General features: G+C 74.3%; 52 protein-coding genes and 1 tRNA gene (1 of these 53 running past the window's edge). 26 read left to right on the top strand and 27 right to left on the bottom strand.

The genetic code is table 11. The features are described from left to right. Positions 1-56: 56 nt before the first annotated feature. On the bottom strand, positions 57-1,328 hold the full coding sequence (locus UXQ13_RS00005; protein WP_225234282.1) for an ABC transporter substrate-binding protein: 1,272 nt from the start codon (positions 1,326-1,328) through the stop codon (positions 57-59). Positions 1,329-1,559: 231 nt separating this feature from the next. Between UXQ13_RS00005 and UXQ13_RS00010 the strand changes: the two genes are divergently transcribed. The 6 genes from UXQ13_RS00010 (at position 1,560) to UXQ13_RS00035 (ending at position 9,896) form a co-directional block, all read left to right on the top strand. Then, a complete protein-coding gene (locus UXQ13_RS00010) occupies positions 1,560-2,600 on the top strand; it encodes a LacI family DNA-binding transcriptional regulator (RefSeq protein ID WP_225234283.1) in 1,041 nt (346 codons plus the stop codon). 152 nt (positions 2,601-2,752) lie between these two features. After that, the gene (locus UXQ13_RS00015) at positions 2,753-4,375 is read left to right on the top strand and encodes a VWA domain-containing protein (protein ID WP_225234284.1); all 1,623 of its coding nucleotides are present in this window, start codon (positions 2,753-2,755) and stop codon (positions 4,373-4,375) included. Positions 4,376-4,432: 57 nt separating this feature from the next. After that, a complete protein-coding gene (locus UXQ13_RS00020) occupies positions 4,433-6,028 on the top strand; it encodes a circularly permuted type 2 ATP-grasp protein (protein ID WP_225234285.1) in 1,596 nt (531 codons plus the stop codon). Continuing rightward, on the top strand, positions 6,022-6,972 hold the full coding sequence (locus UXQ13_RS00025) for an alpha-E domain-containing protein (RefSeq protein WP_225234286.1): 951 nt from the start codon (positions 6,022-6,024) through the stop codon (positions 6,970-6,972). The genes UXQ13_RS00020 and UXQ13_RS00025 overlap by 7 nt, the downstream gene beginning before the upstream one ends. A 5-nt stretch (positions 6,973-6,977) precedes the next feature. Next, entirely contained in the window at positions 6,978-7,931 is a 954-nt protein-coding gene (locus UXQ13_RS00030) for a transglutaminase family protein (protein ID WP_225234287.1), read from the top strand. A 159-nt stretch (positions 7,932-8,090) separates the two neighbouring features. After that, positions 8,091-9,896 carry an ABC-F family ATP-binding cassette domain-containing protein gene (locus UXQ13_RS00035; protein ID WP_225234288.1) on the top strand — a complete coding sequence of 602 codons (1,806 nt, stop codon included), beginning with the start codon at positions 8,091-8,093 and terminating at the stop codon, positions 9,894-9,896. Positions 9,897-9,899: 3 nt separating this feature from the next. On the opposite strand, the gene UXQ13_RS00040 is transcribed toward UXQ13_RS00035, so the two are convergent. Beyond that, positions 9,900-10,274: a helix-turn-helix domain-containing protein gene (locus UXQ13_RS00040; RefSeq protein ID WP_225234289.1), complete on the bottom strand. Its 375-nt coding sequence runs from the start codon at positions 10,272-10,274 to the stop codon at positions 9,900-9,902. A gap of 68 nt (positions 10,275-10,342) precedes the next feature. Here UXQ13_RS00040 and UXQ13_RS00045 point away from each other — a divergent pair, with 68 nt between their 5' ends. The 6 genes from UXQ13_RS00045 to mnhG are packed head-to-tail and all read left to right on the top strand — an operon-like array spanning position 10,343 to position 16,811. Beyond that, positions 10,343-13,318: a Na+/H+ antiporter subunit A gene (locus tag UXQ13_RS00045; RefSeq protein WP_336391591.1), complete on the top strand. Its 2,976-nt coding sequence runs from the start codon at positions 10,343-10,345 to the stop codon at positions 13,316-13,318. Continuing rightward, positions 13,315-13,902, top strand: a complete 588-nt coding sequence (locus tag UXQ13_RS00050) for a Na(+)/H(+) antiporter subunit C (protein WP_336391592.1) — start codon at positions 13,315-13,317, stop codon at positions 13,900-13,902. Before UXQ13_RS00045 ends, UXQ13_RS00050 begins: the two co-directional genes overlap by 4 nt. Continuing rightward, positions 13,902-15,482: a Na+/H+ antiporter subunit D gene (locus UXQ13_RS00055; protein WP_225234292.1), complete on the top strand. Its 1,581-nt coding sequence runs from the start codon at positions 13,902-13,904 to the stop codon at positions 15,480-15,482. The genes UXQ13_RS00050 and UXQ13_RS00055 overlap by 1 nt, the downstream gene beginning before the upstream one ends. Further along, a complete protein-coding gene (locus UXQ13_RS00060) occupies positions 15,479-16,060 on the top strand; it encodes a Na+/H+ antiporter subunit E (protein ID WP_225234293.1) in 582 nt (193 codons plus the stop codon). The genes UXQ13_RS00055 and UXQ13_RS00060 overlap by 4 nt, the downstream gene beginning before the upstream one ends. Continuing rightward, a complete protein-coding gene (locus UXQ13_RS00065) occupies positions 16,057-16,386 on the top strand; it encodes an MrpF/PhaF family protein (RefSeq protein WP_225234294.1) in 330 nt (109 codons plus the stop codon). Before UXQ13_RS00060 ends, UXQ13_RS00065 begins: the two co-directional genes overlap by 4 nt. Continuing rightward, positions 16,383-16,811 (top strand): monovalent cation/H(+) antiporter subunit G, encoded by a 429-nt coding sequence (gene mnhG, locus UXQ13_RS00070; protein WP_336391593.1) that lies wholly within the window; start codon positions 16,383-16,385, stop codon positions 16,809-16,811. Before UXQ13_RS00065 ends, mnhG begins: the two co-directional genes overlap by 4 nt. Before the next feature lie 77 nt (positions 16,812-16,888). Here mnhG and UXQ13_RS00075 read toward each other — a convergent pair whose 3' ends face one another. From UXQ13_RS00075 to UXQ13_RS00085, 3 genes are all read right to left on the bottom strand, one after another. Continuing rightward, entirely contained in the window at positions 16,889-17,899 is a 1,011-nt protein-coding gene (locus UXQ13_RS00075; protein WP_225234296.1) for a hypothetical protein, read from the bottom strand. 163 nt (positions 17,900-18,062) lie between these two features. Then, entirely contained in the window at positions 18,063-19,793 is a 1,731-nt protein-coding gene (gene leuA / locus UXQ13_RS00080; protein WP_225234297.1) for a 2-isopropylmalate synthase, read from the bottom strand. Between the two features lie 155 nt (positions 19,794-19,948). Next, positions 19,949-21,553: a phospholipase D family protein gene (locus UXQ13_RS00085; protein ID WP_225234298.1), complete on the bottom strand. Its 1,605-nt coding sequence runs from the start codon at positions 21,551-21,553 to the stop codon at positions 19,949-19,951. Positions 21,554-21,612: 59 nt separating this feature from the next. On the opposite strand from UXQ13_RS00085, the gene UXQ13_RS00090 reads away from it, so the two are divergent. Beyond that, complete coding sequence (locus UXQ13_RS00090; RefSeq protein WP_225234299.1) at positions 21,613-22,878, top strand: aspartate kinase; 1,266 nt, start codon at positions 21,613-21,615, stop codon at positions 22,876-22,878. Continuing rightward, on the top strand, positions 22,875-23,906 hold the full coding sequence (locus tag UXQ13_RS00095) for an aspartate-semialdehyde dehydrogenase (RefSeq protein WP_225234300.1): 1,032 nt from the start codon (positions 22,875-22,877) through the stop codon (positions 23,904-23,906). The genes UXQ13_RS00090 and UXQ13_RS00095 overlap by 4 nt, the downstream gene beginning before the upstream one ends. A gap of 42 nt (positions 23,907-23,948) precedes the next feature. Here UXQ13_RS00095 and UXQ13_RS00100 read toward each other — a convergent pair whose 3' ends face one another. The 9 genes from UXQ13_RS00100 to UXQ13_RS00140 all read right to left on the bottom strand — a co-directional run bounded on the left by UXQ13_RS00100 (position 23,949) and on the right by UXQ13_RS00140 (position 33,306). Continuing rightward, positions 23,949-25,754, bottom strand: coding sequence for a S9 family peptidase (locus UXQ13_RS00100; RefSeq protein WP_336391594.1), 1,806 nt, complete (start codon positions 25,752-25,754; stop codon positions 23,949-23,951). Between the two features lie 11 nt (positions 25,755-25,765). Then, the gene (locus UXQ13_RS00105) at positions 25,766-26,833 is read right to left on the bottom strand and encodes a hemolysin family protein (RefSeq protein WP_225234302.1); all 1,068 of its coding nucleotides are present in this window, start codon (positions 26,831-26,833) and stop codon (positions 25,766-25,768) included. After that, positions 26,830-28,176, bottom strand: a complete 1,347-nt coding sequence (locus tag UXQ13_RS00110) for a hemolysin family protein (RefSeq protein WP_225234303.1) — start codon at positions 28,174-28,176, stop codon at positions 26,830-26,832. Before UXQ13_RS00110 ends, UXQ13_RS00105 begins: the two co-directional genes overlap by 4 nt. A gap of 55 nt (positions 28,177-28,231) precedes the next feature. After that, complete coding sequence (locus UXQ13_RS00115; RefSeq protein WP_225234304.1) at positions 28,232-29,581, bottom strand: amidase family protein; 1,350 nt, start codon at positions 29,579-29,581, stop codon at positions 28,232-28,234. A gap of 37 nt (positions 29,582-29,618) precedes the next feature. Beyond that, the gene (locus tag UXQ13_RS00120) at positions 29,619-30,497 is read right to left on the bottom strand and encodes a DUF350 domain-containing protein (protein ID WP_225234305.1); all 879 of its coding nucleotides are present in this window, start codon (positions 30,495-30,497) and stop codon (positions 29,619-29,621) included. Then, complete coding sequence (locus UXQ13_RS00125) at positions 30,497-31,813, bottom strand: glutathionylspermidine synthase family protein (RefSeq protein WP_225234306.1); 1,317 nt, start codon at positions 31,811-31,813, stop codon at positions 30,497-30,499. Before UXQ13_RS00125 ends, UXQ13_RS00120 begins: the two co-directional genes overlap by 1 nt. A 1-nt stretch (position 31,814) precedes the next feature. Beyond that, positions 31,815-32,219 carry a hypothetical protein gene (locus tag UXQ13_RS00130; protein WP_225234307.1) on the bottom strand — a complete coding sequence of 135 codons (405 nt, stop codon included), beginning with the start codon at positions 32,217-32,219 and terminating at the stop codon, positions 31,815-31,817. 58 nt (positions 32,220-32,277) lie between these two features. After that, a tRNA-Pro gene (locus tag UXQ13_RS00135) sits at positions 32,278-32,354 on the bottom strand. Between the two features lie 16 nt (positions 32,355-32,370). Continuing rightward, complete coding sequence (locus tag UXQ13_RS00140; protein WP_225234308.1) at positions 32,371-33,306, bottom strand: metallophosphoesterase; 936 nt, start codon at positions 33,304-33,306, stop codon at positions 32,371-32,373. Between the two features lie 52 nt (positions 33,307-33,358). On the opposite strand from UXQ13_RS00140, the gene UXQ13_RS00145 reads away from it, so the two are divergent. Next, positions 33,359-33,811 carry a GatB/YqeY domain-containing protein gene (locus UXQ13_RS00145; protein ID WP_336391595.1) on the top strand — a complete coding sequence of 151 codons (453 nt, stop codon included), beginning with the start codon at positions 33,359-33,361 and terminating at the stop codon, positions 33,809-33,811. Positions 33,812-33,896: 85 nt separating this feature from the next. Here the strand turns inward: UXQ13_RS00145 and UXQ13_RS00150 are convergent, their stop codons facing one another. From UXQ13_RS00150 to bagA, 3 genes are all read right to left on the bottom strand, one after another. Beyond that, positions 33,897-36,221 (bottom strand): penicillin-binding protein, encoded by a 2,325-nt coding sequence (locus UXQ13_RS00150; protein WP_336391596.1) that lies wholly within the window; start codon positions 36,219-36,221, stop codon positions 33,897-33,899. A gap of 99 nt (positions 36,222-36,320) precedes the next feature. After that, entirely contained in the window at positions 36,321-37,502 is a 1,182-nt protein-coding gene (gene bagB, locus UXQ13_RS00155; RefSeq protein WP_225234310.1) for an ATPase BagB, read from the bottom strand. After that, positions 37,499-38,473, bottom strand: coding sequence for an ATPase BagA (gene bagA / locus UXQ13_RS00160; protein WP_225234311.1), 975 nt, complete (start codon positions 38,471-38,473; stop codon positions 37,499-37,501). The genes bagB and bagA overlap by 4 nt, the downstream gene beginning before the upstream one ends. Positions 38,474-38,593: 120 nt before the next feature. On the opposite strand from bagA, the gene UXQ13_RS00165 reads away from it, so the two are divergent. The 3 genes from UXQ13_RS00165 to UXQ13_RS00175 are packed head-to-tail and all read left to right on the top strand — an operon-like array spanning position 38,594 to position 40,034. After that, positions 38,594-38,761: a Sp36 family protein gene (locus UXQ13_RS00165; protein WP_225234312.1), complete on the top strand. Its 168-nt coding sequence runs from the start codon at positions 38,594-38,596 to the stop codon at positions 38,759-38,761. Beyond that, complete coding sequence (locus UXQ13_RS00170) at positions 38,758-39,252, top strand: RidA family protein (RefSeq protein ID WP_225234313.1); 495 nt, start codon at positions 38,758-38,760, stop codon at positions 39,250-39,252. The genes UXQ13_RS00165 and UXQ13_RS00170 overlap by 4 nt, the downstream gene beginning before the upstream one ends. Beyond that, complete coding sequence (locus UXQ13_RS00175) at positions 39,249-40,034, top strand: NUDIX hydrolase (protein ID WP_336391597.1); 786 nt, start codon at positions 39,249-39,251, stop codon at positions 40,032-40,034. The genes UXQ13_RS00170 and UXQ13_RS00175 overlap by 4 nt, the downstream gene beginning before the upstream one ends. Positions 40,035-40,095: 61 nt before the next feature. On the opposite strand, the gene UXQ13_RS00180 is transcribed toward UXQ13_RS00175, so the two are convergent. Beyond that, positions 40,096-40,770, bottom strand: coding sequence for a Crp/Fnr family transcriptional regulator (locus UXQ13_RS00180; RefSeq protein ID WP_225234315.1), 675 nt, complete (start codon positions 40,768-40,770; stop codon positions 40,096-40,098). 126 nt (positions 40,771-40,896) lie between these two features. Then, entirely contained in the window at positions 40,897-41,154 is a 258-nt protein-coding gene (locus UXQ13_RS00185) for a hypothetical protein (protein ID WP_225234316.1), read from the bottom strand. 139 nt (positions 41,155-41,293) lie between these two features. Here UXQ13_RS00185 and nth point away from each other — a divergent pair, with 139 nt between their 5' ends. The 5 genes from nth to UXQ13_RS00210 are packed head-to-tail and all read left to right on the top strand — an operon-like array spanning position 41,294 to position 44,887. Next, on the top strand, positions 41,294-42,073 hold the full coding sequence (gene nth, locus UXQ13_RS00190) for an endonuclease III (RefSeq protein WP_225234317.1): 780 nt from the start codon (positions 41,294-41,296) through the stop codon (positions 42,071-42,073). Continuing rightward, positions 42,070-42,663, top strand: coding sequence for a TlpA family protein disulfide reductase (locus UXQ13_RS00195; protein ID WP_225234318.1), 594 nt, complete (start codon positions 42,070-42,072; stop codon positions 42,661-42,663). The genes nth and UXQ13_RS00195 overlap by 4 nt, the downstream gene beginning before the upstream one ends. After that, the gene (locus tag UXQ13_RS00200; protein WP_225234319.1) at positions 42,660-43,409 is read left to right on the top strand and encodes an NUDIX hydrolase; all 750 of its coding nucleotides are present in this window, start codon (positions 42,660-42,662) and stop codon (positions 43,407-43,409) included. Before UXQ13_RS00195 ends, UXQ13_RS00200 begins: the two co-directional genes overlap by 4 nt. Beyond that, positions 43,406-43,666 carry a hypothetical protein gene (locus tag UXQ13_RS00205; protein ID WP_225234320.1) on the top strand — a complete coding sequence of 87 codons (261 nt, stop codon included), beginning with the start codon at positions 43,406-43,408 and terminating at the stop codon, positions 43,664-43,666. Before UXQ13_RS00200 ends, UXQ13_RS00205 begins: the two co-directional genes overlap by 4 nt. A 39-nt stretch (positions 43,667-43,705) precedes the next feature. Beyond that, complete coding sequence (locus UXQ13_RS00210; RefSeq protein ID WP_225234321.1) at positions 43,706-44,887, top strand: MarP family serine protease; 1,182 nt, start codon at positions 43,706-43,708, stop codon at positions 44,885-44,887. 47 nt (positions 44,888-44,934) lie between these two features. On the opposite strand, the gene UXQ13_RS00215 is transcribed toward UXQ13_RS00210, so the two are convergent. From UXQ13_RS00215 to acs, 4 genes are all read right to left on the bottom strand, one after another. Next, the gene (locus UXQ13_RS00215) at positions 44,935-46,026 is read right to left on the bottom strand and encodes a hypothetical protein (RefSeq protein ID WP_336391598.1); all 1,092 of its coding nucleotides are present in this window, start codon (positions 46,024-46,026) and stop codon (positions 44,935-44,937) included. Positions 46,027-46,234: 208 nt separating this feature from the next. Further along, entirely contained in the window at positions 46,235-47,146 is a 912-nt protein-coding gene (locus tag UXQ13_RS00220) for an alpha/beta fold hydrolase (protein WP_225234323.1), read from the bottom strand. Continuing rightward, a complete protein-coding gene (locus UXQ13_RS00225; protein WP_225234324.1) occupies positions 47,143-47,646 on the bottom strand; it encodes a phage holin family protein in 504 nt (167 codons plus the stop codon). The genes UXQ13_RS00220 and UXQ13_RS00225 overlap by 4 nt, the downstream gene beginning before the upstream one ends. Positions 47,647-48,494: 848 nt before the next feature. After that, positions 48,495-50,462, bottom strand: a complete 1,968-nt coding sequence (acs, locus tag UXQ13_RS00230; RefSeq protein ID WP_225234325.1) for an acetate--CoA ligase — start codon at positions 50,460-50,462, stop codon at positions 48,495-48,497. Between the two features lie 119 nt (positions 50,463-50,581). Here acs and UXQ13_RS00235 point away from each other — a divergent pair, with 119 nt between their 5' ends. Beyond that, a complete protein-coding gene (locus UXQ13_RS00235) occupies positions 50,582-51,286 on the top strand; it encodes a (2Fe-2S)-binding protein (RefSeq protein ID WP_225234326.1) in 705 nt (234 codons plus the stop codon). 16 nt (positions 51,287-51,302) lie between these two features. Here UXQ13_RS00235 and UXQ13_RS00240 read toward each other — a convergent pair whose 3' ends face one another. Continuing rightward, positions 51,303-51,869 (bottom strand): hypothetical protein, encoded by a 567-nt coding sequence (locus tag UXQ13_RS00240; protein WP_225234327.1) that lies wholly within the window; start codon positions 51,867-51,869, stop codon positions 51,303-51,305. A gap of 185 nt (positions 51,870-52,054) precedes the next feature. On the opposite strand from UXQ13_RS00240, the gene UXQ13_RS00245 reads away from it, so the two are divergent. Both UXQ13_RS00245 and UXQ13_RS00250 read left to right on the top strand, forming a co-directional pair. Continuing rightward, positions 52,055-52,885, top strand: coding sequence for a hypothetical protein (locus tag UXQ13_RS00245; protein ID WP_336391599.1), 831 nt, complete (start codon positions 52,055-52,057; stop codon positions 52,883-52,885). After that, positions 52,869-53,492: a class F sortase gene (locus UXQ13_RS00250; RefSeq protein ID WP_336391600.1), complete on the top strand. Its 624-nt coding sequence runs from the start codon at positions 52,869-52,871 to the stop codon at positions 53,490-53,492. Before UXQ13_RS00245 ends, UXQ13_RS00250 begins: the two co-directional genes overlap by 17 nt. A gap of 83 nt (positions 53,493-53,575) precedes the next feature. Here UXQ13_RS00250 and cobA read toward each other — a convergent pair whose 3' ends face one another. The 3 genes in view from cobA to cobC are tightly spaced (each overlapping or abutting the next) and all read right to left on the bottom strand, a layout consistent with a single transcriptional unit that may run on beyond the window. After that, a complete protein-coding gene (cobA, locus tag UXQ13_RS00255) occupies positions 53,576-54,811 on the bottom strand; it encodes a uroporphyrinogen-III C-methyltransferase (RefSeq protein WP_225234329.1) in 1,236 nt (411 codons plus the stop codon). Continuing rightward, entirely contained in the window at positions 54,811-55,863 is a 1,053-nt protein-coding gene (gene cobT / locus UXQ13_RS00260; protein WP_225234330.1) for a nicotinate-nucleotide--dimethylbenzimidazole phosphoribosyltransferase, read from the bottom strand. The genes cobA and cobT overlap by 1 nt, the downstream gene beginning before the upstream one ends. After that, positions 55,860-56,786: the 3' portion of an Rv2231c family histidinol phosphate aminotransferase CobC gene (cobC, locus tag UXQ13_RS00265; RefSeq protein ID WP_225234331.1), read on the bottom strand. 87 nt of this gene lie beyond the right edge of the window; only the last 927 of its 1,014 coding nucleotides appear in the window; its start codon lies beyond the right edge, outside the window; the stop codon is at positions 55,860-55,862. Before cobC ends, cobT begins: the two co-directional genes overlap by 4 nt.

Here is a 56,786-nt window from a genome sequence, read left to right on the forward strand (position 1 = left end):
GGGGGGGGTGGGGGCGCGGGGGGGGGGGGGGGTGCCCCCCCGGGCCACCGCGGGGATCAGCCGGTGACCTGCTCGATGGCCGCCAGTGCGTCGGCGTAGGCCTGGTCGGGGTCGCGGCTGCCGTCGGCCACCGAGGTCAGGGCCGCCGAGAAGGCGTCCTGGATCTGGGTGTCGTACTGGCTGATCGGGGTGCGCTGGACCGCGGCTGCGGCGTCGCCGAACACCTGCCCGATGGCCGCGTCGCTGAAGTACGCGCTCGTGGCACCGGCTACCTCCGGGCTGTCGGCCGCGACCGAGCTGGACGGGAAGAAGCCCTGCTCGGTGAACATGCGGATCTGCTGCTCGGGGGCGGTCAGCCACTCGACCAGCGCGGTGGCCTCCTCGACGTGCTCACCGCTGCTCGGGACCCCGAGCCACGAGCCGCCCCAGGTGCTGCCGGCCTCCGACTGCCCGGGCAGCGTGGCGATGTTCCACAGCCCGGAGCCCTCGTCGCCCATCTGCGAGGTGATGTAGCTGAGCATCCAGGACGGGCAGGCGATCGTGGCGAACGCGCCGTTGGTGAAGGCGGCGTTCCACTCGTCGCTGAACTGGGCGAGCCGGGCGGTCAGCCCGTCGCCGGCGGCCTGGCTGGCCAGGCCCCAGGCGGTCTGCACCCCGTCGCTGTCCTCGACGACGGGGTTCCCGTCCTCGTCGGCGTAGGTGGTGTCGCCCTGCCGGACGGCGGGGGCGAAGACGCTGTTGGGGCTGTCGACGAAGGCGCTGTCCTGCTGCCGGGTCGGCGAGGCGAGGTACTGCTGCCCGGTCGCGAGGTACTCGTCCCAGGTCGGCCACAGCGCGCTGACCGCGGCCGGGTCGGTGGGCAGGCCGGCCTGCTCGAAGAGGTCCTGGCGGTAGCACATGGCCTGCGGGCCGGCGTCGGTGCCGAGGCCGATCACCCGACCGTCGTCGGTGCTGGCCTGGTCCCACTTCCAGTCGTAGTAGTTGCCCTCCAGCTCGTCGGCGTTGTTCGCCGCCGCGAAGTCGACGAAGGCGTCGGCGTTGTTGGCGGTCACGTCGGCGATGAAGCCGATCTCCAGGCCCTGCACGTCGGCCATGCCCGAGCCGGCGGCCAACCGGGTCTGCAGCGCCTGGTAGTACGGCCCGGACTGGGCGACCACGCTCTGCTCGATCCGGATGTCCGGGTTCAGCTCCATGTACTCGTCGTAGAGACCCGCCTCCTCGTAGCCGAAGGTGCCGTAGAGGCCCAGGGTCAGGGTGGTCTGGCCGTCCTCGCCGCCGTCGCCGCTGTCGCTGCCGCCGCAGGCCGAGGTGAGCAGGGCGAGGGACACAGCTGCCGCAGCAGCCGCCCGAGCCCGCCGGGATACCAACATGGAACCTCCAGTGTGAGCCGCCGGGTCGGTGCGCCGATGCCCTCCGACGGGGGCCGTGAGAACGCTCTCACGGCTTGCGAGATGGAGAGTGGCTGGCGTCACAGCAGCCTGTCAAGCAGCTGGGAGAAATTCGTGGGAGCGCTTCCACGAGCCCTTCCCAGACGGCTCCCCGTGCCGCACGATGGCCCCGTGACCACGGACCTGACGACGAGCGCCCCGGCGACCGGGCCGCCGACGCTGGACGAGGTCGCGCTCCTGGCCGGGGTCTCCCGGGCGACGGTGTCGCGGGTGGTGAACGAGTCGCCCAAGGTCAGCCCGGAGGCCCGGGTCGCCGTCCAGGCGGCGATCGCGCAGCTGCGCTACGTGCCCAACCGGATGGCCCGCAGCCTGGTCACCCGGCGCACCGACACCATCGCGCTGGTGCTCAGCGAGCCCAACAGCCAGGTCTTCTCCGACCCGTTCTTCGCCAGCATCGTGCACGGGGTCTCCGCCGCCCTCGCCGAGACCGAGCTGACCCTGGTCCTGCTGACCGCCCGCGACGCCCGCGAGCAGCAGAAGATCGCCCGCTACGCCCGGCAGGGGCACGTCGACGGCGTCGTCCTGATGTCACTGCACAGCGAGGACCTGCTGCCCGACATCCTCACCGAGGCCGGCGTCCCGCTGGTGTTGTGCGGACGGCCCTACGACGGCCGGTCGGTGGCCTACGTCGACGCCGACAACCAGGGCGGCGCCCGGGTGGCCACCGAGCACCTGATCGGCCTGGGCCGGTCCCGGGTGGCCGTCCTGACCGGGCCGATGGACATGATCGCCGGCGTCGACCGGCACGCGGGATGGGTGGCCGCGACCACCGACGCGGGCCGTCGTCCCGACCCGGCCCTCGTCGCGCACGGCGACTTCACCGAGGCCGGCGGCGAGGCGGCGATGGCCCGGCTGCTGGACCAGGCGCCCGACCTCGACGCGGTCTTCGTCGCCTCCGACCCGATGGCCGTGGGCGCGCTGCGGGCGCTGCGGGCGGCCGGGCGCCGGGTGCCCGAGGACGTCGCGGTGGTCGGCTTCGACGACGCGGACGTGGCGCTGACCAGCGACCCGCCGCTGACCACCGTGGCGCAGCCGCTGGACGTGATGACCACCGAGCTGGTGGAGCTCCTGGGTCGCCAGATCGACGGCCGGGCCGAGCCGGCGGAGTCCCGCACCTGCCCCACCCGGCTCGTCCGGCGGGCCTCCGCCTGAGCCGGACGGTGCCCGGGGCGTGACACGACGTCGCGACACCCCAGGCGGGGGCGTCCTCCGTCCGGGTGACCGGGGGGGCGATCGGGCCGATCCCGCCTAGCGTCCGCGACAACCGGGCTGTCCGCGAGCCCCGCAGCCAGGAGACCTCCCCGATGGGCCGCCACACCCCGACCCGGCACGCGCAGTCGACCCCTCCCCGCCGGCGGGGTCTGCCGGTGGCGGTCGCCGTGGTCACCGTCCTGGCGCTGGCCGCCGTGGTGTGGGTGGTGACCCGGCCGTCGGGGGCGACCACGCCGGCCGCCGACGCCGAGGCCTGCCGGGTCGACGCCGCCGTCCGGGTGACCGTGGTCCCCGAGATCGGGGCGCTGGTCCGCGACCAGCTCGCCGGGCCGATCCCGATCGGCGGCTACCGGTGCGCGGTCGCCGAGGTGCGCACCGAGCCGCCGCTGCAGACCTCGGGAGTCCTGGCCGGCAGCGACCTCGGCACCCAGCCCCAGATCTGGGTGCCCGACGACGTGTCCTGGGCGACCCGGGCCGGGGCGACCGTCGACGCCGACGGGACCGAGCTGGGCCAGACCTCCCTGGTCGTGGCCACCAGCCGGGCCGTGGCCGACGGGCTCGGCTGGTCGACGACGCCGCCGACCTGGGCCGAGGCCGCGGGCCGGGCCGTGCTGCCCGGCCCGTCCGAGGCCGCCGGGCTGATCGCGCTTGCCGCGCTGCAGTCCAGCGCCGGGCCCGGTGAGCTGGGGGACACGGCCGTGGTGCAGGCCGTGGTGTCGGCCGGCCGCGCCGGGACCGGCACCGAGCAGGCGCTCGCCGCGGCCGTCGCCGGTGCCGACGACGCGCCCGTGGTGGTGGCCACCGAGCAGCAGGTCGCCGCGGCCTCGGCGGACGGCGCCGGCGACCTGGCCGTGGTGGTGCCGTCCGAGGGTGCCCCGGTGCTGTCGCTGCCGGTGCTGCGCACGGCCGCCGGACGCGGTGACCCCGCAGTCGACGCGGTGCTCGAGCGGCTGGCCGCGACGGCTGCCGACGGCACCGCGGTCCGCGACGCCGGCTGGCGGGACACCACCGGCCGCGCCGCGGGCGACGCCGCGCAGCCGCCGGTCTGGGAGCTCGCCGCCGACGCGGTGGCCGCGCTGCCCGGCCGGCTCGCCGACCTGGCCACGCCCAGCCGGTTGCTCACCGTCGTTGACACCAGCGCCTCCATGGACGCCGCCCTCGGCGAGGGCACCCGGGCCACGCTGGCCCGCGACGCGCTGACCTCGGCCCTGGCCGTCCTGCCCGACCGCACCGTCGGCGGGCTCTGGGTCTTCGCCGCCCGGCTGGACGGCGCCCAGGACTGGCGCGAGCTGGTCCCGCTGCGGCCCTTCGGCACCCCGGTGGACGGCCAGACCCAGCGCGAGCTGCTGGCCGACCGGTTCGGCGAGCTGCCCGACCTGCTCACCGCCGGCGGGACGGGGCTCTACGACACCGCGCTGGCGGCCGTGCGGTCGGCGCGGGAGTCCTACGACCCGGGCGCGGTGAACACCGTCGTCCTGCTCACCGACGGCACCGACGACGACCCGTCGGGCATCGGCGAGGACGAGCTGCTGGCCACCCTGGCCGCCGAGGTGGACCCGGCCCGGCCGGTGCAGGTGGTCGCCGTCGGCATCGGCCCGGACGCCGACCAGGGCGTGCTGCAGCGCATCGCCGAGGCCACCGGCGGCGCGGCCTACCCCGCGGTGGAGGCCGACGACCTGCAGACGGTGCTCTTCGAGGCCCTGCAGAACCGCTGACCGGTCCTCCGCGCGCGCCGAAACGCGCCGTTCACGGCCGGGAACTAGGTTCGCCGCATGGCGGACCTCTTCGACGGCTACCCCCTCGGGGAGCAGTGGGACGAGATGTTCGGCGCGCCGGCCCAGCCCAGGCCGCCGTACGCCGGGCTCTTCAGCTCCCTGCAACCCATGTCGGGCGAGGAGCTCGCCGCCCGCGCGGACGTGCTGAGCCAGACCTACCGCGACGCGGGTGTCACCTTCGCGCACGCCGGCGAGGAGCAGCCCTTCCCGCTGGACATCGTGCCGCGGGTGATCGGCGCCGACGAGTGGGCGCACATCGAGCGCGGCGTCGCCCAGCGGGTGCACGCCCTGGAGGCGTTCCTCGCCGACGTCTACGGCGCCGGGCAGGTGTTCGCCGACCGCATCGTGCCGCGCAGCGTGATCACCACCAGCGCGCACTTCCACCGCGCCGCGCATTGGCTGGTGCCGCCCAACGGCGTCCGCGTGCACGTGAGCGGCATCGACCTGGTCCGCGACGAGGCCGGGGACTTCCGGGTGCTGGAGGACAACCTCCGCAGCCCGTCGGGCGTCAGCTACGTGATCACCAACCGCGCGGCGATGAGCCAGGTGCTGCCCGAGCTGTTCGGCGACCACCGCATCCAGCCGGTCGCGGACTACCCGACCAAGCTGCTCGCCGCGCTCAAGGCCTCGGCGCCCTCCACGGTCGGGGACCCGACGGTCGTCGTCCTCACCCCGGGCGTCTACAACTCCGCGTACTTCGAGCACGCCCTGCTGGCCCGCCAGATGGGCGTCGAGCTGGTCGAGGGCCGCGACCTGGTGTGCTCCGGCGGCCAGGTCAGCATGCGGACGACGGACGGCCAGCAGCGGGTCGACGTCATCTACCGGCGGATCGACGACGAGTTCCTCGACCCGGTGCACTTCCGGTCGGACTCCGTGATCGGCTGCGCCGGCGTGCTCAACGCCGCCCGCGCCGGCCGGGTGACCATCGCCAACGCCGTCGGCAACGGCGTCGCCGACGACAAGCTGATCTACACCTGGGTGCCCGACCTCATCCGCTACTACCTGGACGAGGAGCCGGTGCTGGCCAACGCCGACACCTACCGCCTGGACGACGTCGACGCCACCGAGTGGGTGCTTTCGAACCTGGACTCCCTCGTGCTCAAGCCGGTCGACGGCTCCGGCGGCAAGGGCATCGTGATCGGCCCGCGCGCCGACGAGAAGACCCTCACCGAGCTGGCCGTCAAGGTGCGCGCCGCCCCGCGGGACTGGATCGCGCAGAAGCCGATCGGGCTCTCGACGTCCCCGACGCTGATCAACGGCAAGATCGCCCCGCGGCACGTGGACCTGCGGCCGTTCGCGGTCAACGACGGCACCGACGTGTGGGTGCTGCCCGGTGGCCTGACCCGGGTGGCGCTGCCGGAGGGGGAGCTGGTGGTCAACAGCAGCCAGGGCGGCGGCTCCAAGGACACCTGGGTGATCTCCGGGCCGCGCCCGGTGGAGGAGCCGGTGCCCGACCGGACCCAGATCGAGTTCACCACCGCCGACCTGCCCGCCGAGCCCCCCGCGCAGGACCCGGGCCCGGCCAACGACAACGCGGTCGCCCAGGGCCAGCAGCAACAGCAGCAGCAGCAGCAGGAGGTGACGTCGTGCTGAGCCGGATCGCGGAGTCGCTGTTCTGGATCGGTCGGTACGTGGAGCGGGCCGACGACACCGCCCGCATCCTCGACGTGCACACCCAGCGGCTGGTCGAGGACCCGTGGATCGACGAGCAGCGGGCCTGCCACAACCTGCTCGCGCTGATGGGCGTGCCCTGCCCGCTGGAGGAGGCCGACACCGAGCGGGTGCTGGCCACCCTGGCCTTCGACCGGGTCGCCCCGAGCTCGATCGTCGGCGCGCTGTCCGCGGCCCGGGAGAACGCCCGCGGTGCCCGCGAGGTGCTCTCGGCCGAGATCTGGGAGTCCCTCAACGTCACGCACAACGCGCTGCCGCAGCAGCGCACGATGGCCCGCCGCTACGGCCCGCACTCGCTCTACCGGTTCGTCCGGGAGCGCTCGGCGATGGTGTTCGGCCTGGCCGACGCCACGATGAGCCGCGACGAGAGCTGGCTGTTCCTCATCCTCGGCCGCTCGCTGGAGCGGGTCGACATGACCAGCCGGATGCTGTCCACCCGCGTCCTGGCCGGGGACGCCGCGCCGTCCTGGACGCTGGTGCTGCGCTCGACCGGGGCCTACGAGCCCTACCTGCGCACCTACCGGGGAGCGGTGAACTCCAGTCGGGCGGCGGAGTTCCTGCTGCTGGACCGGCTGTTCCCGCGGTCGGTGTTCGCCGCGCTCGAGCAGGCCGAGGGCTGCCTGGCCGAGCTGGAGCGCTCCAACGTCCGCGACGGCCACCGGATCGGGGTCTCGGGGGAGGCGCACCGGATCGTCGGCCGCGCCCGCACCATGCTCGAGTTCATGGGCACCGACGAGATCCTGGCCAAGCTGCCCACCCGGCTCGACGAGCTGCAGCGCACCTGCTCGGCCGCCAGCGAGGCGGTCACCAGCAGGTTCTTCACCGAGCAGGCCCCGCAGGTGTGGGTCCCGGAAGGCGTGGGGTGACCTCGATGTCCCAGTCCCAGAGCCAGCGGCTCCCCGAACCGGTGACCGGTCCGCTGCCCCGCGCCGCCGTGCCGCAGACCGGTCAGCTGCAGAGCCAGGCGCCCGCCCAGGGGGTCGAGCGGTGGCGGCTGCAGATCGTGCACCGGACGAAGTTCTCCTACGCCGGGCCGGTCCGCAGCTCCTACAACGAGGCCCGGATGACGCCGGAGAACACCACCCGGCAGACCACCCTGCGCTCGCGCGTCGAGGTCGAGCCGGCCGCGACCATGCACGCCTACCGCGACTACTGGGGCTCCACGGTCACCGCGTTCGACCTGCACGGACCGCACCGCGAGCTCGCCGTGGTGGCGACGTCGGTGGTCGAGGCCGGTCCCGAGCCGGAGCAGGCCGCGGTGGTGAGCTGGGAGGCCCTGGCCGACCGGGACGTCGTCGACCGGTTCGGCGAGATGCTGGCCCCGACCCGGCTGACCGCCATGGACCCGCCGGTGGTGCGGGCGGCCCGCGAGGTCATCGGGGACGCCGACCCGCGCGAGGCCGGCCACCGGATCTCGCGGTTCGTGCACGACCACATGCAGTACCTGTCCGGGTCCACCAACGTGAAGACCAACGCCATGCAGGCCTGGACGTCGGGCAAGGGCGTCTGCCAGGACATGGCGCACGTGTCGGTGGGCCTGCTGCGCTCCCTCGGCATCCCGGCCCGCTACGTGTCGGGCTACCTGCACCCCAAGCCGGGCGCGCCGATCGGCGAGGCGGTCAAGGGCGAGAGCCACGCCTGGGTGGAGTGGTGGGACGGCTCCTGGACCGGCTACGACCCGACCAACGTCGTGGAGATCGGCACCCGGCACGTGACCCTGGGGCGTGGGCGGGACTACAAGGACGTGCCGCCGCTGAAGGGCATCTTCTCCGGCCCGCGCAGCGAGGGGCACTCCGTCGTCGTCGAGGTCACCCGCCTGGCCTGAGGCCCGGGACCACGGCCGCCGTCCCCGGCGTCGATCAGCTGCGACGAGCAGCATGCATCCTGGGCCACCGACGTCGGCGGCTGAGGATGCACGCCCGTCGTCGGACCTGATCCACGCCGTGCGGAGTGGGTGGCGGGGACCTGGGAGGATGGAGTCCTCATGACGACTCCGCTCAACCTGGTCTCGCTCGAACGCGTCTCCAAGGCCCACGGCACCACCTCCCTGCTCGACGACGTCTCCCTCGGCATCTCCGCCGGCGAGCGGATCGGCGTCGTCGGCCGCAACGGCGGGGGCAAGTCCACCCTGCTGTCGGTGCTGACCGGGGCCGAGCCGCCCGACTCCGGCCGGGTCACCATGCGCAACGACATCGCCATGGGTGTCCTCGACCAGGCCGGCACGCTGCCCGAGGGCACGACCGTGCACGACGTCGTCCTCTCCGGCTACGCCGCCGAGCACGAGTGGGCCGCCGACCCCGCCGTCCGCTCGGTGCTGACCGGCCTGGAGCTGGACCGGCTCGGCCTGGACGCCCCCGTGGCGCCGATGTCCGGTGGCGAGCGCCGCCGCGTCGCGCTGGCCGCGCAGCTGGTCCGGCCGCTGGACCTGCTGGTCCTCGACGAGCCCACCAACCACCTGGACGTCGAGGGCGTCGCGTGGCTGGCCGAGTACGTCAAGCAGCGCGCCGGCGGCATGGTGGTCGTCACCCACGACCGCTGGTTCCTCGACGAGGTCTGCACGACCACGTGGGAGGTCGCCGACGGCTCGGTCTACGCCTACGACGGCGGCTACTCCGCCTACACGCTGGCCCGCGCCGAGCGCGCCCGGATCTCCAGCGTCACCGAGGAGCGCCGGCTCAACCTGGTCCGCAAGGAGCTCGCCTGGCTGCGCCGTGGCCCGCCGGCCCGGACCAGCAAGCCCAAGTTCCGCATCGACGCAGCCCAGGCGCTGATCGCCGACGAGCCGCCGGCCCGGGACAAGCTGGCGCTGGCCAACTTCGCCGCCCGCCGGCTGGGCAAGACGGTCTTCGAGCTCGAGCACGTCGACTACGCCGTCCCCACCGAGGACGGGCCGCGCACGCTGTTCCGCGACCTGGACTGGAACGTCGGCCCGGGCGACCGGATCGGCATCGTCGGGGTCAACGGCGCGGGCAAGACGTCGCTGCTGAAGCTGCTGGTGGGGGAGAACCAGCCGGACGCCGGCGAGGTGAAGACCGGCCAGACCGTGTCGGCGGCCTACCTGTCCCAGCACGTCACCGAGCTGCCGCCCAAGGCGCGCGTGCTCGAGGCCGTGCAGGACGTCGCCCGGGTGGCCCGGCTGGGCAACCAGGAGATCTCCGCCTCCACGCTGGCCGAGCGGTTCGGCTTCGCGGCCAGCCGGCAGTGGACCCCGGTCGGGGACCTCTCCGGCGGCGAGCGGCGACGGCTGCAGCTGCTGCGGCTGCTGATGGCCGAGCCCAACGTGCTGATCCTCGACGAGCCCACCAACGACCTGGACATCGACACCCTGACCGCGCTGGAGGACCTCCTCGACGGGTTCCCCGGCACGGTGCTGGTGGTCAGCCACGACCGGTACTTCGTCGACCGGGTCTGCGACACCGTCGTCGCGCTGCTCGGTGACGGCTCGCTGGCCCAGCTGCCCGGCGGCGTCGAGGAGTACCTGCGGCGGCGGGCCGCCGGCGGCGCGCCGCTCACCACGGCCGCGGGTGCCTCCAACGGCCTCGGGACGACGGCGCAGGCGCCCGTGGTCAGCGCGGCCGAGGCCCGCGCCGCCCGCAAGGAGGTGCAGAAGCTCGAGCGCCGGATGCTCAAGCTCGACGCCGACGAGAAGAAGCTGCACGGCCAGCTGCTGGACGCGGCGACCGACCACGCGAAGGTCGCCGAGCTCAACGCGCAGCTGATCGCCGTCCAGACCGAGAAGGAGCAGGTCGAGACCGCCTGGCTGGAGGCCGCCGAGCTCGCCGACGCCTAGGGCTCACGCGGGTGGGGGAGCCGGCTCCTCGTGGTGGCAGCGGCGCTGGTGGTCCAGGACGTCGCTGAGCCGCAGCCGGCGGTGGCTGCCGGGCTGGTCGTAGGGGATCAGCCCGTGGTCGAGCATCCGGACCAGGGTCGGACGGCTGACCCCCAGCAGGTCGGCCGCCTCCTGGGTGGTCACCATCCGCTCGTGCCGGGTCAGGGTGACCGCGGCCCCGTCGACGAAGGCGTCGGCGACGAACTCCAGGGCCTCGGCGAGCGCCGCGGGCAGCGTGATCTCCGTCCCGTCCACCCCGCGCAGGCACCACGGGCCGCGCGGCAGCGCGGGCGGAGCGGACGGCGGGTGCACCGTCGACTCGCGCAGGTGGTGGTCCACGGGGCACACTGTAAATCGAACGAAACGAACGCGCGCGCCGATCGGCGTCCGATCTCCCCGGGAGACCTGTGGGCCTGCTCCTCCTCGCACACCTCGTGGCCGCCGTCCTGGCGCCGCTGCTGGTGCGCTGGTGGGGGCGCTCGGCGTACTACGCCCTGGCCCTCGTGCCGGCTGCCGGGTTCGCGTGGCTGGCCGCCCAGCTGTCCACCGTGCTGGACGGCGGCACCGTCGACGAGCGGACCACCTGGATCCCGGCGCTGGACCTCGACGTCACGCTGCGACTGGACTCCCTCGCGCTGGCGGTGGCCGCGCTGGTCACGGGGGTCGGCGCGCTGGTCTTCGTCTACTGCGCGCGGTACTTCGAGCCCGGCGACGAGGGGCTGGGCCGGTTCGCGGGCGTCCTCATGGCCTTCGCCGGCTCCATGCTCGGTCTCGTCGTCGCCGACGACATGCTCCTGCTGTACGTGTTCTGGGAGCTGACCACCGTCTTCTCCTTCCTGCTGATCGGCGGCAGCGGCGCCAAGGTCGCCGGGCGCCGCGCCGCGCAGCAGGCGCTGATCGTGACCACCGCCGGCGGGCTGGCCATGCTGGTCGGGCTGATCATGATCGGCCAGGCCAGCGGCAGCTACCTGCTCAGCGAGGTCGTGGCGAACCCGGGCACCGGCCCGGTGGTGACCGTCGGCGTCCTGCTGGTGCTGGCCGGCGCGGTCACCAAGTCGGCCATGGTGCCCTTCCACTTCTGGCTGCCGGCCGCCATGGAGGCGCCCACGCCGACCAGCGCCTACCTGCACGCCGCGGCGATGGTGAAGGCCGGCATCTACCTGGTCGCCCGGCTCGCGCCCGGCTTCGCCGACACCCCGGGCTGGAAGCCGGTGGTGATCGGGCTCGGCCTGGCCACCATGCTGCTGGGCGGCTACCGGGCGCTGCGGCAGTACGACCTGAAGCTCCTGCTGGCCTTCGGCACGGTCAGCCAGCTGGGCTTCCTGATGGTGCTGGTCGGCACCGGCAGCCGGGAGGCCGCCGCGGCCGGCATCGCGATGCTGCTGGCCCACGGCCTGTTCAAGTCCACGCTCTTCCTCGTCGTCGGCGTGGTCGACCACACCTGCGGCACCCGGGACCTCCGCGAGATCAACGGCCTCGGGAAGCGGCTGCCCGTGCTGGCGGTGATCGCGTCGCTGGCCGGGGCGTCGATGGCCGGGCTGCCCCCGCTGCTGGGCTTCGTCGGCAAGGAGGCGGCGTTCACCGCCTTCCTCGACGGCGGCCTGGAGAGCCGGGTCTGGGCCTCGCTCACCCTGCTCGGGCTGCTGCTCGGGTCGGTGCTCACCGTCGCCTACACCGCGCGCTTCCTGTGGGGCGCCTTCGGCACCGGCGGGTCGCTGCGGCGCTGCGCCGCCGACCGGCCGAGCCCTGAGCACCTGCACCGCCCGGGACCGGCCTTCCTCGCCGCGCCCGCCGTTCTCGCCGTCCTCGGGTTGCTCGCCGGGCCGTTCTCCGGGCTGCTCGAGCCGCTGGTCGCGCCCTACGCCGACACCCTGCCGCTGGTCGCGGAGGAGGCCGAGGAGTTGGCGCTCTGGCACGGCTGGCAGCCGGCGCTGCTGCTGTCCCTGGTCACCCTCGGCGGCGGCCTGGCGCTGTTCGCCGCCCGCGACCTCGTCGCCCGGCTGCAGCGCCGGGTGGCCGTCGACGCCTCGGCCGACGAGGGCTACTGGCACACCATGCGCGGCCTGGACGTCCTGGCCCAGAACACCACCCGGACCACCCAGCGCGGGTCGCTGCCCACCTACCTCGGCGTGATCCTGGTCGTGCTGGTCGCGCTGCCGGGCTCGATGCTGGTCTTCCGCGCGCCCTGGCCCGACGACCTGCGCGCCTGGGACACCCCGGCCCAGGCGCTGATCGGCCTGGTCGTCCTCGGTGCCGCGGCGCTGGCCGTCCGGATCCGGCAGCGGCTGTCGGCGGTGCTGGTGGTCGGGGTCACCGGCTACGGGGTCGGCCTGCTGTTCGCCCTGCAGGGGGCGCCGGACCTGGCGCTGACCCAGTTCCTGGTCGAGACGCTGACCCTGGTCACCTTCGTGCTGGTCCTGCGCAAGCTGCCCAAGGACATCTCCGACCGGCACCGGGCCAAGGAGCGCACCGCCCGCGGGCTGATCGCCGTCGCCGTCGGCCTGCTCATGGGCGGGGTGGGCATCGTGGCGCTCGGCGCCCGGACGGCGACCCCGGTGTCGGTGGACTACCCGCAGCAGGCCTACGACTTCGGCGGCGGCGAGAACATCGTCAACGTGATCCTGGTCGACATCCGGGCCTGGGACACGATGCTCGAGGTGTCGCTGCTCGTCGTGGTGGCCACCGGCGTGGCCAGCCTGGTCTTCCTCCGGGAGCGCACCGGCTCGGTCGCCCGGGCCACCGGCGAGGTCAGCACCTCCGAGGCCGCCCGCCGCGCACCGCGCGACCGCTGGCTGGCCGCCAGCGCGACCCTGGCCCCGCAGCGCCGGTCGGTCATCCTCGAGGTGGTCACCCGCGTGCTGTTCCACACGATCGTCGTCCTCAGCGTCTACCTGCTGTTCAGCGGGCACAACGTGCCCGGCGGCGGGTTCGCCGGCGGCCTGGTCGCCGGCCTCGCGCTGGTGCTGCGCTACCTCGCCGGCGGCCGGTACGAGCTCGGCGAGGCCGCGCCGGTCGACCCGGGCAAGCTGCTGGGCGGCGGTCTGCTGCTGGCCGGCGGCACCGGGATCGCCGGGCTGGTGCTGGGCGCCGACGCACTGCAGACCACGATCCTGCAGGGCACCTTCCCGGTGCTCGGCGACGTCAAGCTCGTCACCGCGCTGTTCTTCGACACCGGGGTCTACCTGATCGTCATCGGCCTGGTGCTCGACGTCCTCCGCAGCCTCGGCGCGCAGATCGACGCCGACGACGAGGCCGACGACGACGAGGACGACCGGCCCTCCGAGGACGGCGACGGCAGCGGCACCGGTGCGGTCGGCGCCGGGGTGGGCGCGTCCCGACCTGGTGACCCCCGACCCCCGACCCCCGAGGGAGGCGACCGATGACCCCCACGATCGTGCTGCCGGTCATCGTGGCCGGGCTCTACGCCGCCGGCGTGTACCTGCTGCTGGACCGCAGCCTGACCCGCGTGCTGCTGGGCTTCCTCCTGCTGGGCAACGCCACGAACGTGCTGCTGCTGTCCGCCGGCGGGGTGGCCGGGCTCGCCCCGATCCTCCCGGTCGACGACGAGTCGGCGATCAACGACCCGCTGCCGCAGGCGCTGGTGCTCACCGCCATCGTCATCACGTTCGGCATCTCCGCGTTCGTGCTGGCGATGATCTACCGGTCGTGGCGGCTGGTCCGCGACGAGGTCGTGCAGGACGACGCCGAGGACCTCCGGGTCGCCACCCGCGAGGAGATCGACGCCGACGAGCGCGACCCCGAGCTCATGGACCCCGCCGACCGCGGGCCCGGGGACGGGTTCACCGTCGAGGCCGGCCCGCGCCGCGACGATCCGGAGACCCCCTCCGACGACGTCGCACTGGGCCTCGCGGGGGCCGTCGAGGCCGAGAACGAGTCGGCCGAGGCCAAGGCCGTGGGCGAGGTCCGTCGGACCCCCGCCGGCGGCCACGGGCGGGACAAGTACTGATGGACGACGTCATCCGGGTGCTCACCCCGCTGCCGGTGCTGCTGCCGCTGCTCGGGGCCGCCGGCGCGCTGCTGGTCGGCCGGCACCCCCAGCTGCAGCGGACGCTGAGCATCGTCGTGCTGAGCGCGGTGCTCGCCGTGTCGGTGTCGCTGCTGGTGATGGCCGACTCGCAGGGCGCCACGTCGGTGTCGGTGGGCGGGTGGCCGGTGCCGCTGGGCATCGTGCTGGTGGTCGACCGGCTGAGCGCGCTGATGCTGGTCGTGGCCAACACCGTGACCCTCGGCGTCCTGGTGTTCGCCGTCGGCCAGGGTGTCGCCGACGGGGACGAGACCGACACCCCGCTGTCGATCTTCCACCCGACCTACCTGGTGCTGGTCGCCGGCGTGAGCAACGCGTTCCTGGCCGGGGACCTGTTCAACCTCTACGTCGGCTTCGAGGTGCTGCTGGCGGCCAGCTACGTGCTGCTCACCCTGGGCGGCACCGCGGGCCGCATCCGGGCCGGCATCACCTACGTGGTGGTCAGCCTGATGAGCTCGCTGGTCTTCCTGGCCGCGATCGGGCTGGTCTACGCCGCCACCGGCACGGTCAACATGGCCCAGCTCGCCGTCCGGCTGGGCGAGCTGCCGGCGGGCACCCAGGTGCTGCTGCAGTCGATGCTGCTCGTCGCGTTCGGGATCAAGGCCGCGGTGTTCCCGCTGTCGGCCTGGCTGCCCGACAGCTACCCGACCGCCCCGGCGCCGGTCACCGCGGTGTTCGCCGGGCTGCTGACCAAGGTCGGCGTCTACGCGATCATCCGGACCAACACGCTGCTGTTCCCCGACGGCGCGCTCGACGACCTGCTGCTGTGGGCGGCGCTGGCCACGATGGTGGTCGGCATCCTCGGCGCGGTCGCGCAGACCGACGTCAAGCGCATGCTCTCGTTCACCCTGGTCAGCCACATCGGCTACATGGTGTTCGGCATCGCCCTCGGGACGACGGCCGGCTTCGCCGGCGCGATCTTCTACGTCGTCCACCACATCGCCATCCAGACCACGCTCTTCCTGGCCACCGGCCTGGTCGAGCGCCGCGGCGGGACGACGAACACCGAGAAGCTGGGCGGGCTGGCGAAGGCGTCCCCGCTGTTGGCGATCCTGTTCTTCGTGCCGGCGATGAACCTGGCGGGCATCCCGCCGCTGTCGGGCTTCATCGGCAAGCTCGGGCTGCTGGAGGCCGGCGTCGCGGTCGGCGGGGTGGGGCCCTACGTGCTGGTCGGCGGCGCCGTCGTCACCAGCCTGCTCACCCTGGTGGCCATCGCCCGCGTCTGGGGCCGGGCGTTCTGGCGGCCCCGCTCGGTGGACACCGCCGACGAGGACGTCGCCGAGGTCCGCCCGGCGGCCGGCACCGCCACCACCACCGCCGAGATCGCGGAGAACCGGCTGCCGCGCACCATGGTCGCCGCCACCGCCGCGTTCGTGGCGGTCACGCTGGCGATCACCGTGTTCGGCGGCGTCCTGTACGGGGTGGCCGACCGGGCCGCGACCGACCTGCTGGACCGCACGCCCTACCTCGAGTCGGTCTTCGGCGACCAGGAGATCCGGTGACCGCGCGGGTGTCCCGGCTGCGCCACCAGCTGCCGCTGCTGGTCTGGTTGGTCGTGGTCTGGAACCTGCTGTGGGGCACGTTCTCCTGGGCGAACCTGCTCGGCGGCGCCGCCGTCGCGCTGGTGGTCACCACGCTGCTGCCGCTGCCGGCGGTGGAGGCCTCGGGCCGGTTCCGCCCGCTGGCCGCGATGCGCTTCGTCGGCCGGTTCCTGGTCGACCTGCTGATCTCCAGCGTCGAGGTGTCCTGGCTGGCGTTCCGGCCCGGCCGGCACCGCTCGGCGATCATCACTGTGCAGCTGCGCACCGACTCCGACCTGCTGCTCACCGTCATCGCCGAGGCCCTGTCGCTGGTGCCCGGGTCGCTGGTGCTGGACCTGGACCGGGAGCACTCGGTGATGGCGATCCACCTGGTGCAGGTGCGCGACCTCGAGCACGTCGAGCGGCAGCGGGCCAACGTGCTGGGCATGGAGGACCGCGTGGTGCGGGCCTTCGGCTCGGCCGAGGACATCGCCCGGCTCGACGAGCCCGGCACGCAGACCCCGGAGACCGAGGGGACCGAGAGGATGAGCCAGCAGTGACCGTCGTGGCGATCGTGTGCTTCGCGCTGCTGGGCGCCGGGGCCGTGCTGATCCTGGCCCGGCTGGCGATGGGGCCCTCCCTGCTGGACCGGGTGGTGTCCACCGACGCGCTGCTGGTGACCATCGCCTGCGGTATCGCCGTCTACTGCGCGGTCTACCGGGACATCTCGCTGGAGCCGGTGCTGCTGGTGGTGGCCCTGCTGGCGTTCGTCGGCTCGGTGTCGGTGGCCCGCTACATCGGCGGCATGCTGGTCGCCGCCGAGACCCCCGCCGACGCCACCCCGTCCGACGCCGACCTCGCCGGCCGCCCGGAGGGCACCCCGTGAACGCCGCCGACCTCGTCGCCTCGATCTGCCTGGTCGCCGGCTGCTTCCTCTGCCTGACCGCAGGCCTGGGCCTGGTCCGGTTCCCCGACGTGCTCAACCGGATGCACGCGGCCACCAAGCCGCAGGTGCTCGGCGTGCTGCTGGTGATGACCGGGGCGGTCATCCGGCTCACCGGTCAGCCGATCGTGTGGATGCTGGTGCTGGTCGCGGTGTCCCAGCTGATCACCGCGCCGGTCAGCGCGCACATGGTCAGCCGGATCGCCTACCGCCGCCGGCACGTGCGCCGGGACCTGCTGCTGGTCGACGAGCTGGGCACCCCGCCGGCGCCGCTGCCCGACCGCCCGCACCCGGTGCACCCCGAGGGCGACCCGGACGCCGACGAACCCGCCGACGGCCCCGAAGCCGACTCCCGCACCACCTCCTAGCGCCCTTCCGGCGAGGGTGGGCCGCGGTGGTAGGGGTGAGCCGCTGTCGACGGCGGCTCACCCCACCACGGCGCGGCTCACCCCCGGGACGTCGGCGGCCGCAGCCGCCCGATGTCGCGCTGCACCGCGGTGAACGGCTGCAGCGCCGGCACGGGCGCCGCCACCTCCCGCGCCACCCTCGCCTCGAACGCCGCCCAGCCGGACCCGATGTCCACCATCGTCGGCCGCACGACCCGGATGCCGAGTGCCCGGACAGCATCCTCGGCCCGCTTCTCGGCCCACAGCACCTCTGCCGGGTCCCGACCGCCGTACGGGTCGGTGAACTTGATCTTCCCGTCGGTCTCGAAGCCGATCGCCTGGGCGCGGAGGTACCCGTCGAGCACCTTGACCAGCCGTCCGCCGGCCCAGATCTCCACCTGCAGCTCCGGCTCGGGCAGCCCGGCAGCCAGGTGCCGCACCCGCCACGCGCTCTCCAGCCACGACTCCGACCGACCGTTCGAGCGCTCCACCGCCCGACGGGCCAGCGGTGTCCCGCGGACGAACCGTGCCCGCTGCACCGCGAGGTCGAGGGCCTCGCGGGTGACCTGCCCGCGCAGCAGGGCGCGGTCCAGGGTGGCGACCGCGTCGAGCTCGTCGAGCTCGCGGCAGAGGTCCACGAGGGTGCGGGCAGCACTGGTCACCGTGAAGGGGCCGCGGCGGGCGAGGTCGCCCACCGGAAGCTCGGCACGGGTCATCCGGTAGTCGGCGCCGGACCGCCACCGCGTGGGGTCGACGAGTCGGTGCTCGCCGTCCCCGGCCCCGAACGTGGTGATGCCGGTCAGCTGCGCCGCCGTGCGGTGGCTGAAGGCGGCGGTCGGCCGGTCCAGGTGCCGCTGCAGGGCGAGCAGCTCCAGGTGCAGGCGACGGCCCGCGGTGGCCCCGTCCAGGTCGGCCGTCGCGCAGTAGAGACCGCGGCGCAGGGCCGTCCAGCTGCCGGAGGCGAGCCTGCTGCGCACCTCGGCGTCGGTCCATCCCGCAGCCCGCGCCTGCTCCCGGCTGAAGACCTGCTCGGTCCACGACGTCGACGGGCGAGGTTGCAGCGCGGTCATGCGGCGAGGCTGCCTGCCCCGACGGAGGTCAGGGGTGCTGCGACGACATCTGTGGATGCCGCCTCCGCCTGTGGACGGCGAGGGTGAGCCGCGGTGGTGCGGGGTGAGCCGCGGTCGACGGCGGCTCACCCCACCACAGCGCGGCTCACCCGCGCCGGCTACCTCAGCGGAGGGCGCGGTTGACGGCGCTGACGACCGCGCGCAGGGACGCCGACACGATGTTGGGGTCGATGCCGACGCCCCACAGCACGCGCTCGCCGACGGCGCACTCCACGTAGGCCGCGGCCCGGGCGTCGCCGCCGGAGGAGAGGGCGTGCTCGGCGTAGTCCAGCACCCGGACGTCGACGTCGATGCCGTGCAGCGCGTCGACGAAGGCGGCGATCGGGCCGTTGCCCCGACCGGTCAGGCTCACCGGGACGCCGTCGTCGGTCAGCTCGACGGTCATCTCGTCGGGCCCGCCACCGCCGGCGACGTGCCGGTGCCCGGTCAGCGCCAGCCGGCCCCAGGGCGCGTGCGGGTCGGGCAGGTACTCCGAGGAGAACGCCGACCACATCTGCTCCGCGGTCACCTCGCCGCCCTCGTCCTCGGTGTGCCGCTGCACGACGGCGGAGAACTCGATCTGGAGCCGCCGGGGCAGGTCCAGCTGGTTCTCGGTCTTCATGATGTAGGCGACGCCGCCCTTGCCGGACTGGCTGTTCACCCGGATCACGGCCTCGTAGCTGCGGCCGACGTCCTTGGGGTCGATCGGCAGGTACGGCACGGCCCACGGGATGTCGTCGACGCCGACCCCGGCGGCCGCGGCGTCGGCCTTCATCACCGCGAAGCCCTTGTTGATCGCGTCCTGGTGGGAGCCGGAGAACGCGGTGTAGACCAGGTCGCCGCCGTAGGGGTGCCGCTCGTGCACGCCGATCTGGTTGCAGTACTCGACGGTGCGGCGGATCTCGTCGATGTCGGAGAAGTCGATCTGCGGGTCGATGCCCTGGCTGAACAGGTTCAGCCCCAGGGTCACCAGGTCGACGTTGCCGGTCCGCTCGCCGTTGCCGAACAGGCAGCCCTCGATGCGGTCCGCGCCGGCCCGGTAGCCCAGCTCGGCGGCCGCGACCGCCGTCCCGCGGTCGTTGTGCGGGTGCAGGGAGAGCACGACGGAGTCCCGGCGGCCCAGGTTGCGGTGCATCCACTCGATCTGGTCGGCGTAGACGGTCGGCTCGGCCATCTCCACGGTCGCCGGCAGGTTGAGGATCGTCGGGTTGTCCGGGGTGGGCTCCCAGACGTCGGTGACCGCGTCGCAGATCTCGACGGCGAACTCCAGCTCGGTCCCGGTGAAGGACTCGGGGGAGTACTCGTAGCGGATCTCGGTCTCCGGCATGCCCTCCGCCAGCTTGCGCACCAGCCGGGCGCCGTGGACGGCGATGTCGACGATGCCGGCCTTGTCGGAGTTGAAGACGACCCGGCGCTGCAGCGTGGACGTCGAGTTGTACAGGTGCACGATCGCCTGCTTCGCCCCGACCAAGGACTCGAAGGTCCGCTCGATCAGCTCGTCGCGGGCCTGGGTCAGCACCTGGATGGTGACGTCGTCCGGGATCAGCCCGTCCTCGATCAGCTGCCGGACGAAGTCGTAGTCGGTCTGGCTGGCCGCGGGGAAGCCGACCTCGATCTCCTTGTAGCCCATGCCGACCAGCAGCTCGAACATCCGGCGCTTGCGGTCGGGGGTCATCGGGTCGATCAGCGCCTGGTTGCCGTCGCGCAGGTCGACCGCGCACCAGCGCGGGGCCACCGTGGTGGTGCGCTCGGGCCAGGTGCGGTCGGGCAGCGGGACGGCGGCGAACGGCGCGTACTTGCCGATCGGCATCGCCGAGGGCTGCTGGGTGTTGCGGGCGTGCGGGTGGGTGCTCATGGCGGTGGCTCTCCTGGTGTGCCGAGGTGTGCGGTCCGGCAGCGCGGGGTGGGCACGCGCGATCACCGCGGCGAGGGAGCCGACCTAGGAGAGGGCCTCGCCGCGGCGGATAAGGAGGAGGCTGCCGCGCACGCCGCCACCGTAGCAGCGCCCGGTCAGAAGGTGTGCCTACGGCGCAGCCGCAGCGGTCGGCCGTCGGGGTCGTGGACCAGGCGGTACAGCGGGGTGGCCCACAGCTGCTCGACCCGGGTCAGCTCGGGACGGCGGTGCGGGCGGATGCGGCCCGGCGGGCGCGGCCCCACCCGGCCACCGGCGTACCAGGCCTCCAGCGCGTCGGCCGTGGCCACGCACGCGGCGACGAACTCGTCGGGGTCCAGCAGGCCCTCGTCGTCCGTGCGGTCCAGGTGCTCGCGGCCCAGCTCCAGGCGCAGGTCCCGGGCGAAGGTGCGGGCGCCGTCGCCGAGCCCGGCGGGGTCGCGGGGCTCGCGGGGGTCCTGGGTGGGGTCCAGGACGGCGTTGGACAGCTCGCTGTCGTGGGTCCAGGAACGGCGGTTCATGTTGTCGCTGCCGACCTCGGCCCAGACGTCGTCGACGACGCAGACCTTGGCGTGCACGTAGACCGGCGTCCCCTCGTGGTTCTCCAGGTCGAACACGTGCACCCGGCCCGGGGCGGCCTCCTGCAGCAGCTCCATGGCCTGGCCCTGGCCGTGCTGCTGCGGGCGCTCGGAGAACGCGCCCTGCTGGTCGGGCACCCGCGGGACGACGACGACCAGCTGCAGCGTCTCGTGCTCGCGCAGCGAGGAGGCCAGGTGGTCGGCGATGTCGGTGGACCACAGGTACTGGTCCTCCAGGTACACCAGCCGGCGCGCCCGGGTCAGTGCCTTGGTGTAGCCGCGGGCGATCGACCGCTCGCCCTCCGGCGCGAACGGGAAGGCCGGCCAGACCTTGGGGTAGGTGCGCAGCGTCTGCACCAGGTGCGGCCCGCACTCCGGCGGCGCCGGCGGCTGCTCGGGCAGCGGGGTGGCGTCCATCTGGTTGCGGCCCAGCCACTGCAGAGTCTTGTCGTGCAGCCAGGCCACCGGGTTCTCCGAGGCCGGGCTGGTCGGGTCGTCCCAGCGCTCCCGGAAGCAGTCGTCCAGGACGCCGACGACGGGCCCGCGCAGCTGCAGCTGGACGTCGTGCCAGGGCGGGGTGTCCCCGTAGGCGTCGGACATGTCCTGCGGCTGCGGGTCGCCGCGGTGCTCGGCGTCGTCCCGGCGGGTGTGCCCGAGGTCGATGCCGCCGGCGAAGGCGATGTCGCGGGAGGGGTCCTGCGGGTGCCGGCAGATCACCAGCTTCTGGTGGTGGCTGCCCAGCCGGCGGACCCGCTGGTCCCGGACGACGACCGCGCCGTCCTCCTCCAGCTCGCGGTCCAGGCTGGCGTTCTGCTCCTTGGAGAAGCTCAGCCCGTCCCAGTGCGAGCGCCAGACCAGGCCGCGGACGCAGACGCCGCGGCGGGCCGCCCGGGAGAACAGCTCGTCGACGGTCGGGCCGTCGGGGCGCAGCTTCTCGTCCGGGTCGCCGCGCCAGTCGGTGAAGAAGAGGTGGTCGCCGGGGCCGAGGTCCTCCACGGCGTCGACCAGCCGGTCGAAGTAGGCGGCTCCGTGAACCAGCGGGACGGCGTCGTTCCCCGCCGTCCAGGCCGGGATCGCGGTGGCCGGGTTGTCGCGCTCGGCGGTGGTGAGCAGCCAGGCGCGGGCGTCGTCCTCGGGTTCGGGCACGCAGGTGATCACACCACCGCGGCGGGGATCCGGCTGGTCGGGCGGTAGTCTCGGGCCCCGTGGCCCTGGTCGTGCAGAAGTACGGCGGTTCGTCCGTCGCCAACGCCGAGCGCGTCAAGCGCGTCGCCGAGCGCGTCGTGGCGGCCAAGCGGGCCGGGCACGACGTCGTCGTCGTCGTGTCCGCGATGGGCGACACCACCGACGACCTGCTGGACCAGGCCTCGCAGATCACCGCGGACCCGCCCGGTCGCGAGCTGGACATGCTGCTGACCGCCGGCGAGCGCATCTCCATGGCGCTGCTGGCGATCGCCATCTCGGTGCACGGCTACCAGGCGCGGTCGTTCACCGGCTCGCAGGCCGGGGTGATCACCACGTCCAGCCACGGCAAGGCGCGGATCATCGACGTCACCCCGGGCCGGCTCCGGTCGGCGCTGGACGAGGGCTCGATCGTCATCGTCGCCGGGTTCCAGGGCGTCAGCCAGGACACCAAGGACATCACCACGCTGGGCCGCGGCGGCTCCGACACCACCGCGGTCGCGGTGGCGGCGGCGCTGCACGCCGACGTGTGCGAGATCTACACCGACGTGGACGGCGTCTTCACCGCCGACCCGCGGATCGTCCCGAACGCCCGGCGGCTGGACACCGTCACCTACGAGGAGATGCTGGAGCTCGCTGCCTGCGGGGCGAAGGTCCTCATGCTCCGGTGCGTCGAGTACGCCCGCCGGTACGACATCCCGGTGCACGTCCGCAGCTCCTACTCCCAGCTCCCCGGCACCACGGTGTCCGGCTCGATGGAGGACCTCACGGTGGAACAGGCGATCATCTCCGGCGTCGCGCACGACCGGAGCGAAGGCAAGATCACGGTCTACGGGGTCCCGGACCGGCCGGGCGAGGCGGCCCAGCTGTTCCGCGTGCTGGCCGACGCCGAGATCAACATCGACATGATCGTGCAGAACGTGTCGACGGCGGCCACCAAGCTCGCCGACATCTCCTTCACCCTGCCCAAGAGCGACGGGCCCACCGCGCTGGCCGCGCTGGAGAAGGTCAAGCACACCGTCGGGTTCACCGACGTCGTGTTCGACCAGCACATCGGCAAGGTGTCCCTGGTCGGTGCCGGGATGCGCTCGCACCCGGGCGTCTCGGCCAAGTTCTTCGGCGCGCTGGCCGACGCCGGGGTCAACCTGGAGCTGATCAGCACCTCGGAGATCCGGATCTCCGTGGTCTGCCGGGACGCCGACGTGGACCTCGCCGTCCGCGCGGTGCACGACGCCTTCGAGCTGGGCTCGGACGTCGAGGCCGTCGTCTACGGGGGGACCGGGCGATGAGCCGCCCGCTGCACCTGGGCGTCGTGGGCGCGACCGGGCAGGTCGGCGTGGCGATGCGGCAGATCCTCGCCGAGCGGGATTTCCCGCTCGCGAGCATCCGGTTCTTCGCCTCCGCGCGCTCGGCGGGCACCACCCTGCCCTGGGGTGACGGCGAGGTCACCGTCGAGGACGCCTCGACCGCCGACCCGACCGGGCTGGACGTCGCGCTGTTCTCCGCCGGCGCCACCACCTCCCGCGCCCAGGCGCCGCGGTTCGCCGCCGCCGGCGTGACGGTGATCGACAACAGCTCGGCGTTCCGCAAGGACCCGGCGATCCCGCTGGTCTGCAGCGAGGTCAACCCCGGCGACATCGCGCTCGCGGGCGAGGGCCGGATCATCGCCAACCCGAACTGCACCACGATGGCCGCGATGCCGGTGCTCAAGCCGCTGCACGACGAGGCCGGGCTGGTCCGGATCATCGCGTCGACCTACCAGGCGGTCTCCGGGTCCGGCGTCGCCGGCGTCCGGGAGCTGCACGGCCAGGCGCTCGCGGTGGTGGAGAAGGCCGACCAGCTGGCCTACGACGGGTCGGCGCTGGCCTTCCCCGACCCGGCCGTCTACGTCGCGCCGATCGCGTTCAACGTGCTGCCGATGGCCGGCTCCGTCGTCGACGACGGCTCGTGGGAGACCGACGAGGAGCAGAAGCTCCGCAACGAGTCCCGCAAGATCCTCGGCCTCCCCGACCTGCGGGTGTCGGGCACCTGCGTCCGGGTGCCGGTCTTCACCGGGCACTCGCTGTCGCTCAACGTGGAGTTCGACCGGGCGATCACCGTCGAGCGCGCCCGCGAGCTGCTGGCGTCCGCGCCCGGCGTCGAGCTCGTCGACGTCCCCACGCCCCTGCAGGCCGCGGGCCAGGACCCGTCCTACGTCGGCCGCATCCGGCAGGACGGACCGAACGGGCTGGCCCTGTTCGTCAGCAACGACAACCTCCGCAAGGGCGCGGCGCTGAACACCGTCCAGATCGCGGAGCTCATCGCCGCTCAGGCGTAGTGGAGTCGCTGCGCACCGGGGAACGGTGCGCAGCGACCCCGCTCAGGGCGCGACGTGGCGGAGGGCGAAGTCCAGGGCGGTCTCGACCTGGCGGATCGTCTCCTCGATGACCAGCGAGCCGTGGCCGGCGTCGAAGCGGTAGACCTCGTGCGCCTTGCCCCGCTCGACGAGCGCGGCCAGGTAGTTGTCGATCTGCCGGATCGGGCACCGCGGGTCGTTGGCGCCGGCGACCACGAGGACCGGGGCGGCGACGTCGTCGACGTAGGTCAGCGGTGAGGACCGGCGGTAGACCTCGGGGACGTCGGCCGGCGAGCCGCCGAACAGCGCCCGGTCGTAGGCTCGCAGGCCCTCCATCTCGTCCTCGTAGGCGGCCAGGTAGTCCGCGACCGGGACCTCGGCGATGCCGGCGGCCCAGCGGTCGGGCTGGGTGCCCAGGCCGAGCAGGGTGAGGAACCCGCCCCACGAGCCGCCGGACAGCAGGCAGCGGGCCGGGTCGACGACGCCCTCGGCGACCAGGGCGTCCTGCACCGCGGCGACGTCCTCGAGCTCGGTGAGCCCGGGCCGGCCGGTGAGCGCGTCGCGCCAGGCCGAGCCGTAGCCGGAGGAGCCCCGGTAGTTCACGTGGACGACGGCGTACCCGGCGTCGACGTAGGCGGCCCGGCGGGCCCGGTAGCCGTCGTCGTCGGCCGCCTCGGGTCCGCCGTGCACCAGGAACGCGGTGGGGAACGGCCCCTCGCCGGCCGGGCGGACCAGCAGGGCGTGGATGTCCCCGCCGGGGCCGGGCACCCAGCGGTCCTCGACCGGGTAGCCGGCCGGGGGCTCGTCGCCGGGGGCGGCCAGCACGACCGGGCCGTCGGCCCGGCGGATCACCGGCGGTCGCTCGGAGGAGGACCAGGCCAGCTCCACCGAACCGTCCGGGCGGGCGGTGGCGCCGCGGACGACGCCGGGCGGGGTCTCCAGACGGGTCAGCTCGGCCGTGGCCAGGTCGTAGCGGTACAGCTCGCTGCGGGCGGCGTGGTCGTGGCCGACCAGCAGCGCCGAGCCGTCGGGGTACCAGCCGGCCGTCACGTCGCCGGGCAGGTCCAGGACCAGCTCGGTCTCGGTGTCGGCGGCGACGTCCCAGACCAGCAGCTCCTCGCGGCCGCGGCGCTCGTGGCCGACCAGCAGCCGGAGGTCACCGGGCACGGGGGAGAAGCCCAGCGCGTGCAGGCCCAGCTCCTCGCCGTCCCACTTCTCGGCCACCACCCACGGGCTGTCGGGCTCGGACTGCGCGTGCCCGTCGGGCAGCGCGGCCACGTCGAGCACCCGCAGCGCGGGGTAGCGGGGGTCGCCGTGCTCGGAGTGCGAGAGCACCAGCCGGTCCTCGTCGCGGGACAGCGCGTCGACCGAGGCGGTGTCGGGCGTGCGGTAGAACACCCGGGGTGCCTGGCCGTGCGGGGCCAGCCACAGCTCGCTGCCGTCGTCGGTGGACCGGCCGATCGCCACCAGGGTGCGGCCGATCTCCAGGCCGGCCGGGTACGCGGGCTCCACCTCGGGGACGGCGACGGCGTCGGGGCCGCCGGCGAAGGGCTGGGTGCGCCAGACGCCGAACTCGTCGCCGTCGGTGTCGGCGAACCACCACACGGTCTCGCCGTCCGGGCTCAGCGTGGCCGCCAGCGTGCCGTTGGGCCGGTCGGTGACCTGGCGCTGCGCACCGGTGTCCCGGTCCCAGGTGTACTGCTCGACGACGCCGGTGACGTCGGAGGCGAACAGGCAGCGCTGCGGGGCGTCCTCGGCCCAGTCGGGCAGCGAGACGCGGGGGGCGCGGAAACGGGCCTGCCAGCGGGCGGTGACGTCGGGGGGGAGCACACCCCCATCCTTCACCTCCCGCCGGCGCCGCCGCCCACCGACGGTGCCGGGCTGTCCACCGCGGCGTCCCGGACGTCGCCGATGAGCTGCTCGAGCACGTCCTCCAGCGCGACGACCCCGATCACCTCGCCGTCGGAGACCACCCGGCCCAGGTGCACCCCGGCCCGGCGCATCTCCTGCAGCACCTCGGGCAGCGGCTCGTCGGCGGCCACCTCGACGAAGTGCTCGACGGCGTCCTCGGGCAACGGGCTGTCCCGGTCGGCGGCGCCCAGCACGTCCTTGACGTGCACGTAGCCCGCCCACGACCCGTCGGGCGCGCACAGCGGGTACCGGCTGAACCCGTGCTCGGCGACGACCGCCTCCAGCTCGCGCGGGGTGATCCCTCGGTCGACGGTGACCAGGTCGGCCGAGGGCAGCAGCACCGAGCGGGCGTCGTGGGTCTCGAAGGTCAGCGCCCCGGCGGCCAGCTCGCCGACCTCGTCGCCGAGCAGCCCCTGGCTGCGGGACTGGGTGATCATCGAGCGGATCTCCGAGCTGTCGAAGCTCGCCGACACCTCGTCGGTCGGGGTCACCCCGAACAGCCGCACGAAGCCGTTGGCCGTGGTGTTGAAGAACCAGATCAGCGGCTTGAGCACCCGGACGACCTTCGTCATCGGCGGGCCCAGGGCGATCGCGGCGCGGTCGGGGCCGGCGATGGTGATGTTCTTGGGCACCATCTCCCCGAGCACCATGTGCAGCACGGTGACCAGCCCCAGCGCGACCACCAGCGCGATCGGGTCCAGGAACCCCTCGGGGACGCCGGCGGCCTCCAGCGGCACCTCGATCAGGTGCGCCACGGCCGGTTCGCCGACCGCGCCCAGGCCCAGCGAGCACAGCGTGATGCCCAGCTGGGCGCCGGCCATCATCTGCGACACGTTGCGCATCGCGTCCAGCGTCCGCTGCGCCCGGGCCGACCCGGCGGCGGCGCGGGGCTCGATCTGGTCCACCCGCGCCGAGACCAGCGCGAACTCGGCGGCGACGAAGAACGCGTTGCCCAGCAGGAGGGCGACCAGGACCGCCAGGGCGAGGACGTCGCTCACGACTGCGCCACCTCGTGCTGGCGGGCGGGCAGCTCGGCGCCGTCGTCCGGGGGCGGCAGCGGGTCGGCGTGCAGCACGGCCACCCGCCGCCCCTCCAGCCCGGCGACGGTGAGGCGGTAGCCCTCGACGGTCACCTCGTCGCCCTCGGCGGGCAACCGGGCCAGCTGCTGGGTGACGAACCCGGCGACGGTCTCGTAGCGGCCCTCGGGGACCGGGATGCCGGTGCGCTCCCGGACCTCGTCGGGGCGCAGCAGCCCGGAGACCTCCCAGCCGTCGTCGCCGCGGCGGCGCAGCTGGCGCAGCGGGCGGTCGGTCTCGTCGGTGATCTCGCCGACCAGCTCCTCGACGATGTCCTCCAGGGTCACGATGCCGTGCGTGGCGCCCCACTCGTCCACCACCAGGGCCAGCTGCAGGCCCTCGTCGCGCAGCAGGTCCAGCAGCGGGTCCAGGCGCAGCGTGCTCGGGACGGCGAGCACCGGCCGGGCGAGCTCCCCGGCCGTGCGGGTGCCCCGCTCGTCCTCGGGGACGGCGACCGCCTGCTTGACGTGCACCAGCCCGGTGACGTCGTCCAGGTCGCCGTGCCAGACCGGGAACCGGCTGTTGCCCGAGCGCACCGCGGCCTCGACCACCTCGGCGGCGGTCGCGGTGTCGGGCAGGGTGACCAGCCGGGTCCGCGGGGTCATCACGTCGGTGGCGTACTTGTCCCGCAGGCCCAGGGACCGGTCCAGCAGCCGGGCGGCGGTGGGGGAGAGGTCGCCCTCCTCGGCGCTGCGCCGGGCGACCGCGGCCAGCTCACCGGCACCGCGGGCGTCGTCCAGCTCCTCGCGCGGCTCGATGCCCAGCGAGCGCACGATCGCGTTGGCCAGCCGCTGCAGCGCGCGGACGAGGAACCCGAACACCGCGGTGAACGCCCGCATCCCGGGCGCGACGGCGGAGGCGACGGCCAGCGGGCTGGCGATGGCCAGGTTCTTGGGCCCGAGCTCGCCCAGCAGCATCTGCAGCGTGGTGGCCAGGGCGATGCCCAGGACCACCGCCACGGCGGTCGCCGTCCCGCCGGACAGCCCGAGGGACTCCAGCGGGCCGTCCAGCAGCCCGCCGATCGCCGGCTCGGCCAGGTAGCCGACCAGCAGCGTGGTCAGCGTGATGCCCAGCTGGGCGGCCGACAGCTGGGTGGACAGGCCCTTGAGGGCGGTCACCACGCCGGCGGCGCCCCGGCGTCCCTCGTCGGCGGCCTCGGCGGCCTGCCCGCGGTCCACGGTGGTGCACGAGAACTCCGCCGCGACGAAGAACCCGGTGAGCGCGGTGAGCACGACCGCGGCGAGCAGGAACAGCCATTCGGTCATCGGACCCCAGCGTGGGGGTTGCGGAGCACAACCGCTCGTCGGACGGGTGTGGTCCTCAGGACAGCAGTTGCTCCACCCGCCGGGCCACCGCGAGCAGCTGGGCGTCGGTGCCGGGCAGCGTCTCCAGCGACAGGCCCACCGGCAGGCCGGCCGGGGTGGTGCCGCAGGGCAGCGAGACCGCCGGCATGCCGGCGGTGGACCCCGGTCCGGTGTTCTGGATCGTGGTGCCGAAGACGGGCACCTGCTCGCCGTCGAGGTCGGTGGTGTCGTCGTCGCCCAGCGGCGGGGCGGTCAACGGCACGGTCGGGTAGACCAGGGCGTCCAGCCGGCCCCCGCCGTCCAGCTCGTGCGCGGCGGCGTAGGCCGCGCGCAGCTCCTCGCGCAGCTGCAGGCACTCCGCGTAGGCCACCCCCGACACCGGGTCGCCGATCGCGTGCTCCAGGGCGCCGCGGACGTCGGGGCTGGCCACCCCGGCGACCAGCTCCTCGAAGGTGGGCCCGGCGTCCAGGCTGCCGAGGTAGGCCGGCAGGGTCCGCAGCACCTCGTGGAACACGATCGGGAACCCGCAGCGGGCGTCGAGCTCGTGCGCGGCCACCACGTCGACCTCGACCAGGTCGACCCCGGCGGCGACCAGGGTGTCCAGGGCCCGGCCGACGGCGTCGGCGACGTCCTTGGCCAGCCCGTCGAAGAAGCCGGGCAGCGGGACCCCCAGCCGCAGCATGCGGGCGTGCGGCACGGTGGCGGGCGCGGCACCGGCGACGACCTGGTCGAGCAGGACGACGTCGGCGACCGTGCTGGCCAGGGCGCCCACGGTGTCCCGGGTGCTGGACAGCCCGACCAACCCGTCGGCGCCACCCCAGCGGCCGACGGTGGGCCGGTAGCCCACGATGCCGCAGTGCGCGGCCGGCACCCGCAGCGAGCCGCCGGTGTCGGTGCCCAGCGCGACCGGCACCACCCCGGTGGCCACCGCCACCGCGGACCCGCCGGAGGAGCCGCCGGCCGAGCGGGTGGGGTCGTGCGGGTTGCGGACCGGGCCGTAGGCGGCGTTGTTGCTGGTGATGCCGAAGGCCAGCTCGTGCAGGTTGGTCTTGCCGACCACGGTGGCCCCGGCTCCCCGCAGCCGGGCGACGGCGTGGTGGTCGCGGCCCGGCCGGGAGCCGTGCAGGGCGGAGGTGCCGCCGCTGGTCGGCAGGTCCACGGTGTCGATGTTGTCCTTCACCGCGATCGGCACACCGGCCAGCGCCCCCTCGGGCGCCAGGCCGGGGTCGACCCGCTCGGGGTCCACGACGGCCAGGAAGGTGCCGAGGTGGTCGACCGCGTGCGCCCGGGCCGCGGCGTCGGTGAGCCGCTCGGCGGCGGTGCCGCCGCGGGCGCGGGAGATGTCCAGACGATCCAGCCGTGCCATGTCCGCGACCGTACCGATCCGGTTCCGGGGCGGCAGGTCAGAGCTGTGCGGCGACCACCGTGGCGACCGGCAGGGCGATGACGACGAACAGCCCGGACATCAGCCCGGCGGCGACCACCTGGCCCTCGCGCTGGATCGAGGCGACCGTGACCCCGCGCAGGATGACCAGGTCCACCAGGAACCGGAACAGGTAGAGCGTCACCACCGCGATGACGGCGGTGGCGGCGAAGGCGGCCAGCCCGGCACCCCACCCGGTGAAGTCCCCGGCCACGCCGACCCGGACGACGAGGGAGACCGCGACGAGGATGCCGCCGATCTCGAACGCGGCCGGCAGCGACCCGGCGGCGATGCCGCGGCGGACGAGCCCGTGGGTGACCAGGTCGTGCAGGAAGTACACCCCGATCACCACGAGCAGGCCGAGGACGGCGAAGACCACCGTGCTGGCCAGCCCGGTCTGCCAGTCCGGCGAGCTGCCGATCAGCGACCCGTTGAGGATCAGCCCCAGGCCCAGGTAGAAGCCGGCCTCGACGACGCCGATCGCCACGTTGCCCTCCCGCATGGCGGCCACGTTGTCCACCCGCAGCAGGACGACCTTGTCCACGACCACCCGGGCGACCAGCAGGGCCACGAACACCCAGGCGCCCTCGAGGAGCAGGTTGGTCAGCGCGCTCCAGCCGATCTCGTCGTACCGGTACTCCAGCGAGTTGAGCATGCCCACGACGAGCGCGGCCGACAGGCTCAGCCGCTGGATCATGTAGCCGGCGTTGCCGCGGGTGATGATCTCGGCGTTGTCGTCGAAGGAGGTCAGCGCGTTCACCAGGTACCAGAACGCGGCGACGAACGCGGCGACGACGACGACCTGGAGCGCGGCGATCGGCCAGTTGGCCAGGTAGTCGCGGGCGGTGTCGAGGAACATCAGGCTCCCTGCTGGGTGGGGCTGCCGTGGCCGACCACGTGCGGCACGAAGTAGCTCTGGTTGTCGGTGATCAGGCCCGGGCTCTCCCGGATGCCCATCCCGGCGGGCTCGCCGTCGACCATCCACAGGCCCAGCACCGGGTGGTGCGACCCGTCGGGGCCGGGGAAGTCCGGCAGCGGCGCGTAGGACTGCAGCACGTAGCCCTCCTCGCCGTAGCCGCCACCGGTCGAGGCGATCGTGGCGCCGTCCTCGTAGATGGTGATGTTGGCGCCCTCGCGGGACAGCAACGGCTTGCGCACGTGCGACTCCTGCATCCAGCCGGGGACGTCGTCGTCCTCGAAGTAGGCCGGCAGGATCAGCGGGCTGCGCGCGGGGTCGGTGCCGAACAGCTGCCACAGCACCGGCAGCAGGCCCTTGTTGCTCCACAGCATCTTGTAGGGCGCCTCGATCCACACGGTGCCGCCGGGGCGGTCCATGTCGGCGAAGGCGGCCCGGCCGAAGTCGTCGTGGACCAGCCACTCCCACGGGTAGAGCTTGAACAGCACGTCCAGGTGCCGGCCGTCGGCCGGGTCGCCCTCGAAGAACCCGCCGGTCGCCTCGTCCAGGGTGATCTGGTTCATCATGATCGACCGGGTCTTGTACCGGGGGCGGCCGCCGTCGGTCACCTGGGTGCAGGCATCGCGCATGAGGAACGTGTTGAACAGGTCCTCGCCGGACCGGTCGGCGCCGTCGCAGGCGAAGTAGACGACGGGGTCCTTGCGCAGCCCCTTCTCGATCAGCCCGAGGTTGCGCTCCCAGGCGCGGGTGAGCCGCTCGAAGATCGAGTTCCACTGGTCGCTGCCCTGGCCGGTCTCCCTGAACCACTCCCACTGCACGTAGGCCGACTCCGGCAGCGACGTCGGGGTGTCGGCGTTGAACTCCAGCAGCTGCGGGCGGCGCAGCGTCGGGTCCAGGCGGGACTGCCGGCTGTCCCCGCCGTACCGGACGTCGAACCGGCCGAACACGCTCTGCTTGGAGGGCTCGTCGTTCCAGGTGCCGACCACCTGGCCGTGGGTGTACTCGGGGATGCCCATCTTCAGCATCAGCTCGGGGTGGGCGACCATGTGGTCCCCGGCCTCGACGCACATCTCGAACAGGGTCGCGGCGTCGCGCTCCAGCTGGGCGACCTCCACGGCCGTGAAGTCGTAGAACTGGCCCTCGCGCCAGTAGCTGGTCGTGCTGCCGTCGGGCAGCTCGGTCTCCCAGTAGGTCAGGCCCTGGGCGGTGACCGTCTCCTGCCAGCCCGGCCGGACGACGCCGTCGTGGACGCGACGCACGTCAGCTGCCCGACGAGCCGAAGCCGCCGCCGCTGCTGCCGCCCCCGCTGTCGATGCTCGTGCCGAAGCCGCCGGACCGGCTGCCCCCGCTGCCGCTGGTGTAGCTGCCCGAGCCGGGCAGGCCCGCGCCGCTGCGCGCCGAGCTGTCGCCCGGGTTGATCGTCTGGCCACCCGAGGGGACGGTGGCGCCGCGGGACAGCGTCCGGCCGGGGGAGCCCAGCCAGATGAAGTAGCCCCCGCCGCCGTTGTACCCGGAGTCGCAGTAGTCGTCGTCCACGACCTGGTTGGACTGGTCCACGCAGTAGGCGACCTCGTCCTCACCGCTGGAGCAGCCCGAGGCGGTGAAGGCGATGACCATCGCGGCGGTCAGGGCCGGGACCCGGCGCAGGCCGGAGGCGCTGTTCACGGCGGGATCATGGCACACGCACAGAGGCCCGTCCCTGGCGGGACGGGCCTCTGCGTGGTGGTCGGGGTGACAGGATTTGAACCTGCGGCCTCGTCGTCCCGAACGACGCGCGCTACCAAGCTGCGCCACACCCCGAGAGCCGTCGATGAGCTTAACGCACGCTCCCCGCGGTGCCGACGGCGGTGTCCCGGGGAACCAGCGTGAGCAGGGTGGCCTCGGGCGGGCAGCACAACCGGTAGGGCGCGTACGGGCTGGTGCCCAGGCCGGCCGACACGTGCAGCCAGGTGCCGTTGGCCGCCGGACCGGGCGGTGACCAGCGGTGCAGCCAGCGCGCCTTGTCCCGGGGGATGCCGCAGTTGGTCACCAGCGCGCCGTAGAACGGCACCCGCAGCTGGCCGCCGTGGGTGTGGCCGGACAGCACCAGGTCGTGCCCGTCGGCGGCGAAGCGGTCGAGCACCCGGGGCTCGGGGGAGTGCACCAGGCCCAGCCGCAGGTCGGCCCCGGCGTCGGTCGGGCCGGCGACGGCGTCGTAGTCGTCGCGCTGCAGGTGCGGGTCGTCCACGCCGCGGACGGCGATCCGGCGGCCGTCGACCTCGACCACCGCCGTCCCGTTGGTGACGTCGGCCCAGCCCCGCCCCAGCATCCCGTCCCGGAGGTCGCGCCAGGGCAGCTCGTCGCCGTGCACCCGCTTGTGGTCGGACTTGAAGTACTTCAGCGGGTTCTTCGGGCGGGGGGCGTAGTAGTCGTTGCTGGCCAGGCAGAACAGGCCGGGCCGGTCCAGCAGCGGCTCCTGGGCGGCCAGCACGATCGGCACGGTGTCGTGGCCGGCCAGGTTGTCGCCGGTGTTCACCACCAGGTCGGGGGCCAGCGCGTCGAGGGCGGCCACCCAGTCGCGCTTGGAGGTCTGCCCCGCGGTCATGTGCAGGTCGGACAGGTGCAGCACGGTCAGCGGCCGCTGGCCCTCGGGCAGCACCGGCACGGTGAACCGGCGCAGGGTCCAGTGCACCCGCTCGACCAGGCTGGCGTAGCCGACGGTGGCGAGGCCGGCTCCGACGACGGCGGCTGGGACGGCGAGGGCGGGACGCACCGGGGGAGCTTAGGACGGGAACCCGTTCGCCGGGCGTGACAGGCTTCGGTCCATGTCCGACCTCAAGCAGAAGCTCCGCGACGACCTCACCACGGCCATGAAGGCCCGCGACGAGCTGACCACCGCCACGCTGCGGATGGTGCTGGCCGCCGTCACCGCCGAGGAGGTGTCGGGCAAGCAGGCCCGCGAGCTCTCCGACGACGAGGTGCAGGCCGTGCTGCGCCGGGAGGCCAAGAAGCGCCGCGAGGCCGCCGAGGCGTTCGGCGGCGCCAGGCGCGCTGAGCAGGCCGCCCGGGAGCAGGCCGAGGGCGAGGTCCTGGCCGGGTACCTGCCGGCGCAGCTGACCGACGAGGACCTGGTCGCGCTGGTCGCCGGGGTGGTCGCGGCGACCGGGGCCAGCGGCATGGGCGACATGGGCAAGGTCATGGGCCGGGCCAATGCCGAGGTGGCCGGCCGGGCCGACGGCGGCCGGGTCGCCGCGGAGGTCCGCCGCCAGCTGGGCTGACGTCTGCGGACGCCGCGAGGGCCGGTCGACCTGGTGGTCGACCGGCCCTCGCCGTGTCGTGCGGTTGCCCCTGCGCGGGGCCCGGTCAGCCGGGCTGGCCGTCCCCGTTGGTGTCCGGTGCGTTCGGGTCGACCGGGGCCGGTGCCGGGGCCGGGGCGGGCGCGGGGGCCGGGGCGCTGTAGCCGGAGCCGTTGCTGACCTGGACCGACACCGCGCCGCCCTCCTGCACCCGGCTGCCGGCGCCGGGGTTGGTGCCCACGACGGTGCCGGCCGGCTCGCTGGAGTCCACGCTGGTCTGCCCGGCGTAGCGCAGCCCGGCGCCCGTGATGGCCGACTGGCAGTCGCTCACCGAGCTGCAGCCGGGCACCGCGCGGGTGTTCCCGTTCTGCACCGCGGCGTCGGCCGGCGGGAAGGGGGCCGTCTGCTGGGCGTTCAGGATGGGCTCCATCGCGTCGTTCCAGATGGTCGCCGGCTTGCCGCCGCCGAACCCGCCGACGTCCTCGTTCTCCTTCGGGTTGAGCACCATCACGCTGGCGGTGTACTCCGGGGTGTAGCCGACGAACGCGGCCGAGTAGTTGCTCTGCGACGTCCCGGTCTTGCCGGCGATCTGGTGGCCCGGGACGTTGGCCCGGGTGCCGGTGCCGATCGAGCTCTGCACGTCGCCGATGAGGATCTGGTTCATCGTGTTCGCCACCCCGGCCGGGATCGCCTCCGGGTTGCAGGAGTTGCCGGTGTTGATCGGCGTGCCGTCGGGGAGGGTGGCCGGAGCACCGGCGCGGTCGGTGATGGCGGTGACCGGCGTGGGGTCGCACTGCGTCCCGCTGGCCGCCAGCGTGGAGTACGCACTGGCCAGGGCCAGCGGGCTGGTGGCCTCGGCGCCCAGGGTGAACGACCCACGGTTCTCCTCGACGATCTGGTCGGCGGTGGCGTCGATGGAGCTGAGCCCCATGCGCTGGGCGACCCGGACCGGGGCCTCCACGCTGCCCAGGGCGTCCTCGAGGGCCAGGAAGTAGGTGTTGGAGGACCGGACCAGGGCGCCGTCCATGTCCAGGGTCGGCGGGTAGTTGTTGCCCACGTTGCGCACGCAGTAGTACCCGTTGGAGTTCACCCCGCGGCACTCGCCCCGGTAGACCCGCGACACGTACGGATTGGGCGTGGTGAGCGTGTAGTACTGCGAGAAGCCCTGCTCCAGCGCGGCGACCGCGGTGAAGACCTTGTACGTCGAGCCCGAGCCCTGGCTGGACGCGGTGTTGAGCACGACCGACTCGCACGCCGGGTTGGCGGCGTCGGAGCAGAACTGCCGGTTGACGCTCATCGCCAGCACGTGCCCGGTACCGGGCTGGACCGCGGTGTAGATCCCGGCCAGCGAGTCACCCATGGGCAGGGTGTTGAGCACGGCCTGGTCGCCGGCGGCCTGCATGTCCGGGCGCAGCGTGGTCTGGATCGTCAGGCCACCGTTGTCGATCTGCTGCTGGGTCATGCCCAGCGTGCCGGTCAGGTAGGACTGCAGGTAGGAGCAGAAGAACCCGCCGATCGAGGCCCCGACGCAGTTGCGGGCCGGCGGCTGCCCCTCGGCGGTCACGACGGGCTGGGCGGTGGTGTCGGCCAGCTCCTGGTCGGTGATGTGGCCCAGGTCGCGCATCCGGTTGAGCACGACGTCCCGGCGGGCCTGCGCGTTCTCCGGCTGAGCCAAGGGGTCGTCGTTGGTCGGGCTCTGCACCAGGCCGGCGAGCACCGAGGCCTGCGGCAGGGTGAGGTCGATCGCGTTCACCGAGAAGTACCGCTGGGCGGCGGCCTGGATGCCGTAGGCGCCGGCGCCGAAGTAGGCGATGTTCAGGTAGCGGGTGAGGATCTCGTCCTTGGAGTAGGTCTCCTCCAGGGCGAGGGCCAACCGCGCCTCGCGCAGCTTGCGGCCGACGGTCTGCTCGTCGGCGGCCGCGGCCTCCTCCGGGGTGTCCGCGGTCTGCAGCAGGGTCTGCTTGACCAGCTGCTGGGTGAGCGTCGAACCGCCCTCGGCCACTCCGCCGGCGGCGATGTTCGCGGCCAGCGCACGCAGGGTGCCCTGGACGTCGAGGCCGTTGTGGTCGTAGAAGCGGCTGTCCTCGATGTCGACGATCGCCTGCTTCATGACGTCGGAGATCTGGTCCGCGGCCACCGGCGTGCGGTTGTGCTCGTAGAAGTTCGTGATCACCGTGCCGTCGGCGGCCTTGACCACCGTGTTGCCGTTCGGCGTCTGGTCGGTCAGCTCGACCGGCAGCGCGTCCAGCAACGAGGCGGAGTTCCGGGCCACGAGCCCGGTGCCCCCGACGAAGGGCAGCATCATCCCGGCGACGAGCGCTCCGGCCACGACGACGGTGGCGACGAGCTTGAACAGCGCGCCGATCTTGGACACGGCATGGGTCTCGGACATCGCAGGCCAAGGTACCTGCCGGATCCACCCGGACGGGCGTGTCGAGCAGGAATCACCGGGCGGGCGCGGGTGCCCCGCCCCACCCGTCCCAGCCGGGGGTCAGCGGCGCTGCGGGAGGATGCGGGAGCGGGGAGTGCCGGTCCCGGTGTCGGCGTCGTCGGCGGTGAGCGCGGCGGCCATCACCTCGAGGTCGGCCAGGTCGTGCACGTCCCCGGCCGCGGCCGGCACCGTGCGGACGGCGACGCCGGCGTGCGCCTGGGCGAACCGGTCGGCCAGCCGCTGCTCGCGGGAGGCCTGCGCCATGCGCTCGGCGTGCACGCGCAGCGCCCCGGCGGCCAGCTTCGCGCCCTTGCCGCCGGCCTCGGCGACCGCCTCGGCGGCGGCCTCGGCGCGGGTGGCGCTCAGCGCGGTCGTCGCCGGCGGGTGCGTGCGGTTGAGCACCAGCCCGGCCAGCGGCATGCCCTCGGCGGACAGCCGGTCCACGAAGTAGGAGGCCTCCCGGAGCGCGTCGGGCTCGGGGGTGGCCACCACGACGAACGCCGTGCCGGGCTGCTTGAGCAGTTCGTAGGTCGCCGTGGCCCGCTCGCGGAAGCCGCCGAACATCGAGTCCAGCGCGGCGATGAAGGTGGCGATGTCGCCCAGCAGCTGCCCGCCCAGGATCTTGGAGATGATCCGGCTGAACAGGCCGAAGCCGGCGCTCACCATGCGCAGCCCGGCGCGGCCGCCGGCCCGGGCCGGTGCGGTCAGCAGGCGGATCATCGTCCCGTCCAGGAACCGGGCGAGCCGGTCGGGGGCGTCCAGGAAGTCCAGCGCCGAGCGGGACGGCGGGGTGTCCACGATGACCAGGTCCCACTCGTCGCGCGCCCGCAGCTGGCCCAGCTTCTCCATGGCCATGTACTCCTGCGTGCCGCCGAAGGAGGAGGACAGGGCTTGGTAGAACGGGTTGGCCAGCACCTGCTCGGCCCGCTCGGGGGTGGAGTGCGCCACGACGACGTCGTCGAACGTGCGCTTCATGTCCAGCATCATCGCGTGCAGCTCGCCGGGGCCACCGGTCTCGATGCGGCGCGGTTCGTTGTCCAGCTCCTCCAGGCCCAGCGACTGGGCCAGGCGGCGGGCCGGGTCGATGGTGAGCACCACGACCGAGCGGCCGGCGGCGGCCGCGGCGAGCCCGAGCGCGGCCGACGTCGTGGTCTTGCCGACCCCGCCGGCGCCGCAGCACACGACGATGCGGGTGGCCGGGTCGCGGACGAGGGCGTCCAGGTCCAGGGCGGGAGAGGTCACCGGAGCACCTCCAGGCGGTCGGCCAGCTCGTGCAGGGCGCCCAAGTCGACCGGGCCGGTCAGCAGCGGCAGCTCGGTGGTGGGGCGGCCCAGCTCCGCGACCCGGCCGCGCAGCGCGTCCTGGGAGCGCCAGCGACGGGCGTGCTCCACGGCCTCCTCGACCAGACCGGCGGCGATGGCGGGGTCGGCCGGCAGCCCGCCGGCGGCCAGCGCCGGGGCCAGCTCGGCCGCGGTGAGACGGCCGTCGGCGGCGCGGGCCAGGCTGGAGGCGGGCAGCAGCGGCTCGGTGGCCATGTTGACCAGCACCGACCCGACGGGGAGGCCGGTGGCCTCCAGCTCGGCGATCGCGTCGGCGGTCTCCTGCACGGGCATCTCCTCGAGCAGGGTGACCAGGTGCACCTTGGTCTGCGGTGACCGGAGCACGGCCATGACGCCGTCGCTCTGGGTCTTGATCGGCCCGGACCGGGCCAGGCCCGCCACCTCGTCGGTGACGTTGAGGAACCGGGTGATCCGGCCCGTCGGCGGTGCGTCGACGACGACCGCGTCGTACACCCGCTTGCCGTCGACCCGGCGGGTCACGGCCTCCTTGACCTTGCCGGTGAGCAGCACGTCGCGCAGGCCCGGGGCGATGGTGGTGGCGAAGTCGATCGCGCCCATCTTGCGCAGCGCCCGGCCGGCCCGCTTCATCGAGTAGAAGAGCTCGAGGTACTCCAGCAGCGCCTCGTCGAGGTCGATGGCCAGCGCCTTGACCTCGCCGCCGCCGCGGGCGACGGCGACCCGGCGCTCCTCGTAGGGCAGCGGCGGGGTGTCGAACAGCTGGGCGATGCCCTGCCTGCCCTCGGTCTCCACCAGCAGCGTGGTGTGCCCGTCGGCGGCGAGGGCGAGGGCCAGGGCGGCGGCGACCGTCGTCTTCCCGGTGCCCCCCTTGCCCGTGACGATGTGGCAGCGCACGGGAGGGGGATCGGACGTCACGCATCTGAGCCTAGGAGCAGGAGCACCCGCCCGCTCCCCGCTGTCCGCCAGCTCACGGCGGGGCCCCCGCGGCGGGGCCGTCCCAGCACGCCACCCGCGGGGGCGCTAGCGTCGCGCGGCATGAGCACACGGACCACCTGGGAGTACGCGACCATCCCGCTGCTGACCCACAACACCAAGGCCATCCTCGACTCCTGGGGGGTCGACGGCTGGGAGCTGGTCACGGTGCTGCCCGGGCCGGGCGGCGGCGAGCAGCTGGTGGCCTACCTGAAGCGGCCCTCGGCGTGACCTCGGGCCTGCCCGGCGCCGCGGACACCCAGGCGCCGAGCTGGCACGCCCGGCTGGCCGAGCTGGGGCTGCGGCTCCCGCCGGTGGCCGCACCGGTCGCCTCCTACGTCCCCGCCGTCCGCACCGGGAACCTGGTGATGACCAGCGGCCAGCTGCCCTTCGTCGACGGCGGGCTGCGCCGCACCGGCAAGGTCGGCGGCTCGGTCGAGGCCGAGGACGCCGCGCACGACGCCAAGGTGTGCGCGCTCAACGCCCTCGCCGCGGTCGACGACCTGGTGGGCCTGGACTCGGTCGCCCGGGTCGTACGGGTCGTCGGCTACGTCGCCTCGGCCGAGGGCTTCACCGGCCAGCCCCGGGTGATCAACGGTGCCTCCGAGCTGATCGGCAAGATCTTCGGCAAGGCCGGCGAGCACGCCCGCTCCGCCGTCGGGGTGGCCGAGCTGCCCCTGGGCGCACCCGTCGAGGTCGAGCTCACCGTCGAGCTGAGGTGATCCGGCAGGCGGCGACGGTCCTGCTCCTGCGGGACGGACCGTCCGGGCTCGAGGTGCACCTGCAGCGCCGCACGAAGGGCATGCCGTTCGCCGGGGGCATGACCGCCTACATCGGCGGTGGCGTGGACCCCCGCGACGGCGACACCGACCTCGACTGGGTCGGCCCGGGCCCCGAGGAGTGGGCCGCCACCTGGGCCTGCGACGTCCCGACCGCCCGCCAGCTCGTCTGCGCCGCCGTCCGGGAGACCTTCGAGGAGGCCGGGGTCCTGCTGGCCGGCCCGGCCGCGGGCGGGGTGGTGCCCGACGTCTCCGGAGCCGAGTGGGAGACCCAGCGACGGGCCCTGCTGACCCGGGACCTGGCGCTGTCGGAGCTGCTCGCCGCCCGTGGGCTCGCCCTGCGCTCGGACCTGCTGCGGCCCTTCGCGCACTGGATCACCCCGCCGGAGGAGCCCCGGCGCTACGACACCAAGTTCTTCGCCGCGGCCCTGCCGGTCGGCCAGGAGGCGCAGGACGTCTCCGGTGAGGCCGACGAGGCCGGCTGGTCGACGGCGGAGGGCGCGCTGGCGGAGATGCGGTCGGGCGACCGGCCGATGCTGCCGCCCACCATCCACACCCTGGGCCAGCTGGCGGCCTTCCCGGACGTCGCGTCGGCCCTGGCCGGGTCGCCACCGGAGCCGCTGCGCCCGATCAGCCCCACGTTCGAGGACGACGGCACCGGTCAGCGCTGGGCCGTGCTGCCCGACGGCACGCGGATCCGCCTGGTCGTGCCGCTCCCGCGCTGAACGCGCCGGACGCACGAAGGGGCCCGGGACCAGTGGTCCCGGGCCCCTCGTGGTGGTCAGGTCAGCGCGCGCGGCGGCGCAGCCGCTCCTCGTCGAGGACGACGACGGACTTGCCCTGCAGCTGGATCCAGCCGCGGTGCACGAAGTCGGCCAGCGCCTTGTTCACCGTCTCGCGGGAGGCGCCGACGAGCTGGGCCAGCTCCTCCTGGGTCAGGTCGTGCTTGACCCGCAGGCCGTCGGTCTCGCGGGAGCCGAAGCGGTCGGCCATCTGCAGCAGCGCCTTGGCCACGCGGCCGGGGACGTCGGTGAAGATGAGGTCGGCGACCGAGTCGTTGGTGCGCCGCAGCCGGCGGGCCAGCACCTGGAGGAGCCGCTCGCCCACCTCGGGGTGCGCCTCGATCCACGGCCGCAGCATCTGCTGGGGCATCTTGGCCAGCCGCACGTCGGTCACCGCGGTGGCGGTGGCCGTGCGGGGGCCGGGGTCGAAGACCGAGAGCTCGCCGAACTGGTCGGAGGGACCCATCACGGCCAGCACGTTCTCGCGGCCGTCGGGGGAGCGGCGGGAGAGCTTGATCTTCCCGGACAGCACCACGTACAGGCTGTCACCGGGCTCGCCCTCGTTGAAGACCACCCGCCCGCGGGGCAGGTTGACCGTCTCCAGGCCGCTCGCCGTGGGCTCCGCGGCTTCCGGCGACAGCCCCTGGAACAGACCGGACTGGGCAAGGACCTCGTCCACCAGTGCACCTCTCGTACGACGTCGTGGCGGGTGCAGTGATCACCCACGTCCGGAGGCAGTCTAGGGCCTGTGGCCGTACTCACCGTGCGGAGCGTCACGACGGTGCCCACGAAGGGTGGGGTGGGGTCAGTCGCCCGAGCGGTGGGCGGTCATCGCCTCGGTGCCGCGGACCGTCCGGCCGGCCCGCCGGCGACGCCAGCGGTCCATGGCCCGGCGGATGCCCGAGTGGGCCAGCTCGTCGACGTCCCCGGGGGTCGCCGAGGCCAGGAACTCCTCGACCTGGCGCTGGGACGTCGGCCGGCGCAGCGGCTCCTCGACGCGCTCCATGATCAGCAGGAACGCGATGACCATCGGGGGGAACAGGATGACGACGAGGGCGACCACCGGTGACCTCCTCGGACGACGTGGCGACGGGCCGGGCATGCCCGGCTGCGGCTGACCCGACACGTGCTGTGACGAATGTGCCGGGCGGGACGAGCATGACAGGTCGGGCCTGTCGGTGCCCCCGCCTACCCTCGAGCGCGTGTCCGCACCAGCTCCGTCCACCCCCCTCCGCCCGGCCCGCGCGGTCCGGCTGGGCCTCCCGCCGTCCGACACCGGCGAGACCCCGCTGGGGCGGACCCGGCGGGCCCGGCGGATGGCGCGCGACCTGGCCCTGATCCACCCCGATGCGCACTGCGAGCTGGACTTCACGACGCCGCTGGAGCTGCTGGTGGCCACGGTGCTGTCCGCGCAGACCACCGACCGGACGGTCAACACGGTCACGCCCACGCTCTTCGCCCGCTACCCCACGGCGGCTGCCTACGCCGGCGCCGACCGCGACGAGCTCGAGACGATCCTGCGGCCGACCGGCTTCTTCCGGGCCAAGGCCAACTCGGTGCTCGGTCTGGGCCGCGCGCTGGTCGAGCAGTTCGACGGCGAGGTGCCCGGGCGGCTGGAGGACCTGGTGACCCTGCCCGGCGTGGGCCGCAAGACCGCCAACGTCGTGCTGGGCAATGCCTTCGGGGTGCCCGGGCTGACCGTGGACACCCACTTCGGCCGCCTGGTGCGCCGGTTCGGCTGGACCGCCGAGGAGGACCCGGTCAAGGTCGAGACCGAGGTCGCCGTGCTGATCCCGAAGAAGGAGTGGACCGACTTCTCCCACCGGGTCATCTTCCACGGCCGGCGGGTCTGCCACGCCAAGAAGCCGGCGTGCGGGGCGTGCGGCCTGGCCCGCGCGTGCCCGTCCTTCGGCACGGGTCCGATCGACCCGCTGGTGGCCGCGAAGCTGGTGAAGAGCCCGGCCGCCTCGGACACGCTGTGAAGCGGCTGCTGGTCGCGCTGGTGGCCGCCGCGGCACTGCTCGCCGGCTGCACCTCGGGGTCGTCGTCCGACGACGGCGCGCAGGCCACGGGCCCGGCCGAGACCGGGGTGCAGGACGTCGACACGGCGCTGCAGCCGTGCCCGGAGCAGACCGGGGACACGGTGCAGGCCACCGACGCGCTGCCCGCGCTGACCTTCGAGTGCATCGGCGGCGGCAGCCTGGACCTGTCCCGGGCCCCGGGCGTACCCACCGTGATCAACGTGTGGGGTTCCTGGTGCGGCCCGTGCCGCGAGGAGCTCCCGCTGGTCCAGGAGCTCGCCGACGCCGCGGGGGAGGAGGTGCAGGTGCTCGGCGTGGTCACGACCGACACCCTGGGCGCGGCCGACTCCTTCGCCGCCGACGCCGGGGTGACCTTCCCGAACGCCTTCGACCAGCAGGACGAGTTGCTCTCCGACCTGGGCCGCCGCGGGGCGCCCTTCACCTTCTTCGTCGCCGCCGACGGCACCCTGGCGTACACGGAGGCAGGCGCGGTGTCCTCCTACGACGAGCTCCGGCAGCTGGTGGCCGACCACCTGGGCGTGACCCTGTGACGACGGACCTGACCGGCGTCCCGGAGCACGTGCGGGCGCTGCTGGCGTCGGCCGACGCGCTGCCGCTGCGGCACCGGATGGGCGACGCCACCGACACCGCGCGGCGCTCGGCGGTGCTGGTGCTCTTCGGCGAGACCGAGCGCGGCCACGATGTCCTGCTGATCGAGAAGTCGGCCCGCCTGCGCACGCACGCCGGTCAACCCGCGTTCCCCGGCGGCGGTGCCGAACCGGGGGAGGACTACCCGGTGGCCACGGCGCTGCGCGAGGCCTGGGAGGAGGCCGGGGTCGAACCGGCCTCGGTGCGGGTGCTGGGCACGCTGCCCGAGCTGTTCCTGGGCCCCAGCGACAACCTGGTGGTCCCCGTCGTCGGCTGGTGGGACGACGCGCGGCAGACCGTCACCGGCGACCCGTTCGAGGTGGCCCAGGTGGTCCGGGTCCCGCTGGCCGAGCTGGTCGACCCGGCCCGCCGGTTCCGGGTGCGGCACCCCTCGGGCTACACCGGGCCGGCCTTCGAGGTCGCCGGGCTGGTCGTCTGGGGGTTCACCGCCGGTGTGCTGGACGCCGTCCTCACCGCCGCCGGGGTGGCCCGGCCCTGGGACACCCGGGACGTCCGCGACCTGGCCGCCGAGCAGGAGCGGGTGCGGGGCACGGCCGAGGTCGCCGAGGACCCCGCCGACCGCGCCGCGCCGACGGTGGCCGAGGAGCCGTCGTCCCCAGCTGTGCCGCGTACGGTCCCTGGGCGATGACGTCGAACCGTGCACGGGTCCTGGTGACCGTCCAGGACATCACCCCGGAGACGGGCGACGACCACGTCTTGAGCCCCGACACCTCCACCGTGGCGCCGGACCAGGTCCGGTCGACCGTCACCAACACGGCCAGCCAGCTGACCTGCATGCCGCTGCTGGCGCCGGGCCAGAGCGAGACGACCGTGACCGAGCCGGGCACCAACCCGTCCGAGTGCACGTCCCACACCGCGCTGGCCAGGTCGGGACGATGGTCGTGACGGGGCCGGCCACGTTCCCGACGGCGACCGGCTGACCGGATGTCCCTCGTCGACCTGGTGCTCATCGCGCTGGCCCTGCTGTTCGCCCTGTCGGGTTTCCGGCAGGGCCTGATCGTCTCGGCGGCCTCGTTCATCGGCTTCTTCGGCGGCGCGGTGGCCGGTGCTCAGCTGTCCGGGCCGGTCGCCGACGAGCTCGGCGGGTCGACGCTGTCCCGGGTGTTCGTGGCCCTGGTCGTCGTGCTGGCCGGTGCCCTGCTCGGCCAGCTGCTCGCGGGCTACGTGGGCCGGGCGATCCGCGAGAAGGTCACCTGGGAGCCGGCGAAGATCGTCGACTCGGTGGCCGGCGCCGCCATCTCCGCGGTCGCCGTCCTGCTGGTCGCCTGGATGGTGGCCACCCCGCTGGCCAACTCCGCGTTCCCGGCCGTGGCCAGTCAGGTCCGGCAGTCCACGCTGGTGCAGGCGGTCGACGAGGGCGTGCCCGACGGCGTGCGGTCGCTCTACGACTCCCTGCGCGAGGCGATCGACCGGCGCGGCCTGCCCGACGTGCTCGACCCGCTCACCCCCACCCAGGTGCGCGACGTGCCGGTGCCCGACCAGGCCCTGGCGCAGAGCGCGGTGGTCACCCAGGTGCAGGGGTCGGTGGTCAAGGTCAGCGGGGTCGCGGCCTCGTGCTCCCGGCAGATCGACGGCTCGGGCTTCGTGTTCGCCCCCGAGCGGGTGATGACCAACGCACACGTGCTGGCCGGGGTCACCGAGCCCACCGTGCTGGCCGAGGGCGACGTCTACGACGCCTTCCCGGTCTACGTCGACCAGGAGACCGACGTGGCGGTGCTCGCCGTCCCGGGGCTGCCGCAGGTCCCGCTGGACTTCACCGCCGACCCGGTGGACTCCGGCGCCGACGCGATCATCATGGGCTACCCCGGCGGCGGCGGGCTGTACGTCGGCGCGGCCCGGGTGCGCGACCGCGGGGCGATCAGCGGGCCGGACTTCCGGGCCGAGCAGACCGTGGTGCGCGACGTCTACGCCCTCTACGGCCAGGTGCGGGCCGGCAACTCCGGTGGCCCGCTGCTCGCCTCGGACGGCACGGTGCTCGGCGTGGTCTTCGCCTCCGCGGTCGACGACCCGGACACCGGCTACGCGCTGACCGACACCGAGGTCGCCGACGCCATCACCCAGGGCCGCACCGCCACCGCCGCCGTCGACACCGGCCCCTGCGAGTAGCCGCTCCTGCGGCGTGGATCAGCTGCGACGACGGCTGTGCATCCTCCCTAGCTGACATCAGCTGACCAGGATGCACGGGGGTGGCTGAGGACCGGCTCCTCCCGCCCATCGGCCGTGATCGGGACCGACCACGGGCGGGCACGGGGTTCCCGGCGGAGGCCGTCCCGCCACGGGACGATGCGGACCCCCGGGGGCAGGCGCAGGGGCTGGGTCATGAGCGTCCTGATGCGCGCGGCCTTGGCTGCCAGGCCGGGTCCGAGGTCGGCCGCGGTGATCCGGGTGCCCATGAGGCCGAGGTCCAGGAGCTCGTCGTGCCGTCGCTTCTCGTCCCAGCCGACGTCGGCCGGCGAGCGTCCTCGCCACGGCTGCGCCCACTTCACGCGTCCGTCGGTCTCGCCGAACGCCGGGGTGCCTCCCCACCACAGGTCCAGGACGGCGACGAGGCGTCCATCCCGCAGGACGGCGGCCTGCAGGACGGGCTCGGGGAGCCCGGCGGTGAGGAGACCCAGGCGGGTCAGCGTCTCCAGAGGGGAGTGCGCACCGACCCGGGCCAGCCGGACGGCACTCGCGAGGGAACCCACGCCGACCCAGTGGCGCTGGCCGAGGACGCCGGCCGTCAGCTGGTCGAGCGTGATCCGCCCGTCGGCGAGGGCGTCGTCCAGTGCGACCACCGTGTCGACGACGTCCCACTCACGGCCCACGTCGAGCAGGGTGCGGCGGAGGCTGGTCGCCGGTAGAGGCGCGAACGTCTCGACGTCCTCCGCAGGGATCCCGGCCGCCAGGACCCGGTAGTCCCGGCCGGTGCGGAACCGGTGGGGATCGGTGGCGGTCACCTCGGTCCGGACGCCGCGGGGCAGCACCAGGTCGTGCAGGCGCGCCGCCGTCCCGTGGCTGAGCACCGTGCTCCGCCGGCCCAGGCGGGCGAGCACGGCCGCCGCTTCCAGCCAGTGCGTGCGTCCTGCACGGGCGTGCTGCTGCCAGAGGTCGTCGGTCGTGTAGACGCCGTACCGCACGGCACGCCACCGGCCGGCCCTGACCAGCGCGGCTGTCCCGTGTCGGGTGTGGCCGGCGGCCACTGCATCACCGGTGGTGAAGACGCCGCCGCGGCGGGTCATCGCGGCCAGGAGGAAGGGGTGCACCACAGCAGGGTGTCGACCGTAGGGGGCGCCGCCCATCCCGCGGTCGGATCTGTGGATGAGCGCAGGCGATGTGGACACCCACCTCCGCCTCGGCCGGTGCCGGGCTAGGGCGAGCTGTCCTCAGCCACCAGAGTGCATCCTGCTGGGCCGACGTCGGCGGCGGTGGATGCACGGTCCTCGTCGGAGCTGATCCACGCCGGCCGCGGGGTCACCGTGCCCAGGTGGCGATGGCCTCGCTGACCTGGTCGGGGGTCTCCTCGTGCGGGAAGTGGCCGATGCCGGGCAGCTCCCGCCACTCGTAGGCGCCGGCGACGTAGCGGCCCGAGCCCTGGGCGGTGCGCGGCAGCACGCAGGTGTCCAGCGAGCCGTGCAGTTGCAGGGTCGGCGCGGTGACCGGGGCGGCCATGCGGCGGGCGTACCGGAGGCCGTCGGGCCGCAGCTGCGAGCGGAAGGCCCAGCGGTGGAACTCCATGGCCCCGTACGCGGCCTGCGGGATGCGGGCGGCCTGCCGGTAGCGGGCCACGGCGTCGGCGAAGTCCGCGGTGTGCAGCCAGTCGGGGCCGGCCCAGCGGCGCAGCAGCTCGGCCACGGGGTCGTCGTCGTCCCGGGTCAGCCGGCGTTCGGGCAGCCGGGGCAGCTGGTAGCGCAGCGCGTAGCGGGAGGCCCGGCGCTGGGCGGGGTCGGTCATCCCCGAGCGCAGCTCGCGGGGGTGCGCGGAGGACACCACGACGAGCCCGCGGACGGTGCGCGGGTGCAGGGCGGCCATCGTCCAGCCGACCAGCCCGCCCCAGTCGTGCCCGACGACGACCGCGTCCGGCTCGCCCAGCGCCCGGACGACGGCCGCCACGTCCGCGGACAGCGTGGGCAGGTCGTACCCGCGCGGGGGCTTGTCGCTGCCGCCGTAGCCGCGCAGGTCGACCGCGACCGCCCGGTAACCGGCCTCGGCCAGCGCGACGAGCTGGTGCCGCCAGGCCCACCAGAACTGGGGGTAGCCGTGCACCAGCAGGACCAGCGGGCCCTCACCGGCCTCCGCGGCGTGCAGGCGCACGCCGTTGGCGGAGATGTCCCGGTGCCGCCACGGCCCCGGGACCAGCGCACTGGTGGCGTCGGGCGCGGTCACCCCAGCCGGGCGTGCGGGTCTGCCTTGACGACGTGGCCGTCGCGGACGACGGGCAGGTCGTGCTGACGCTGACCCGGGGCCTCGCGGCGCATGACGTCGGGCAGGTCCTTGAGCGTCTCGATCGTCCGCTCGGGCTTGCGGAACTTCTTGGTGAACTTGATCCCGACCAGGACCAGCAGGCCGGCCAGCAGCAGCAGCACGCCGAAGACGATCAGGTAGGACACGAAGCGCGGCAGGCCCAGCCAGGTCAGCAGCTCGGCGATCCCGATGAACAGGAAGATCGAGCAGTACAGGGCCATGACGCCGCCGACGGCGATCAGCCCGCCGCCGATGCCGACCTTCTTCACCGAGGAGCCGACCTCGGCCTTGGCCAGCTCGACCTCGCTGCGGATGAGGGTCGAGACGTCGGCCATGGCGCTCTGCACCAGCGAGCCGATCGACGGCTCGACGGGACCGGCCGGCTCTCCGGACAGTCGGGTGCTGGGCGCGCTGTGGGCCACGGCTGGGTCCTCCTCGATCAGTTCCGCCGCCAGCAGGGAGCCGGGCGGCGAACTCCCCGGGGTCGCGGCCCCGGTTCGTCTGACCATGATCGTGCCTCATCCGCCGCGGGCACGCGCGTCCCGAGCGGGCACGAGCGCCGTCGGGGCGGGGGATGGACCTCCTCCGGGTGACGGCGGACCCCGGGCGGCACACCCGAGTGACCACGAGCCGCTGTCGTCCCCCTACGGTCGGTGCGTACCTGCCGCCCACCGGGGAGCGATGTGTCCTTCAGCCCACGCACCGGCGCTGCCGCCACCGTCGTGGTCGCGGCCCTCCTGCTCGCCGGGTGCGCCGCGGGCGACGGGACCTCGGCGGCGATCCCGCAGACCGGTCCGGGTGTGGAGTTGGCCCTGGGGGAGCCCGCCGTCCTGTCCCTGGACTTCCTGCCGGCCGGGGCCAGCCCGGTCGAGCTGACCGTGGACGGCGTCCGGCGCGGCACCGAGGAGGAGCTGGACACCCTCGGGCTCGGCGGTGCCGCGGACGGCATGCTGCCGTTCTCCGTCGACGTCTCCCTCCGGCGGTTGGCCGGGGACGACGGCACCCCCGCCGGCACGCTGGAGTCCGACCTGGACGTCGTCCTCGCCACGGGCACGCCGTCGCTCACCGCCGTCGAGCTCGACGCCCCGAGCCGTGCGCCGTCGGTCGTCCGCCCGAGCCGTTCACCTCCGGCACCGGGTACACGAACTGCGTGCTCGTGGTCGCCGCTGCCGACGCCGAGGTCACCCGGGTCGAGTTCGGGCGCCCGGGATCGCCGTACGAGGAGGACCCGGTCGTCTGGGTGGTCTGACCGGGTCCCCCCGCCGCGGGCTCAGTCCTCGGACGAGGCCGGCATCTTGGCGCCGATCAGGTCCATCACCGAGGAGTCGGTCAGCGTCGAGACGTCGCCCAGCTCGCGGTTCTCGGCGACGTCCCGGAGCAGGCGGCGCATGATCTTGCCCGAGCGGGTCTTGGGCAGCTCCGCCACCACCATGATCTGCCGCGGGCTGGCGATCGGGCCGATCTCCTTGCGCACGTGCTGGCGGAGGGTCGTCACCAGGTCCTCGCCGGAGTCCTGTGCGTCCCCGCGCAGGATGACGAACGCGACGATGCCCTGGCCGGTGGTCGGGTCGGTGGCGCCCACGACGGCGGCCTCGGCCACGGTCGGGTGGCTGACCAGCGCGGACTCCACCTCGGTGGTGGAGATGCGGTGCCCGGACACGTTCATCACGTCGTCCACCCGGCCCAGGAGCCAGATGTCGCCGTCCTCGTCCAGCTTGGCGCCGTCCCCGGCGAAGTAGACGTCCTTGCCGTAGCGGGACCAGTAGGTCTCCACGTAGCGCTCGTCGGAGCCCCAGATCGTGCGCAGCATCGCCGGCCACGGCTCGGTGAGCACCAGGTAGCCGGTGGCGCCGGGCTCGATCGGCTTGCCCTCCTCGTCGACCACGGCCGCCGAGATGCCGGGGATGGCGCGCTGGGCGGAGCCGGGCTTGGTGGCCGTCACGCCGGGCATCGGGGCGATCATGTGCGCGCCGGTCTCCGTCTGCCACCAGGTGTCGACCACGGTCGCCGTCCCGCCGCCGACGTTCTTGCGGTACCAGAGCCACGCCTCGGGGTTGATCGGCTCGCCGACCGAGCCGAGCACCCGCAGCGTCGAGGTGTCGAAGGGCTCCAGCTCCTGGGCGCCCCACTTCATGAACGTGCGGACGACGGTCGGCGCCGCGTACAGGATGGAGACCTTGTACTGCTGGACGATCTCCCACCAGCGGCCGCGGTGCGGGGTCTCGGGGGTGCCCTCGTACATGACCGAGGTGGCGCCGTTGGAGAGCGGGCCGTAGACGATGTAGGAGTGGCCGGTCACCCAGGCCACGTCGGCGGCGCACCAGAAGACGTCGGTGTCGCGCTTGAGGTCGAAGGTGGCCCAGTGCGTCCAGGAGACCTGGGTCAGGTAGCCGCCGGAGGTGTGCAGGATGCCCTTGGGCTTCGCCGTCGTCCCCGAGGTGTACATGATGTAGAGCGGGTGCTCGGCGTCGAAGGCCTGCGCCTCGTGCTCGGCGGACTGGCCGTCGACCAGGTCGTGCCACCACTGGTCGCGGCCCTCGGTCCAGTCGACGTCCTGCTCGGTGCGCTTGACGACCAGCACGTGGTCGACGCCGGAGACCTTGGTCAGCGCCTCGTCGACGGCGGGCTTGAGCGCCGAGGGCGCGCCGCGGCGGTAGCCCCCGTCGGCGGTGATGACCACCTTGGCGCCGGCGTCCTCGACCCGGGAGGCCAGCGCGTCGGGGGAGAACCCGCCGAACACGACCATGTGGACGGCGCCGATGCGGGCGCAGGCCAGCATCGAGACGACGGCCTCGGGGATCATCGGCAGGTAGATGGCCACCCGGTCGCCGGCCTGGACGCCGAGCGAGGTGAGCGCGTTCGCCGCCCTGCAGACCTCGTCCTTGAGCTGGGCGTAGGTGATGTCGCGGGTGTCGCCGGGCTCGCCGACCCAGTGGTAGGCGACGGTCTCGCCGCGGCCGGCGTCCACGTGCCGGTCGACGCAGTTGACGGCGACGTTCAGCTCGCCGCCGGTGAACCACTTCGCGAACGGCGGGTTCGTCCAGTCCAGGACCTCGTCCCAGGGCTTGGTCCAGTCCAGCCGGCCGGCGGCGTCGGCCCAGAAACCGAGGCGGTCCTCGGCGGCGCGGTCGTAGTCGGCCTGCGTCACGTTCGCCTGGGCCGCGAGCTCGGCGGGCGGGTCGAAGACCCCGCTGGCCGGGATGTCGTCGGTCAGGCTCTGGGTGCCGGTCTCGCTCATGCCGCCTCCTGGTCCTGGGCGTCGCGCAGGAGCCGGCGACGCTGCCTCGGCGTCGACCCTAGGGTGCCCGGCTCCGGGACGGGAGGTCGGCCGCGACCCCGGCGCGGGAGACTGCACCGGTGACCGCTCCGGACGACGCCCAGGCGCAGGTGGCAGCCGTCCTCCCGGGCGCGGCGATGCTGGGCCTGCTGGTGCCGCCGGGCTCCCGGCCGGAGCCGGCGACCGCGCTGGTCGACGACGCCTGGACGGCGGAGCTGCTGGAGCTGCGGGCGCTCACCGCGCGCACCGACGACCGGCGGGTGCTGGCCACCCTGTGGTGGTATTCGGCGTCGCTGGTGCTGGTGGGCCCGGCGCTGGCGGGGCTGGTCACCGGTCGGCCGCTGTCGGCACGGCTGGCCGACACCACGCTGCACCTGGTCGGCGACCTGCCCTGGGCCGCGACGTCCCGGGCGGCCACGGGGGACGTCGTCGCGGACCTGGGGGAGTCCCTCGCCGCGGTGGTGGCCGTGGTCGCCCGGGTCGGGGGCGTGCGGGAGGCGCCGCTGCGGGCGATCGCCACCGACGCGCTGGCCAACAAGCTGCTGGCCCTCGGGCGGGCGCGGGGCGACGTCGCCGCGGTGACGTCTCTGGCCGCCCCGCTGGCCCGCGCGGCCGGGTTGCCCGCCCCGCGCTACGTCGAGGTGGGCGGCCAGGTCTTCACCCGGCGGGCGTCGTGCTGCCTGGCCTGGCGGGTGCCGCACGAGGTGGTGTGCACGTCGTGCCCGCGACGGGACCCCGCCGAGCGGCAGATCCTGCTGGAGGACACCGCCGCCCGGATGCCCTGACCGGGATCTGGACCGGTCAGGCCGTGGTGTCGGGGCGGACCAGGTCGCGGTAGGCGCCCGCGTAGGCCCGGAGTCGGGCTGCGGCGCTGGTGGCCTCCGCGGCGACGCCGCCGTCGGCCCGGGGGAGGGCGGCACTGGCCCGGACGGCGCCGGTGACGTCGGCGACCGCGGCGAGGTGGTCGCGGGCGTGGTCGCACAGCGCGGCGGAGTGCTCGGCCTTGGTCGTGGCCGCCACCCGGAGTGCCCGGGAGAGCGCGTAGCCCTCGTCGGCGAGCCGGGGGAGGACCTCGGGCACGTCGCCCAGGTGGACGCCGGTGCGCCGCGCGGCGGCGACCTCGCGCTGCAGCGTCATCGACGCCGTGGTGACCCGGACGGCGAGCGCGGCCGCGGTCCGGTCCGTCCCCGCGGGGTCGCGGACGGCGCCGGCGGCCAGTGCGGCGTACCCGCCCAGCTCGCGCCCGCGCCGGACGGCGCCGCTGCCCTGCACCGCGTGGACGGCCCGCCGGGTGCCGCGCACGGTCAGGGTGGTGACCCCGCCGGCCACGACCAGCAGCAGCACGACGAGGACGAGGACGAACTCCACGGGGCACCTCCGGACCGTCACCCCGGGCGCGGGGCGTCCCACGACGATAGCCGTTCACCGGGGCTCGGGAACGGTTCGTCACACCTACCCGTAACCTCCGGACACGGGTGTCGTTGTCCGGTCACCCGCGCCCGGCTGTGACCCCGCCGAGCCCCGCCCGTGAACGACCAACGGAGGTCGCCGCCGTGCCCCAGCTCCACCCCTCCCGCCGCACCGGACGTCGACTGGTGGTCGGTAGCCTGCTCGGCGCCGTCGTCGTCCTCGGCACGCCGGCCGTCGCGTCGGCCGCGCCCACCGTGCCGACCCTCCCGATCCCGCTGCCCGGCACGACGACCTCGTCGTCGCCTGCGGCGACCACGACGACCGTCTCGCCGGCCGTGGGCGGCGGGCTGCCGACCGGACTCCCGACCGGTGGGGCGCCGGAGCTGCCGGGTCCGGCCGACCTCGACGCAGGTGCGGCCTGCGTGTCGGGTCTGGTCGAGGGCATCCAGGTCCAGGTGGGCCAGATCGTCGGCGGGCTGACCGGCATCCTGGTGGGCCTGACCGGTGGCGGCTCGACCGTCGTCGGTGCGGACCAGTCGGCGACCATCCCGATGACCCCCGAGGACCTCCTGGCGCTGCTGTCGCCCGAGCAGCTCGAGGGGTTGCTGTCCGGAGGCCAGGAGTCGCTCACCGTCGGCATCCCGCTCGTGGTCGAGGGCGTCGCCGGGGTCGTGCCCGTGGTGTTCGACTTCGTCGACTGCCTCGCCGCGCTGATCCCAGCCCCGGCACCGGCCGCCCCGACCACGCAGGCCCCGGCGCCGGCGCCGGCCGCCCCGACCACCACGGTCGCCCCCGCCATCACCACCAGCGCCGCACCCACCCAGGCCGTCGCCTACCCCGGCTACGCGCCGACCGGCGGCGCGCCCAGCGACGAGGACGGCTCCCCGGGCGCGCTGGTCGGGCTGGGCCTGCTCACCGCCGCGACCGGCGGCGGCGCGCTCTGGCTGCGGGCCCGCCGTGGCGTCGCCGGCTGACCGGGACGCCGGGTCGTCGTCCGGCCTGGTCGTCCTGCTGACGCTGGCCGTCCTGCTGGGCGGCGGGCTCTGGTACGGCTACGGCAGCGACTCGGCCGACCCGGTCCCGGCCACCTCGACCGCGGAGACCCCGCTGGTCCCGGCCGCGCTGAGCGTGCCGGCGATCGGGGTCGAGGCACCGGTGGAGTCCCGCGGCTCGGTCCAGACGACGAACGTGTTCACCGGCCAGCCGGTCACCGGCTACGGGGTCCCCGAGGACATGGCGGCGACGTCCTGGTGGTCCGACGGTCCCGAACCGGGCTCGGGGCAGATGGCCGTCGTGCTGGGCCACGACGTGCCCGGTGACGCCCCCGGTGTCTTCGACCGGCTGGGCGACCTGCAGGTGGGCGATGCCGTCGTCCTCACCGACGCCGCCGGCACCGCACTGCAGCTGCAGGTCGTCGAGGCGCCGCTGACCGGCCTGGACAAGTCCACCTCGGCCCTGTCCGACGCCCTCAACGGCCACCCGGAGGGCGCCGACGTCGCCCTGATCACCTGCGGCGGCGAGTACGACGAGTCGGTCGGCGCCAGCGACGAGAACGTGGTGGTCTTCGCCTCCGTCGTCTAGACGGTCGTGATCATGGGGTTGTCGCCCGGTCGACACGCAGGCACGGCGTGTCCACCGGCCACGACCCCATGATCACCGCCGGGTCAGGCGCCTAGCGACACCACGTCGCCGACCACCCACACTGCCGGCGGGCGGACGGCCTCGTCGGTGATCGTCCGGCCGAGGTCGGCCAGGGTGGTGCGGAGCAGGCGCTGGGTGGGGCTGGCGCCGTCCACGACCACGGCGACCGGGGTGTCGGCGGCCCGGCCGTGCTCGACCAGGGACGCCGCGATGGCCGGTGCGGTCTCCACGCCCATGAGCACCACCAGGGTGCCGCGCAGCCGGCCCAGCGAGGGCCAGTCCACCAGCGACGCCGGGTGCCCGGGCGGCACGTGACCGGAGACCACGACGAACTCGTGGGTCATGCCGCGGTGGGTGACCGGCACGCCGGCCAGCCCGGGGACGCCGATCGCGCTGGTCACCCCGGGCACCACCTCGACCGGCACCCCGGCGGCGGCGCAGGCCTCGAGCTCCTCGAAGCCACGGCCGAAGACGAACGGGTCGCCGCCCTTGAGCCGCACCACCCGCTTGCCGGCCAGCGCGTGCTCGACCAGCAGGGCGTTGATCTGCTCCTGGGCCATCGACCGGCCGCGCGGCAGCTTCGAGGCATCGACCACCTCGACGTGCGGGGGCAGCGAGGACAGCAGCGACTGCGGCGCCAGGTGGTCGGCGAGCACGACGTCGGCCGCGGCCAGCGCCTGCCGGCCGCGCACGGTCATCAGGCCCGGGTCGCCGGGCCCGCCGCCGACGAGGACCACGCTGCCGCGGCCGTCGGTGGGTCGGGAGGTGGTGTCGGCGATCGTGCCGTCGGTGAGCCCGGCCAGCACCGCGTCCCGGATGCCGACGGCGCGCTGCGGGTCGCCGCCGCCGTGCACGCTGACCACGACGTCGCCCTGGCGGCCCACCGCCGGCGTCCAGACGCTGGAGCGCGAGCGGTCGTCGGCCCGGGCGCAGAAGATCCGCCGGGAGTCCGCCTCCTCGGCGACGGCCGCGTTGACCTCGGGCACGTCGGTGGCGGCCACGGCGTACCAGGCCTCGGCCAGGTCGCCGGGCTCGTAGCCGCGGCGCAGCCAGGTCAACCCGCCCGGTGCGACGAGGGCCTCCAGCGCGGGGGTGACCTCGGGGCTGACCACGGTGACCACGGCGTGCGCGTCGAGCAGCCCGGCGACCCGGCGGTGGGCGACCTGGCCACCGCCGACGACGACGACGCGGCGGCCGCCCAGCCGCAGGCCGATCGGGTAGACCGACCCGGTGCGCGGGTCGACCGGGGTGGCGGGCATCAGGCCTTCTCGGTGACGCCGGCGGAGTCGAACGTGGCCACGTCGGCCAGCGCCCGGGCCGCTGAGGCGACCAGCGGGAACGCCAGCAGCGCGCCGGTGCCCTCGCCCAGCCGCAGGTCCAGGCCGAGCAGCGGACGCAGGCCGAGGTGCCGCAGGGCGAGGGCGTGACCCGGCTCGGCGCTCACGTGCCCGGCCAGCACGTGCTCCAGCGCGGCCGGGGACAGCGCGGCGGCCACCAGGGCGGCCGAGCCGGCGATGACGCCGTCCAGCAGCACCGGCACCCGGGCCGCGGCGGCGCCGAGCACGAAGCCGGCCAGCGCCGCGTGCTCCAGCCCGCCCACCTGGGCCAGCACGGTCAGCGGGTCCTGCTCGCCGTCCAGCCGGGCGAGCGCCCGCTCCACGACGGCCACCTTGCGGGCCAGCGTCGGGTCGTCCACGCCGGTGCCGCGGCCGGTCGCGGCGGACGGCGAGGAACCGGTGAACGCGCAGATCAGCGCGGCCGAGGCGGTGGTGTTGGTGATGCCCATGTCCCCGGTGACCAGGCAGGCGTGGTCCGCGGCGAGGTCGGTGGCCACCTGGATGCCGACCTCGACCGCCCGGCGGGCCTCGTCGAGGGTCATGGCCGGGCCCTCGGCCAGGTCGGCCGTGCCGCGTCGGACGTTGCGGTCGAGGAACCCCGGCGCCGGTGCCGACGGCGTGGCCACCCCGACGTCCACCACCACGACGTCGGCCCCCAGCTGCGCGGCGAAGGCGTTGACCACCGCACCGCCGGCCACGAAGTTGGCCACCATCTGCGCGGTGACCTCCTGCGGCCACGGGGTGACGCCCTGGGCGTGGACGCCGTGGTCGCCGGCGAACACCGCCACGGCCGCGGGCACCGGCAGCGGCGCCGGGCAGGCGCCGGCGATCCCGGCCAGCTGGGCCGCGACGTCCTCGAGCACGCCGAGGGAGCCCGGGGGCTTGGTCATCCGGTCCAGCCGCTCCCGCGCGGCGCGCTCGGCGGCGGCGTCGCGGGGGCGGATCGCGGAGAGGGTGTCGTCGAGCAGGGTCATGATCGCTCCAGGATCGCAGCCAGCGCCGCGGTGAACGCAGCCGAGGTGGTGGGGTCGCGGACGGCGACCCGCAGGTGGTCGGGCGCCAGCCCGGGGAAGGTGTCGCCGCGGCGGACGGCGAAGCCGGCTGCGCGCAGCTCGCGGCGGACCCGGTCGGCGTCGGGCAGCCGCAGCAGCACGAACGACGACCGGGGCTGCCCGACGACCTCGACCCCGGCCGGCAGCAGGTCCAGCAGCGCCCGACGGTGCCCGGCCAGCTCGTGCGCCCAGGTCTCCGCCTGCGCGAGGGCCGCCGGGGTCGAGCAGGCCTCCAGCGCGGCCAGCGCCGGCGTGGACACCGGCCAGTGCGGCTGGACGGCGGCCAGCGCGGCCACCAGGTCCGGTGGTCCCAGGGCGTAGCCGACCCGGAGCCCGGCCAGCCCCCAGGTCTTGGTCAGGCTGCGGACCACCAGGAGGCCGGGCAGGTCCCGGCGGGCGGCCAGGGACTGCGGCTCGCCCGGGTCGGTGTCGGCGAACGCCTCGTCCAGCACCACGGTGCGCCCGGGGCGGCACAGGGCGGCGACGTCCCCGCCCGGGTGCAGCACCGACGTCGGGTTGGTCGGGTTGCCCAGCACCACCAGGTCGGCGTCCTCGGGCGGCGGGGTCAGCAGGTAGGACGGCGCGTCGAGCAGGTGCCGGTGCACCGCGTGGCCGTGCGCCCGCAGGGCGGCCTCGGGCTCGGTGAACGAGGGGTGCACGACGACGGCGTGCCGCGGCGCCAGGGCCCGGGCGACCAGCGTGAACGTCTCGGCGGCCCCGGCGGTGAGCAGCACCTCGTCCTCCGGTCGGCCGTGCGCGGCGGCGACCGCGGCCCGGGCGCGGGCCGGGTCGGGGTAGGCGGCGCAGGCGTCGACCGCGTCGTGCAGGACGGCGCGCAGCCACGC

Origin of the sequence: Klenkia terrae (assembly GCF_037083865.1) — a bacterium.
In the GTDB taxonomy this organism is placed as follows: domain Bacteria; phylum Actinomycetota; class Actinomycetes; order Mycobacteriales; family Geodermatophilaceae; genus Klenkia; species Klenkia terrae.

Coding starts and splice junctions, on each gene's coding strand:
- UXQ13_RS00015 (WP_225234284.1), top strand. CDS start 2,753: ATGGGCCGCCACACCCCGACCCGGCACGCGCAGTCGACCCCTCCCCGC.
- UXQ13_RS00020 (WP_225234285.1), top strand. CDS start 4,433: ATGGCGGACCTCTTCGACGGCTACCCCCTCGGGGAGCAGTGGGACGAG.
- UXQ13_RS00030 (WP_225234287.1), top strand. CDS start 6,978: ATGTCCCAGTCCCAGAGCCAGCGGCTCCCCGAACCGGTGACCGGTCCG.
- UXQ13_RS00035 (WP_225234288.1), top strand. CDS start 8,091: ATGACGACTCCGCTCAACCTGGTCTCGCTCGAACGCGTCTCCAAGGCC.
- UXQ13_RS00050 (WP_336391592.1), top strand. CDS start 13,315: ATGACCCCCACGATCGTGCTGCCGGTCATCGTGGCCGGGCTCTACGCC.
- UXQ13_RS00055 (WP_225234292.1), top strand. CDS start 13,902: ATGGACGACGTCATCCGGGTGCTCACCCCGCTGCCGGTGCTGCTGCCG.
- UXQ13_RS00075 (WP_225234296.1), bottom strand. CDS start 17,899: ATGACCGCGCTGCAACCTCGCCCGTCGACGTCGTGGACCGAGCAGGTC.
- leuA (WP_225234297.1), bottom strand. CDS start 19,793: ATGAGCACCCACCCGCACGCCCGCAACACCCAGCAGCCCTCGGCGATG.
- UXQ13_RS00095 (WP_225234300.1), top strand. CDS start 22,875: ATGAGCCGCCCGCTGCACCTGGGCGTCGTGGGCGCGACCGGGCAGGTC.
- UXQ13_RS00110 (WP_225234303.1), bottom strand. CDS start 28,176: ATGACCGAATGGCTGTTCCTGCTCGCCGCGGTCGTGCTCACCGCGCTC.
- UXQ13_RS00115 (WP_225234304.1), bottom strand. CDS start 29,581: ATGGCACGGCTGGATCGTCTGGACATCTCCCGCGCCCGCGGCGGCACC.
- UXQ13_RS00120 (WP_225234305.1), bottom strand. CDS start 30,497: ATGTTCCTCGACACCGCCCGCGACTACCTGGCCAACTGGCCGATCGCC.
- UXQ13_RS00145 (WP_336391595.1), top strand. CDS start 33,359: ATGTCCGACCTCAAGCAGAAGCTCCGCGACGACCTCACCACGGCCATG.
- UXQ13_RS00150 (WP_336391596.1), bottom strand. CDS start 36,221: ATGTCCGAGACCCATGCCGTGTCCAAGATCGGCGCGCTGTTCAAGCTC.
- UXQ13_RS00165 (WP_225234312.1), top strand. CDS start 38,594: ATGAGCACACGGACCACCTGGGAGTACGCGACCATCCCGCTGCTGACC.
- UXQ13_RS00205 (WP_225234320.1), top strand. CDS start 43,406: ATGACGTCGAACCGTGCACGGGTCCTGGTGACCGTCCAGGACATCACC.
- UXQ13_RS00210 (WP_225234321.1), top strand. CDS start 43,706: ATGTCCCTCGTCGACCTGGTGCTCATCGCGCTGGCCCTGCTGTTCGCC.
- acs (WP_225234325.1), bottom strand. CDS start 50,462: ATGAGCGAGACCGGCACCCAGAGCCTGACCGACGACATCCCGGCCAGC.
- cobA (WP_225234329.1), bottom strand. CDS start 54,811: ATGCCCGCCACCCCGGTCGACCCGCGCACCGGGTCGGTCTACCCGATC.
- cobT (WP_225234330.1), bottom strand. CDS start 55,863: ATGACCCTGCTCGACGACACCCTCTCCGCGATCCGCCCCCGCGACGCC.